Here is a 57,164-nt window from a genome sequence, read left to right as displayed (position 1 = left end):
AGCGCTCCCGCTGGCTGTTCATCCTCGCCAGCACCATAGCCATCCTCATCGCGCTGTACATTCTGCTGCGGATCTTCGGATTCCGACTCGATTCGGTCGCCGCTCCCGCGCTGCTGCTTGCGGCGTTCGTCAGCGAAACCGTCACCAACACCCTGGTGTTCACCAATTTCAACGGTTTCGTTCTGCTGGGCGAAGTGGCGTTCATCGGATTTCTGCTTCAGCGCAAAGACCTGTCGGCAGGCGTCGCCATGGGACTGACTCTCGCGGTGAAGCCGATGCTCGCGCCGCTGCTTCTGCTGCCGCTGATGACCCGTCAGTGGAAGGTGTTCATCACCTCGATCGCGATTCCTGTGGTGCTCATGGTGATTGCCTGGCCCCTGTCGGTCGACCCGATGAACTTCGTCGATCGCACGCTGCCCTATCTGCTGCAGACCCGTGACTACTTCAACAGCGCCGTGGTCGGCAACGGCCGCTACTACGGCGTCCCCGAGTTCCTCACCCTGGGAATCCGCGCGGTACTCGGTCTGATGGTTCTGGTGTCGTTGTGGCTGCTCTACCGGTACTGCCGCGAGGATCGACTGTTCTTCTTCTCGACCGCCTCGGGCCTGATCCTCACGGCACACTGGCTACTGGGATCCCTGGGCCAGATGTACTACTCGATGATGCTGTTCCCTCTGCTCATGACCGTGGTGTTGAAGAACTCCGTGCTCCGTAACTGGCCCGCGTGGCTCGCGATCTACGGGTTCATGAACTACGACCGCTGGCTGTCCGGTCGCTGGATCGAGACCGGCCGCGCGCTGGACTATCTGCGTACGACGTTCGGCTGGGCACTGCTGATCGTCGTCATCTTCGGAGTGCTCGTCGGACGCTATTTCGCTGCCCGAAGCGAGGGACGATTGAGCGAGGGAATCGAACCCAGCTACCTGCTGCCGGGCACGCCACCAGCGAAAACGGCATAGTCCGACAAATCGTATTAGCGTGTGAGCATGAGTTCAGCAACCGACAACAATTCCGCTCCGGCCGTCCAGCTCACCGACGCCCAGTGGCGCGAGAAGCTGACCCCCGAAGAATATGCAGTGCTCCGCCAGGCGGGCACCGAGCGGCCCGGCGTCGGCGAATACACCGACACCACCACCGAAGGCATCTACGAGTGCCGCGCCTGCGGTGCCGAACTGTTCCGCAGCACCGAGAAATTCGAATCCCACTGCGGCTGGCCGTCCTTCTTCGATCCGGCCGACAGTGACGCCGTCATCCTGAAGGAAGACACCACGCTCGGAATGCGCCGCGTCGAGGTCATCTGCCGTAGCTGCCACAGCCACCTCGGCCACGTGTTCGAGGGCGAGGGCTACCCCACGCCGACCGACCAGCGCTACTGCATCAACTCGATCTCGTTGACGCTCAAGCCTGCATCCTGATCGGTGACGTGTGCTCCATACTGTGAGCATGCGCACTTTCACATCAGCAGAGCAGATCAAGGCAGCCGTCGGCGAAGACCTCGGCACCAGCGACTGGCTACAGATCACCCAGGAGCGGGTCAACACCTTCGCCGACGCCACCGGTGATCACCAGTGGATCCACGTCGATGTCGAGCGGGCCCGGAAGGAAAGCCCGTTCGGCGCGCCGATCGCACACGGATTTCTGAGCCTGTCACTGGTGTCGATGCTCAACTGGCAGATCTACACCATCGAGAACACCAAGCTCGGAATCAACTACGGCTCCAACAAGGTACGTTTCATCAACCCGGTGAAGGTCGGAGCGCATGTGCGGCTGCAGAGCACCCTGACCTCGGTCGAGGATGCCTCCGGTGGAGCCTTGCAGATCGTGACGACCGGAACTCTCGAAATCGAGGGCGAGGACAAGCCTGCGCTCGTTGCCGAGATCATCTCTCGCGTGGTGTTCTGACCTTCGTCGACACCGGTGGATCGAACGCCGTGATCGGCGGCAGCGGCTCGTCGTAGCGTTCGATCTCCACCAACACATGCTGGCCCGTGCACCCCCGCGACAACGAGGACGCTCCCGTGTCGGCGGTGAGGACGTTCACGCTGCCATGCACACACATCGAACCGGAATCGGCCGGATCGAGCGGGTCGTACCACGCTCCCGTGGACAGTTGCACCACCGATTCCAGCATTGCGTCGTCGACGATCACGCCGGCCAAGCACGAACCGCGGTCGTTGAACACCCGCACGACGTCCCCGTCCGAGACTCCCCTCGCCGCGGCCGCGGACGGGTGCATGCGTAACGGCTCGCGGCCCTGGATCTTCGAGTTCCGGCTCACCGCGCCGTGGTCGAGCTGACTGTGCAGCCTGGTTCGGGGTTGATTGGCGATCAGATGCAACGGAAACTGCTCGGCCCGTGACCCGCCGAGCCATTCCTGCGGCTCGAACCACATCGGGTGCCCGCGGCAGTCCTCGTAGTCGAACCCCGCCACGGTCGCAGAATGGATCTCGATCTTCCCGCTCGGCGTACGCAGCGCGTTGCCCATCGGGTCCGCTCGGAAATCCTGTAAGAACGTCAGATCGTCCTCGGTCTGCATCCGAAACGAACCCGCACGCCGGAAGTCGTCGAACTCCGGGGTCTCCACGCCGGCGACGCGCAAATATCCGCGCCACTGCTGGTACAGATGCTCGAGCCACTGCTGCGAGCTACGCCCCTCGGTGAACTGCTCCCCCACACCCAGTTTCGTCGCCAGTTCGGCGAACGTGTCGTAGTCGTCGCGGGAATCAGCGAACCGCGCGGCGGCCGGGGCCATCGCGACGAGCAAGGGATCGTTGCGGGTGCAGCTCAGATCCGATCGCTCCAACGACGTGGTCGAGGGGACGACGATGTCTGCGTGCTTGGCCATCGGCGTCCAGTACGGGTCGTGCACCACGACGGTATCGGGCTTACCGAGAGCGCGACGTAGCCGTCCCAGATCCTGGTGGTGGTGAAAGGGATTTCCGCCGGCCCAGTAAACGATTCGGATGTCCGGATACGTCAATCGTTTACCGTCGTAGTCGAATTCACCGCCAGGATCGAGAAGCATGTCCGAGACCGCGGCAACCGGAATCAGATCCGGCACGGGATTGATCCCTTGAGGGAGAGTCGGCAACGGATACGGAACCGGGGCCAGCCCTGGCTCGTTCATCGAACCGTAGCCATGGCCGAACCCCGCACCAGGAACACCGATGCCGCCCAACATCGCCGCCAGCGTGATGCCCATCCATGGTGCCTGCTCGCCGTGCTCGGTCCGCTGCAACGACCAGGTGACGGTCACCATCGTGCGCTTCGAGGCCATCTCCCGTGCCAGATCCGCGATCACGGCGGCCTCGATGCCGCAGATCGCCGACGCCCACTGCGGGGTCTTGGGCGTGCCGTCCGTGATACCGAGGAGGTAGCGCTCGAACTCGGGGTATCCCTGGCAGTATTTCTCCAGAAAGGCTGTGTCGTGCAGCTTCTCGTCGACGAGGACGAAAGCCAGAGCCAGCATCATCGCGACATCGGTGCCGGGACGCGGTGCGATCCAGCGGGAGTCACCGGTCAGGTCGCTTCGAAGCGGGCTCACGGTGACGATCCGCCCACCGCGGGCGCGCATCGCGTCGAGCGACCCGAGCGTCGGATGATCCGACGTACCACCATGATTGATACCGGTGTTCTTCACCGGGACTCCGCCGAACGCCACCAACAGCTCGGTGTGCTCGGCGATCACGTTCCATGATGTGGAGCGCGAGAACATCTTCCAATGCGCTCCGAGAACATGCGGCATGATGACCCCGGTCGCACCGAGGGAGTAGCTGTGCACCGATCGGGTGTATCCGCCGATGCAGTTGAGGAATCGGTGCACCTGACTCTGCGCGTGATGGAAGCGTCCGGCACTCGCCCACCCGTACGACCCGCCGTAGATGGCACTGTTGCCGTATTCACCGACCACTCTGCGCAATTCACCCGACAGCAGATCGGTCAGCTCGTCCCACGAGACCTCGACGAACTCGTCGCTGCCACGCTTGTCGGTCGGCCCTGGCCCCTGCTCGAGCCAGCCTCTGCGCACCGCCGGTGCGGTGATCCGCGACCGGTGAGTCACCGAGCCGACGAGGTTGCCCAGCACCGGGGAGGGATTGCGGTCGGACACCTCGGGGTGGACCGCGGTCACATCGCGTCCGTCCGACTCGGCTCGGAACATGCCCCAGTGGCCCATGTGCTGTACGCCTGCCACTGCGGTCGTCACCGAATCCCGAACGCGCTCAACGCTGCCAGCAATGCATCGGGACGCTCCGCCGTCGGCACCGGATCCACGAGCGCGAAGCTGCAGCCGATCTCACGCGCCGCGCCGTCGGCCTCGGCACTGTCGCCCACCATCAGGGTCACGGACGGATCGACGCCCAGGGCCGCAACGGCGTGCCGAAAGATCTCGGGATTCGGTTTGACCTGACCGACTTCGAACGAGAGCACGAACTCGTCCACGTACTCGTGCAAGTTGCGATCGGTGAATGCCGGACGGATGTCGAACGCGATGTTGCTCAGGATCCCGATGCGAATCGACTCCGCGGCAAGCAACTTCAGCACCGCTTCGGTATCGGGATAGGGCGTCCAGCAATCGGCATCGATCACTCGCCCGTAGACCGATTCGGCCTGCGCCGGATCGGTGACACCGGACTGCTCGAGCACGTGCAGGTAGGCCCGTCGATGCAGCGCAGGATCGAGATCGCGATGTCGCCAGGCGTGCCGGGTCTGTTCGTCGAACTCGACGGTCTCGCCCACCGGAGCAGTCATTCTGCGCATCAGCTCCGCTGCTGCGGCACCGTCGACGGGTGTTCCGTCGGCACCGCAGATTCCGTCGAACCACGACGGATGCTCCTCGAGTCGAAACAAGGTGCCGGAGAAATCGAACAGAACCGCCTCGATGTCTCGCGCGCCGTTCGCCGTCACGGCAATGATTCGACGAGCGCGTCCACCTCGACCCGAGGGCCGGTGAAGAACGGGGTTTCCTCGCGCACGTGTCGTCTGGCCTCGGTGGCCCGCAGGTCACGCATCAGGTCCACGATGCGGTCCAGTTCGGGGGCCTCGAAAGCCAGGATCCACTCGTAGTCGCCCAGAGCGAAAGCAGGCACGGTGTTCGCGCGGACGTCCTTGTAGTCGCGCGCGGCCTTGCCGTGATCGGCGAGCATCGTCCGACGCTCGTCGTCGGGCAGCAGGTACCAATCGATCGAGCGGACGAAGGGGTACACGCAGATGTACGCACCCGGATCCTCGCCGGCGATGAAGGCCGGAACATGGCTCTTGTTGAACTCGGCCGGGCGGTGCAGCGCGGTGTTGCTCCAGACCGGAGTGCTCGCCTTGCCCAGCGCGGTCGTGCGACGGAAATCGGAGTACGTCGCCTGGAGATCCTCGATACGTTCGGCATGCGTCCACACCATGAAGTCCGCGTCGGCGCGCATTCCGGCGATGTCGTAGACCCCGCGCACCGCCACGCCCTTGTCTTCACGACCTTCGAAGAACATCTTCGCTTCCTTGGCGGCCGCGGCCCGATCCTCACCCAGAACACCGGGCGTGACCTTGTAGACCGAGAACATCAGGTAGCGAAGAGTCGAGTTGAGCGCTGAGTAATCGAGGCGTGCCATGGCCCTATCGTGCCACTTCGATCAGACGCGCGGCAGCGGTGGTGGCGGACGCGATACACGCGGGCACCCCGACGCCTCGTTGCCAGGCCCCGGCGACCTCGAGGCCCGGTAGGTCGGCGACTGCCGCCTCGATGACGGCGACGCGATCGAGGTGCCCCGGTGCGTACTGCGGCAGGCCTCCCGGCCAGCGCTGCACGGTCGCGGCGACCGGTCGCGCGTCGATGTTCGCCACCGCAGCGAGGTCTGCGAGCGCCACCTCGATCGACTCCGCGTCGGATCGGTTCGAAGCCGTGCCGTCACCGAAGCGACCGAGCGAGGCCCGCAGCAGTACCGCGTCACGCTCCCCCAGGTGCGGCCACTTGCGGCTCGACAGAGTGAAGGCCTTGACATCCAATCCGGCATCGGTGGCCACCAGAATTCCCGAATTCTGCGGCAAGTGCGTACTCGGGGGAAACGCGAGCGCGACCACGACCGAGGATGCGAGTTCGATACTCTGCGCGGCCTGCGACGCCGCTGGTGCCACCTCGGCGACGAGACGACCGAGAACGGGCGCAGGGACCGCCAGCACCACGCCGTCGACGAGTCCGACGCCGTCCACCGACCAGCCGTGCGACTCTCGGCGGATGCCCTCGACGCCTGTTCCGACGACCGTCCGGGCAGCGGTCGCCGCGACGAGGGCGTCGAGCAACACCGCATAACCGTCGCGCAACCCACCGAACACCGGACCCGGCGACGGCGTGGGGAGCGCTGCCGATACTGCCTCGGTCAGGCTCATCGCGCCACGATCCAATGCGGCCGCCAGCGTCGGTAGCGCAGCGCGCACGCCGATCGAGCTCGCCGAGCCGGAGTACACGCCGCCGAGCAACGGATCGACCGACCGGCTGACGACCTGGGAGCCGAACCTGGTGCCCACGAGATCGGCCACACTGACATCCGAGCCCGCCGTCCATGCGAACGGTCGCGTGGACTCGGTCTCGATTGTGCGCAGGTCGTCCGCATCCACCAGATCCCGCACCGACTCGGCCGAGGACGGTATCCCCATCAGCGTGCCTGCCGGCAGCGGATGCGCCCGGCCGCCGGAGAACACGAGTGGACGCAGCGGCGACGGATGCACCAGCTGATCCGACAGACCGAGCTCGGCGAGCAGAGCCGGAACCTCCGGACGCCGACCGATGAAGGCCTCGGCTCCGACGTCGAGCGAGTCCGTACCGACTGCCGCCGTCCGTAGCGTGCCGCCGATGCGAGGCGAGGCCTCGACGAGAGTGATCTCGGCATCCGGCCCACAGGACTGCCGAAGGCGGTACGCCGCGACGAGACCGGAAATCCCGCCGCCGACAACGGCGTATCGCCGCGCCGTCACAACGAATGCACCAGTGCGACCACGCGGGTCAGAATCTCGGGATCGGTATCCGGCAACACTCCATGGCCGAGATTGAACACGTGCCCACGCGCACCGGCGGCCACCGCGCGGTCGGCCTCGGCGACGATGCGGCGAACCTCGGCCTCGACGGCATCCCAGCCCGCGAACAGCACCGCGGGATCCAGGTTTCCCTGCAGCACCTTTCCGCCGCCGACACGGTGCACGGCGTGGTCGAGCGGAATCCGCCAGTCGACGCCGACCACATCGGCACCGGCCTCGCCCATCGCCCCCAGTAGTTCTCCGGTTCCGACACCGAAGTGGATCTTCGGAACTCCGGCCGAGGACACGGCGTCGAACACACGCAGGGAATGCGGCAGCACGTACTCGCGGTAGTCGGCAAGAGAGAGCGCGCCCGCCCACGAGTCGAACACCTGCACTGCATCGACCCCGGCCGCCAACTGCGCCTGCAGGAACGTGATCGTGGTGGTCGCCAGCGCGTCGAGCAGGGCATGCCAGGTCGTCGGGTCGGAGCGCATCAGCGCTTTGGTCTTCTCGTGATTACGACTCGGGCCGCCCTCGACCAGGTAGGACGCGAGGGTGAACGGGGCCCCGGCGAACCCGATGAGCGGCGTGTTCACGAGCTCCCGGGTGAGGATCCGCACCGCATCGGCCACCGGCTCCACCTGGTCGGCGGTCAGAATCGGCAGTGCGGCCACGTCGGCGGCCGAACGCACCGGCTGCGCGACGACCGGTCCGGTGCCCGCGACGATGTCGAGATCGATGCCGGCGGCCTTGAGCGGGACGACGATGTCGGAGAACAGAATCGCCGCGTCGACGTCGTGTCGACGAACGGGTTGCAGCGTGATCTCGGCGACGAGATCAGGGCGGAAACACGAGTCCAACATGCCGATGCCGGCACGGATCTTGCGATACTCGGGCAGCGACCTACCTGCCTGTCGCATGAACCACACCGGCCGGCGCGACGGGGCCCGGCCGGCGATCGCGGCCAGAAACGGCGCGTCCGGGAGTTCGCGGCGGGCGGGGGCGGTGGCGTGCACATGGGCGTTCATCGGCTTCCATGCTGCCACGCGCTGCTACGGCTTCTGCCACCAAGGGCAGGGCCGCCCACGAGACCTGATTCGGGTGGACCCCGACTCGGCCCGCCTGCGCCTCGCTTCCATCACGGCTCGGCGCGCCTCCGCCTGAGCGCGACGTGACGCGTCTAACGTCCGGTGACGTGACCGAACCCCGATCCACCGCCGAACCTGCGCCTTTTCGCGCCGCCATCGACGCGATGCATCGAGCTCAGGTACACCCGGCGATCGAAATCGGTCCTATCCGGCCGCCGCAGCGCCTCGCCCCCTACAGCTACGCCATCGGGGCCGAGGTCAAGCACGCCGAGTCGGAGCAGATCGACGAACAGAGCGACGGCGACGCATTCGGCCGCCTGATTCTGCTCTACGACCCCGACGGTGCCGAGGCCTGGAACGGAACGCTCCGCCTGGTCGCCTACATCCAGGCGGATGTCGACGAATCACTGGCGGACGATCCCCTGCTTCCCGAGGTGGGGTGGAGTTGGCTGGTCGACGCGCTCGAGGCACGGTCCGAACCACTCAATGCCCTCGGCGGTACCGTCACCTCCACCAGTTCGGTGCGCTACGGCGACATCGCCGGACCCCCGAAGGCCCACCAACTCGAACTGCGCGCCTCGTGGACGGCGACATCGGAGGACCTGTCGACGCACGTCGAAGCGTTCTGTGAGGTGCTCGCCTACGCGGCCGGGCTGCCTCCTGCCGGCATCACCACGCTCGGTCAGCGCAGTTCCAGCCGGACATAAGCGCGGATCGAACCGACCGTAGGGCTTAGAGTCACCTTTCATGTCAGCCGAGAGTTCCCCCGACGCCACGCCGGACAACACCCCGTCGGACGAGCAGGCGAACGAGACGGTCGCCGTTCCTCTGCTCGCCCCAGCTGACGGAGTACCCGCCGTCGTCGACACCGCGGACGGCGTGCGAAACGCCGCGAAACTGCTCGCCTCCGGCCACGGACCACTCGCCGTCGACGCCGAACGCGCCTCGGGCTTCCGGTACTCCCAGCGCGCCTACCTGCTGCAGTTTCGGCGCCGCGGCGCGGGCACCGTCCTCCTCGATCCGATTCCGGTCACCGACGATCTCGAGCCACTGGCCGAGGTGATCAACCCTCTCGAATGGGTGCTGCATTCCGCCGATCAGGACCTACCGGGACTGGCCGAACTCGGACTCGCACCCGCCACGCTCTACGACACCGAACTCGCCGGACGACTCGCCGGATTCGACCGAGTCGGCCTCGGAGCCATCGTCGAACGGACCCTCGGCCTGGCCCTGCAGAAAGGCCACGGCGCCGCCGACTGGTCCACCAGGCCCTTGCCGGATTCCTGGCTCAACTACGCTGCACTGGACGTCGAGGTGCTGCTCGAACTACGCGACGCGATGGCAGAGGAACTCGAACGCCAAGGCAAGACCGACTGGGCGGCGCAGGAATTCGCCCACATCCTCGCTCTCGGACCGCCGAAGCCCAAGACCGACAGGTGGCGTCGGACCTCGGGAATTCATGCGATCAAGTCGCCTCGGACGCTGGCCGCAGTGCGAGAGCTGTGGACCACGCGGGACGAGCTGGCCGCGAAACGGGACGTCGCGCCGAGCCGGGTACTACCCGATTCGGCCATCGTGGCGGCGGCCAGTGCCGATCCGAAGTCATCCCGCGAGCTCGAGCAGTTGCCCGTGTTCGGTGGTCCTCGCCAACGCAGATCCTCGCGGTTGTGGGCGTCGGCACTGACCCGCGCCCGCGCGCTGCCCACCGCCGAGTTGCCGTCGATGGCAGCGTCGTTCGACGGCCCACCTCCGGTGAACCGTTGGGCGCGACGCGATCCCGAAGCGGCTGCGCGACTGGTCGACGTGCGCGCTGCCATGACCGAGCTCAGCGAATCGGTGTCGGTTCCGGTGGAGAATCTGTTGATGCCGGATTTGCTGCGCCGATTGGTGTGGGATTGGCGAACACCGACCGATCCCGATGCCGACCCTGCGGAGCTGATCGACGCGCGCCTGGCCGAGGGCGCAGCCCGGCCATGGCAGCGCACGCTGGTGGTGCCGGTCCTGACGAAGGCTCTCGACCCTTCCCAAGTTACCGACCGGTAATACCCGCTACAGTGGGTGACGCGTCCGGGTACCCGGGCGAGTCGTCCGCATCTGCCGGGAGGATCGAAAAGCGTGTCTGTACCCGCGTCCACCAGCTCACAGAGGAATGTCGTCTTCGTCGACGGCATCCGTACCCCGTTCGGCAAAGCAGGCCCCAAAGGCATGTACGCCGACACTCGCGCAGACGACCTCGTCGTCAAGGCGATCCGTGAACTTCTTCGAAAGAACCCCAATCTGCCGCCCGAGCGCATCGACGAGGTCGCCATCGCTGCGACCACGCAGACCGGCGACCAGGGACTGACCATCGGCCGCACGTCGGCCTTGCTCGCCGGGCTCCCCCGCAGCGTCCCCGGATTCGCCATCGACCGCATGTGTGCAGGCGCGATGACCTCGGTGACCACGACCGGATCGGGCATCGGATTCGGTCAGTACGACGTCGTCATCGCCGGCGGTGTCGAGCACATGGGACGCCACCCGATGGGCGAAGGCGTAGATCCCAATCCGAGGTTCCTCGCCGACAAGCTCGTCGACCCCAGCGCCTTGGTGATGGGCAACACCGCCGAGAACCTGCACGACCGGTTCCCGAGCATCACCAAGGACCGCACCGACGCCTACGCCGTCTCGAGCCAGAACAAGTACGACGCCGCCAAGAAGGCCGGATACATCGCCGACACCCTCGTTCCCGTCGCCACCAAGTCCGCCGAAGGGTGGGGCCTGGCCACCGAGGACGAACCCCCTCGTCCCGGCACGACGGTCGAGGACCTCGCCAAGCTCAAGACACCGTTCCGCCCTGCAGGTCGCGTCACCGCCGGCAACGCCGCAGGACTCAACGACGGTGCCACCGCAGCGATCCTCGCCGGTGAGGACACCGCGCACGAGCTCGGCCTGAACATCGGCATGCGGATGGTCGGCTTCAGCTTCGCGGGCGTCGACCCCGCCGTGATGGGCATCGGCCCGGTTCCCGCGACCGAAAAGCTGCTGGGCCGCACCGGATTGAGCATCGATGACATCGGGCTGTTCGAGATCAACGAGGCTTTCGCCATCCAGGTGCTCGCGTTCCTCGAGCACTACGGCATCGCCGACGACGACCCCCGCGTCAACCAGTGGGGCGGGGCCATCGCGTGTGGCCACCCCCTCGCGTCCTCGGGCGTTCGCCTGATGACGCAGCTCAGCCGCCAGTTCGCTCAGCAACCCGACGTCCGCTACGGCCTGACGACCATGTGCATCGGTCTCGGTATGGGCGGCACCGTCATCTGGGAGAACCCCAACCACGCTGACTACTCGGGAGCAGCCAAATGAGTGATATCACCACAGCGTTCACCGACGAGGTAGTCACGAACGCGTACACCAAGATCGTGTCCGTTCCGGGCCTCGAGGGTTCGATCGCATTGGTCACCCTGGACAACGGTTTCGATCACACCAAGCCGTCGACGTTCGGTCCCGGCGGCCTGGCCAAGCTCGACGCCGCTCTCGACGAGGCGTTCGCCGCCAACCCGGTGGCCGTCGCCGTCACCGGTAAGCCGTTCATCTTCGCCGTCGGTGCAGATCTCAACGGTGTGCCGAACATCAAGACCAAGGACGAGGCGCTGCAGATCGGGCAGCTCGGCCACAAGGTCTTCCGCCGTCTGCGTGAGTCCACGATCCCGACGTTCGCATTCATCAACGGTGCAGCGCTCGGCGGCGGCCTCGAAGTGGGACTGCACTCCCACTACCGGACCGTCGCGGAGAACGCTGCCGCACTCGGCCTGCCCGAGGCCTTCCTCGGCCTGGTACCGGGATGGGGCGGAACTCAGTTGCTGCCCAACATCATCGGAGCCTCGAACGCCGTCACCGTCGTCATCGAGAACGCACTGAACCAGAACCGCGTCCTCAAGCCGCAGCAGGCCCTCGAGCTCGGCATCGCCGACGCCCTCTTCGGTGGTGCCGATTTCCTCGAGCAGTCCCTGGCCTGGGCCGCTCAGGTCGTCAAGGGAGAGATCACTCCTGCCCGTCCCGAGATCGACCGCGGACAGGCCTGGGACGACGCCATCGCCCGCGCCAAGGCAATCGTTGCCGGAAAGACCAACAATTTCGCTCCCGGCCCCGTCGCTGCCGTCGAGTTGCTCGAGCTCGCCAAGAGCACCGACATCACCGACTCGGCGTCGCTCGACAAGGCCTTCGCCGCCGAGGACGAGGCCCTGTCCACCCTGCTGGTCAAGGACGAGCTGCGGGCCGGGCTGTACGCATTCGATTTGGTTCAGAAGCGCGCGAAGCGTCCGGCCGGTGCGCCCGACAAGTCGCTCGCCCGCAAGATCTCCGGCGTCGGCATCGTCGGTGCCGGTTTGATGGCCAGCCAGCTGGCGTTGCTGTTCGTGCGTCAACTGAAGGTGCCGGTCATCCTGACCGACATCGATCAGGAGCGCATCGACAAGGGTGTCGGCTACGTACACGACGAGATCGACAAGCTGCTCGGTAAGAAGCGCCTGTCGCCCGATGCCGCGAATCGGTTGAAGGCGTTGGTCTCCGGCTCGATCGACAAGTCCGCCTTCGCCAAGACCGACTTCGTCATCGAAGCTGTCTTCGAGAACCTGGACGTGAAGAAGAAGGTGTTCGCCGAGGTCGAGGAATTCGTTTCGGCCGAAACGATTCTCGCAACCAACACCTCCTCGCTGTCGATCACGAAGATGGCTGCGGATCTGAAGAACCCCGAGCGCGTCGTGGGCTTCCACTTCTTCAACCCCGTTGCCGTGCTTCCGCTGCTCGAGGTCGTCAAGGGCGAGAAGACCGACGATGCCACTCTCGCAACGGCATTCGCCACGGCCAAGACACTCAAGAAGTCGGCCGTGTTGTCGGCGGATCTTCCGGGCTTCGTGTTCAACCGTCTGGTCACTCGCGCGTCGAACGAGATCATCAGCGCGATCGACGAGGGCACCCCGTTCGATGTCGCCGATGGCGCGGTGGGTGAACTCGGCATGCCGATGAGCCCGCTGACGTTGCTGGCTCTCGTGGGACCGGCCGTCGCCCTGCACACAGCCGAAACGCTGGCCGAGGCGTACCCCGAGCGGTTCAAGGACTCCGCCGGGTTCCGCGCTCTCGTCGAGGCGAAGAAGCCCGGTGTGTGGACCTACGGACCCGAAGGCCAGGTCGTCGATCCCGAGGTCGCCGCACTGTGGCCGCAGGGTGATTCGCCGTCGACCGCCGAGCAGGTGCTCGAGCGCACCCGCAACGCGTTCGCCGACGAGATCAGGATCATGCTCGACGAAGGCGTCGTGGCGGCAGCCGAGGACATCGACCTCTGCCTGCTCCTCGGCGGCGGCTTCGGATTCTGGAACGGCGGTATCACCCCGTACCTGGACCGTAGCGGCGCTTCCGAGGCCGCGACCGGTCAGCGCTTCCTCGCCCCGGGCGTAGCCAGCGTCTAGTACGACCCGCCGAGTTCGAGGTTATGGACGGATTTCTCCGGATTTTCGTCCATAACCTCGAACTCGGCTACCGTGTGACCCGATGAACGGCGAACATGATCGGCTCATCGGCATCAGCTATCGAATGCTGGGGTCCTACAGCGACGCCGAAGACGCCGCATCCGAGGCTCTCGTCCGCTGGTACCGACTGACCGACGCCGAACGCGACGCCATCGATGTTCCCTCGGCGTGGCTGACCCGCGTCGTCAGCCGCATCTGTCTCGACCTGCTCGGCTCGGCCCGTGTTCGCCGCGAGCACTACGTCGGTCAGTGGTTGCCCGAACCCGTCCACGGTCTCGGCCTCGGCACCGTGAATTCGAGCGCCCCCGACCCGGCCGATCTGGTTGCACAGCAGGATTCGGTGACTCTCGCGCTACTCGTCCTTCTCGAATCGGTCGGTCCTGCGCAACGAGTCGCGTTCGTGCTCCATGATGCATTCGCCGTACCGTTCGAGGAGATCGCGACCGTACTCGACCGCTCCCCTGCGGCCTGCCGCCAACTCGCTTCTGCCGCCCGAAAACGTGTGCACGGCCGCCGCCCGATCACCTCCGCCGACTCCGTCGAGCACGATCGTGTCGTCCGAGCTTTCGCGATGGCCTCGGGTGGTGGAGACACGTCGTTGCTGATTTCCTTGCTCGCCCCGGATGTCACCCTGGTCAGCGACGGAGGCGGACGAGTTACTGCGGCTCGCAATCCCATTGTCGGCTCCGAGCGGGTCGCTCGATTCATTCGTGGGATCACCGCCAAGGCGACCGACCTGAACTGGTCCATCGAACCGGTCAACGGCCTGTCCGGCATCGTGATCCGACGCAGCAACCAGGTGGTCGGCGTCGTCGGGTTCGGCACCGCGGACGATGTGGTGTCCGATATCTGGATCGTGCTCAACCCGGACAAACTCCGACACTGGCCCTGACCTTCGCCATACATTTGGCTCCGCTACGTCGTCAGAGAGTCGAGACCCCACTACCCGTCGGGTCCGACCCTCTCGAAGAACAGGTGGAAGTCGCCATGAAGACAGCCGTGGCCGGTGGAACCGGAACCGTAGGAGAGCATGTCGTCGAGGTCGCTCGTGCACGCGGACACGAGGTAGTCGTGCTGTCGCGATCGTCGGGTGTCGATCTGGTCAGCGGCTCCGGACTGTCCGACGCCATGGCCGGCGTCGAGGTGGTGATCGACGTGGCGTCGACGAAGACGGTGTCAGCGCGGAAATCCACGGAGTTCTTCTCCGCTGTCACCCGCAACCTGCTCGCCGCCGAGAGCGCCGCAGGTGTCGGACACCATCTCGCCTTGTCCATCGTGGGTGTGGACAGAGCACCGCATGCCTACTACGCAGGAAAAGTGGAGCAGGAGAACATTATTCGCGCTGGCTCGGTTCCATGGACGATCCTGCGCGCCACCCAGTTCCACGAGTTCGCCGCCCAGATTCGCGCCCAGACCTCGTTCGGTCCAGTGAGCATCATCCCGAAAATGCTCTCACAACCGATAGCCGCGAGTGAGGTCGCCGAACGACTGCTCGAGCTGGCGGAGATGTCCCCGGCCGGACGAGTGCCGGACCTCGGCGGGCCGCGCGAGAAACGTATGGCGGAGATGGTCCGTGAGTACGTGCGATCGATCGGTGCCCGGGGCCTGGTGCTCGAAGTCCCAATTCCCGGCGCATACGGTCGCGCGATGCGAGACGGAACGCTGGTCACCGCAACCGATTCGGATCACGGTCGTCAGACATTCGATCAGTGGTTGGCCACCCAGAAGCACTGAGTCGCATCTCGTCGAACTCGAAGTTGTGGACAACATTCGGTGAAATTTCGTCCATAACGTCGAGTTCGAGCAGCTGAATTTCGGACAATTCACCCTTCCGAACAATGCCGAAGACAACGTGCCGAAAATCGAGTCCATTTCGCACCCATATCGCAGTACCGAGGACGATGATGGCGAACGACCACCACGGACGCTGGTTCACCTCGAAAGCTGGGTCACGCGATGACACAACCAACCGATCGGCACACCGCCAAAGTTATCGGAGTCACTATCGCCGCTGCCGTCGGCGGCTTCCTGTTCGGATTCGATTCCTCGGTCGTCAACGGCGCGGTCGATTCCATTCAGGAAAACTTCGCTCTGTCGTCGTTCGTCACCGGTTTCGCGGTGGCCATCGCGCTGCTCGGATGCGCAGTCGGTGCCTGGTTCGCCGGCCGCCTCGCCGACAGTTGGGGCCGAAAGAAGGTCATGCTTCTCGGTTCCGCGCTGTTCACCATCTCGTCGGTGGGGTCCGGATTCGCCTTCAGCGTCCCGGATCTCATGCTGTGGCGTGTCCTGGGCGGGCTGGGCATCGGTATCGCGTCGGTGATCGCGCCCGCGTACATCTCGGAGATCGCACCGGCCCGCTATCGCGGCGGCTTGGCGTCGTTGCAGCAGTTGGCGATCACCATCGGCATCTTCGCAGCGCTGCTCTCCGACGCCGTGCTGCAGAATGCGGCCGGTGGGCCGTCCAACGATCTGTGGTTCGGACTCGAAGCCTGGCGGTGGATGTTCCTCGTCGGTGTCGCACCTGCTCTCGTCTACGGCTTTCTCGCGACTCTCATTCCGGAGTCCCCCAGGTACCTCGTCGGCAAGCACCTCGACGAGGAGGCGGCGCGCATTCTCGCCGACATCAGCGGCGAGGTGAACCCGAACGAGCGGGTCAAGGAAATCCGCCTGACGTTGCGGCGGGAGTCGGCGTCGTCGTTCGGGGATATCCGTGGACCCAAGTTCGGCCTGCAGCCCATCGTCTGGGTCGGCATCACGATGGCGATCCTGCAACAATTCGTCGGAATCAACGCGATCTTCTACTACTCGACGACGCTCTGGAAGTCCGTCGGATTCAGCGAGAACCAGTCGTTCGTGACCTCGGTCATCACCTCTGTCATCAACGTCACGATGACGTTCGTCGCCATCTTGTTCGTCGACCGATTCGGGCGACGAAATCTACTGATGATCGGCTCGATCGGGATGTTCGTCGGATTGGTACTCGCGGCCGTCTCGTTCACGCAGGCCGTGGGCAGCGGTGATCAATTGGAACTGCCATCACCGTGGGGCCCGGTGGCGCTCGTCGGTGCCAACCTCTTCGTCGTCTTCTTCGCCGCCACCTGGGGCCCGATCATGTGGGTGATGCTCGGAGAAATGTTCCCCAACCGCATGCGTGCCGTCGCTCTCGGTATCAGTACTGCAGCGAACTGGATCGCGAACTTCGCAATCACCCTGGCATTTCCGCCGCTGTCCGACACCATCGGACTGGGATTCATCTACTCGTTCTTCGCGTTCTTCGCGATCCTGTCGTTCTTCTTCGTCAAGTACAAGATCAAGGAAACCAAGGGTATGGAGCTCGAGGACATGGTGATCTGACATGCCGACTTTTGTCGTGGAATACAAGTACTCCGCCGAAACGTCCTCGGGCCGTGATGATCACCGAACCGATCACAGGGCGTGGCTACGGGAACTCGAGCGTCGTAAGATCCTCCGGTCCTCGCGCCCACTGGCGGACCACAGCGGTGCAACCTTGATCGTCGACGGTCCAGACAAGGCGAGTGTGGAACGCATCGTCGCGCACGACCCGTTCGCACTGGCCAACCTCATCGAGCACGTTCGGGTCGAAGAACGAGCCACGTGAGGCGCTGACAGCTCGTTCCAGCGTTATACGAGGACCGGACAACGGTCGGAGGACTCGGGTCAGAGACTCTTGACCCAGTCCGAGACGCGATGCGCCACGTCCTCGCACGTGAGGCCGAGCTCTTGGTGGAGCTGCTCGCGCGATGCGTGATCCAGGAATGCTTGTGGCACACCGAGATCGCGACACGGTGTGTCGACCCCCGCCCCGCGAAGGGCCGCCGACAGGGCCGATCCGATGCCGCCGTGCAGACCACTGTCCTCGATGGTCACGACCAGTCGGTAGTCCTCGGCCAACTTCAGCAACGACTGCGGGACGGGCAGCACCCACCGCGGATCCACGACCGCCACCGAGATGCCGTCGCGGCGAAGCTTGTTCGCTGCCTCGAGAGCCAATGCGCCGAACACACCGATCGCAACGATCAGAACGTCACCCGTCGCATCGGACGGTTCGGTCAGCACATCGACGATGCCGTCCAATCGGCGCACTGCCGACACGGTCTCGGTGACCGCTCCTTTCGGGAACCGCAGCGCGGTCGGACCGTCGGAGGTTGCGATCGCCTCCGCCAACTCCTCCCGCAGTGTCTCGGCGTCGCGCGGTGCCGCCACTTTCATGCCGGGCACGATTCCGAGGAGAGACATGTCCCACATGCCGTTGTGGCTGGCACCGTCGGCCCCGGTGATACCCGCGCGGTCCAGAACCACGGTCACCGGTAGCCCGAGCAACGCCACATCCATGAGCAACTGGTCGAACGCTCGGTTGAGGAAGGTCGAGTAGATGGCCACCACCGGGTGCACGCCGCCGAGTGCAAGACCAGCAGCCGACGTCATCGCATGCTGTTCGGCGATACCGACGTCGAACATCCGGTCGGGGAACCGAACTCCGAACTCCGCCAGCCCGGTGGGCCCGGCCATCGCGGCGGTGATCGCAACGACGTCCTCGTTCCGCTCTCCTTGCTCGATGAGCGCTGCCGAGAACACCGAGGTCCAATCCGGAGCCGACTTCGACCGCGCCAGACCGGTCGCTGGATCTATGACACCGGTGGCGTGCATCTGATCGGCGACATCGTTCTCGGCATGGACGTACCCCATACCCTTCCGCGTCACTGCGTGGACGATGACCGGTCCGCCGTAGGCCTTGGCACGACGCAGCGCGGATTCCATCGCGTGCTGATCGTGGCCGTCGACCGGACCCAGATACTTGATGCCGAGATCGGTGAACATCACCTGCGGGCTGATGGCGTCCTTCACCCCCGCCTTCATGCCGTGCAGCATCGTGTAAGCAGTCGGTCCGATGACCGGAATCTTGCGCACGATCCGGCGCCCGTTGTCCAGGATCTTCTCGTACTCGGGCTGGAGCCGCAGAGCCGCCAGATGATCGGCAAGACCACCGATCGTCGGGGCATACGAGCGACCGTTGTCGTTGACGACGATGACCAAGGAGCGGTCGCGGCCCGCTGCGATGTTGTTGAGTGCCTCCCAACACATTCCGCCGGTGAGCGCCCCGTCGCCGACGACGGCGACGACGTGCCGATCGGTCTCGCCCTTGAGCGCGAACGCTTTGGCCAAGCCGTCTGCGTAGGACAGCGAGGCCGAGGCGTGCGAGGACTCGACCCAGTCGTGTTCGCTCTCGGTTCGTGAGGGGTAGCCCGACAGGCCGCCCTGCTTGCGGAGCGTGTCGAACTGACCTGTGCGCCCGGTGAGCATCTTGTGGACATAGGCCTGGTGGCCGGTGTCGAAGATGACGGGATCTCGCGGAGAATCGAAGATGCGGTGGATCGCCAGGGTCAGTTCCACCACGCCGAGGTTCGGCCCCAGGTGGCCGCCGGTGGCAGAGACCTTCTCGACCAGAAAGGCCCGGATCTCGCGAGCCAGTTCTGCCAGCTCCGCACTACCGAGGTCGCGCAAGTCCTCGGGCGTCTGAATTCGCGCTAGGACACCCAACGAGATCGCTCCCTCCGGCCGGTTCACACATCAAGAACTCGAGTCTACGGAGTCGATGCACCTCCGCTGCTCCGCCCAGCATGGTCTCGGTGACACTACCGCTGAACGGCCGGACAGTTTCGGTCAGCCGCCCCTAACCTCGCGCGTGTCGAATCGGACATCCCACCTACAGTGTCGAACATGAGCAACGTCGTCGATGCCATCCTCTGCCGAGTGCACGAACTGTGCCGAGACGACACCAGCGGACACGTGGCGGACTACATTCCCGAACTCGCTGCGGTCACGCCCGACGGCTTCGGGATCGCGCTGACGACCACCGACGGCTATGTCTACGAAGTCGGCGACACCAGGGTTCCCTTCACGATCCAGTCCATCTCCAAACCGTTCACCTATGCACTGGCTCTGGCCGATCGAGGACTCGACGTGGTCGCAGGCAAGATCGACATCGAGCCCTCCGGTGAGCCGTTCAACGAAATCAGCCTCGACCCCGTCACCGAGCGGCCGCGCAACCCGATGATCAACGCCGGCGCGATCACGGCGGCCTCACTCGTGGCCGGCCGCGATGCCCGGGATCGATTCGAGCGGATTCGCGCCTCGTACTCGCGATACGCAGGCAGGTCGCTGACCTTCAACGATGCCGTCTACACCTCCGAGGCGCGTACCGGCCACCGCAACCGTGCCATCGGATACATGCTGCGTTCGTTCGACATCATCGACCACGATCCCGATGCCGCCGTCGATCTGTACTTTCGTCAATGCTCGATAGACGTCACTGCAGCAGACCTGGCCATGATGGCAGCCACCATGGCCAACAACGGGGTCAACCCACGCACCCGAGAACGCGCGCTGGCACCGGCCCTCGTCGAACGGGTGCTCTCGGTGATGACGACGTGCGGAATGTACGACGGCGCAGGCGACTGGGTCGCCCGGGTGGGGATGCCCGCCAAGAGCGGAGTCGGCGGCGGGATTCTCGCGGTACTGCCCGGCCAGATGGGTATCGCCGTGTACTCACCGCGGCTCGATTCCCATGGCAACAGCGTGCGGGGAGTCGCGGCCTGCCGGGAGCTCTCGACTCGCCTCGAACTGCACTTCCTGCACGTCACTCGGGCCGCGAAATCCTCGATTCGTCGCCGCTACGTCGTCACCGAAGCCCCCTCGCGCAAACGGCGTTCGGATGTGGAGCAGGCCACGTTGGCCGCGGTGGGAGACCGCGGCCGCGTCTACGAGCTGCACGGTGACCTGTTGTTCTCGGGCGCAGAGACGGCAGTGCGTGAGATCGGGAACCTGGATCGTGAATTGGACGCCCTCGTCATCGATGTCCGCGGCGTCGACGAGGTCGGTACCATCGCCCGCACCATGTTCGAGGACCTACGTCGCGAGCTCGCCGAACACGGCTGTGTGATGAGTGTGGTGGACCCTCGGGCGATTCTGGGGCTCACCACGTCGAGTCTCGACCCGGCCGATCCGGCGGGCCGGGTCTATTCGAGCCTGGGATCGGCCGTCGAATGGGCCGAGAACCTTCTGCTCGATCGCCATTGCACCGGAGTGCGCCAACCTGCCGCCATCACCGCCGCCGAGCATCCGCTGCTCGCGGGGCTCTCGGCCGCCCAGTATCAGGCCGTCACTGCGTACCTCGAGCCGCGGCACTACGCGCGCGGCGAGGTCATCGTGCACAAAGGCGACGCGGCCGCAGGCCTGTTCCTGGTGCTGCGCGGAGAGGTGACGTCGCGTGCCGTCGCGGCCGACGGCGGTAGGCACCGCATCACGACTCTCTCGCCCGGAATGAGCTTCGGCGAGATGCCGCTGCTGATGGCGGTGCCCTTTCTGCTCGACATGGTGGCAGATACCCCGGTCGACCTCGTCGTGGTGTCGGTGCCGCACTTCGAGGCGCTGACCGCGGACGCGCCCGGAGTCAAGCTGGCTCTGTTGGAGAATCTCGCCACCGGCGCGTACGGCCAGATGACAGCGGTGATAAAAGCGCTCGGGCGGTTCGACATCGGACTCTGATCCCGAATGTCGAACCGCCCGCGTGTCGAACCGCCCGAGGCGAGCGTGACCTGCTCAGGCGTTCAGCGTCAGCATCGTGAGCACCTGGGTGGGCTGCGGTGATCCACCGGCGGGCTCGAGTGAGAACGCGAAATTGGTCGCGGCACCGAGGCCATCGACCACTGTGCCGGATTTCGAGGTGATCTCCTCGTCCGTCATCACACCAGCCGATCGCGGCGTACCGTCCACGAACCACATCTGGTACGCGCGTCCCGGCGGCGGTTGCGGTACACCGTCGAGAGTCACCACGACGGCGTCCCGAGACAGTGAGTAGGACACGGTGGCCGTGCCGCCTCCGGGGAAATCTGCCGTGGCCTGGCGTGCGTCGGGAGCGGCCACGATCTGCTCCACCTGAGATGGCTGCGCGTCGTTGCCCATCGTCTGGGTGACGACCACCACGCCGCCGACTGCAACGATCACTGCGGCGGCAGCGGACATCATCGAGTATCGCCACGTCTTCGAGCGCTCGCGCCGATGTCGGTGCAACGGAGTGACATTGGACGGAGTTTCCCGAACCGTCGGCTCCCGGACCGTGGGATCTTGGCCGCTGGCCGCGACTCGATCGAGAACCACCCGGCGAAGTCGGTCGGGTGCAGGGGTCGCGTCGATCGCGGCCACCAACGCCAGGGTCTCGTGGATCTCGCTCACGAGGACGTCGAACTGCGCGCGGGCCGTGTCGTCGACCCGTTGCCGCTCGGTCTCGATATCGCGTCGCTCGGAATCGGTAATGGCGTGAAGGGCGTAGACCTCCGCGTCGTCGAACAGGCGTTGCCGTGATGATTCGTTCATTGCGAGGTCACCCCCAGGCATGTCTTCAATTTGATCAGTCCGTCTCGTATACGCGATTTGATGGTCGGAACCGCGACCCCGAGCCGCTCCGCAACCTCGCGGTAGGTGTAACCGCTGTAGTAAGCCATTCGTACCGACTCGCTCTGCGTATCGGTCAATGTTTCGAGACAGGCCACCACTGCCTCCGATTCGAGCCTCTGGGTGACGGTCTCGAGCACCTCGTCGTGTTCTGACGCATGGCTCACGGCACCGTACGCGGCCTCACGGTCGGTACCGGACTGCTCGCTCCGAACGCGATCCACGGCACGACGATGCGCCAGGGTCATGATCCACGCGAGTGGACTGCCCTGATTCGGATCGTAATTGGGTGCCGAACGCCACAGTTGGAGAAATACCTCCTGAGCGGTTTCCTCGCTGTATCCAGGGTCACGGAGCACCCTGAGCACCATCCCGTAGACCCGAGCGGACGTGGCGTCGTACAGCTCCGCGAACGCCACCCGATCGCCCTGTGCAACCAGGGCCATCAACGGGCGCAGCCGGTCCGCTTCGTCGGCTCGCAAGTTCTTGAGCTGCGGGCTGGGGACGGCGCACACCGCATCCGCTGCCACCGAGTCTTCTGCGGCGTCGGACGTGTGGTCACGGCCTGTGTCCGAGGATCGGGACGCGTCGGAAAACGGCGCGCTCATCGAAAGGTCGTCCCAACAGACGGGTTCATGATCGAGTTCATCGAACACGACACTAGTGGTCATAGCGCTCTCATATCGAAACCTCCGCGTTTTCCCGCCGCAGTACATATTCGGAACAATCCGGCGAACGGATGGTCGACAGACACGAAATCATTTGCACCGACTCGAACCACGGGTCATTCTTGGCGGAGAATCGGACAAATCGTGGATCAGCGGGCGAACTGCTCGCGGGAGGAATCGGCAGAGATGACGGCGATCGAAACACACGGTCTGATCAAGAGATTCGGAACGAACACAGCAGTCGACGGCGTCGATCTGTCCATTCCCTCGGGCGGGGTGTACGGAGTACTCGGACCGAACGGCGCAGGCAAGACCACCACCATCCGAATGCTGGCCACGCTCCTGCCCATCGACGGCGGTACTGCGCGCGTGCTGGGACACGACGTCGCGACCGAGGCCGAGGCGGTGCGGCAGAAGGTCGCTCTGACAGGCCAGTTCGCCTCACTGGACGAGGATCTGACCGGTACGGAGAATCTGGTCCTGCTCGCTCGTCTGCTCGGGTACTCGCGGCCTGCAGCCCGGTCGCGGGCCGAGCAGCTGCTGACCGCGTTCGATATCGCCGATGCCGGATCTCGGCAGGTCAAGACCTACTCGGGCGGAATGCGTCGACGCATCGATATCGCGGCCAGCATCATCGTCACCCCCGAGCTGATCTTTCTGGACGAACCGACCACCGGACTGGATCCGCGCAGCCGCAACCACGTCTGGGAAATCGTCCGGGCGCTGGTGGCCGGCGGGACGACGGTGTTGCTGACCACTCAATATCTCGACGAGGCAGATCAGCTGGCCGGGCGCGTCGCGGTCATCGACCGCGGCAAGGTGATAGCCGAAGGTACGACGGGCGAGCTGAAGGCATCGGTGGGATCCAATTCGCTCCATCTGCGAGTACTCGATGTCACGCAGCGACCTGCCGCTGCCGGGATCCTGCGAGAACTACTCGGCGGCAGCGTGATCGAGGATCAAGACCCCTCGGCCATCACAGCGCGATTGGACAACCCGGCACAGGCGACCCCCGTGCTCCCCGCGCTCGACGCGGCGGGAATTTCCATCGCATCCTTCGCGCTCGGGCAACCGAGCCTGGACGAGGTTTTCCTTGCCCTCACCGGCCACGAGGCTGGATCGGGAGTGGATACCGAACGAACGCCCGATCCATCCGGATCCGATCGAGAGGTTGCATCATGACCGCCGACACCCATCAGCCGATGCCGCAGAAATCGATCATCGTCGACGTGCTCGACGCTGCAGGCCCGCGTCCCGCGCGGCCGTCCTCGCTGTCGACGTCGTTGAGCTTCGGGTGGCGGGCGCTGCTCAAGATCAAGCACGTGCCCGAGCAGCTGTTCGATGTGACGGCTTTCCCGATCATGTTCACACTGCTGTTCACGTACTTGTTCGGCGGCGCGCTCGCCGGGTCCACCAACGCCTACATCCAGTTCTTGCTTCCCGGCATCCTGGTTCAGACCGTGGTGATGATCACGATGTACACCGGCGTGACGATGAACAAGGACATCGAGAAAGGCGTCTTCGACCGATTCAGATCGCTGCCCATCTGGCGCCCGTCACCGTTGGTGGGAGCCTTGCTCGGCGACGTGGTCCGTTACACGCTCGCCTCGGTCATCGTGCTGATCCTGGGCTTGATACTCGAGTTCAGACCGCAGGGCGGGTTCGTCGGAGTCCTGGCCTCGATCGGTCTGCTCCTGGTGTTCTCGTTCTGCCTGTCCTGGGTCTGGACCATGATCGCGATGATCGTGCGCACGGAGGCCGCCGTGATGGGTATGTCGATGTTCATCCTGTTTCCGCTGACGTTCGCGAGCAACATCTTCGTCGATCCGGCCACCATGCCGGGCTGGCTGCGTGCGTTCGTCGATGTCAATCCGGTCAGCTTCTTGGTGACCACGCTGCGCGGCCTGATGGACGGAGACGTCGACACCGGCCAACTGGCCATGACGCTGGTGCTCAGCGCCGTCCTACTCGCGGTGTTCGGACCGATCACGATGCGCCTGTACAACCGAAAGTCCTAGCGCGAAACCACCAGCCCGAGACCGAGCTCCCGGGCCGATCACGGCATCGCTCGTGCTCGATGCCTGCGTACCGCGTCCCGGTTGGAGCAGACCGTCCCGCAGTACCGCTGTCTGCCCGTCCGGGAGGTGTCTGCAAAGGCGAGATCGCAGTCGGTGGCCGCGCAGCGACCGAGGCGGGACATCCCGCGCCCCGTCAGATGCAAGGCTGTGCCGACGCTCACCAGGGCCCGAATGACGCCGCCGAGCTCGATATTGGGGTCGCGGTAGTGCATGTGCCATCCGTCACCGGCGTGGTCGGTCAACCTCGGGTAGGCCGAGGCCTGGGCGAGGAGAGCGTTGAGCGCCTCGGCTCGCTCGTGATCGGTGTCGGCGTCCACCACGCCGGCCCAGTCACGCAGGAACGCCATGGTGTCCACCAGATCGGCCTCGGTTGCCGTCCAGTCCGGCACGAGACCGGCATCGACGCAGCGGTTTCCCAGTTCGGCCGCTGAGGCGGGTGGACTGTTGAGCAGGTCGATGCCCAGTTTCACCGCATATTCCCCGTAAGGGTTGATGTGCATAAGACCATTACATCACAGTGGGAGAATGCACACAGAGCACACCACACACACCTGGACCACCCACTCCACCCACGACACGAGCGAGGGCCTCGTCGGATACCAAGGGTGCCGATGTGGTGCCCAACGCATCGTCACCGTGCCCACCGAGGCCTTCGCCGCAGTCGCCGAAGTGGCTCACCCCGCATGACCGGGCGACGCAGTTCGACGGCCGCACTACCTCCGGACGAAGCGGCCGATGCACTCGACGTGACTGGTCAGCGGAAAGGCGTCGAACGCGCGGATGTCGGTCAGCTCGTAGCCCGCAGCCCGGTACAGGCTCACATCTCGCGCGAACGACGCCGGATCACAGCCGACGTGCACCACCGAACGGGGGCGCCGGACGGCGAGGGCGTCGATCACGCCCCGTCCAGCCCCCGCACGAGGAGGATCGAGCACCGCAACCGACACCGGCTGCGCCAACGCCTCCAACGAACGCTCGACGCGTCCCGGCACGAACGAGACCTGCGGCAGATCCACGAGAGCCGAACGACCGTCCTCGGCCGCCCGTCGAGAGAATTCGACGCTGGAGACGTGCCCGTCCGATCCGACCCCGGCGGCGAGCGCCGCCGCGAACACCCCGACGCCGCCGTAGAGATCCCACGCACCCTCCCCCGGGGAGGCGTCCGCCCATTCCGTCACCACGTCGGTGTACATCTGAGCCGCACCGCGATGGGCTTGCCAGAAACCGGTGGCGTCGAGGGTCCAGGATCTGTTCGAGACGTACTCCGTCACCCGACCCGAGCCGATCACGGCCTTTTCCGGTCGGGTCCGTGACGACGCAGCCCGACGAGCGGATGCCCCGCGTCGACCGGGAGACCGACGGCCGGTATCGGAGACCTGTGCCGGAGCGATCTCCACGACATGCCGCTCGCCCGAGCCGTCAACCACGACCTGCAGTTCCGAGCCCGCTCGCCATCGCGTGTCCGACAGGCCTTCGTAGGCAAGCGAATCCATTTGGGGACACCCGAGCTCGGCCAGGATCGAGCTACTTCGATAACGGTGGAAACCAGGTCGGCCGCCGGCGTCCACAACGAGTCGCACCCGAGTTCGCCAGCCTCGTCCGTCACCGGTTCCGGGCAGTTCCTCCACCAGAACCTCACGCTCGATTCCAGCGACCCGGCGCAGTTGTTCGGCGACCACGGCGGCCTTCATGGCTCGGCCGGCCTCGAGGCTCGCGTGGGAGTAATCACAGCAACCGGACCCACCCGGACCGGAGATGGGACACACCGCCTCGACCCGATCCTTCGACGGCGTCAGGATCTCCACGGCATCGGCCCGACAGAACGACTTACCGCGATCCTCGGTGACCTTGGCCAACACACGCTCCCCGGGCAGACCGTGCCGCACGAACATCACCCGGCCGTCGTGACGAGCCACACAGAACCCGCCGTGCCCCGGGGCTCCGAGCTCCACTTCGACCAGAAGCCCGGACCAACTCTCGCTCACTTGCCCACCGGTGGTTCGTAGCCTCGACGCGACGCTCCCGGCGCGTTGCCGAGTACCTCTTTGCGCGCCTTCTCGGCGGAATGCAGCTGCCACGGCACGCTGGTGACCATCACACCCGGCTGGAACAGCAACCGAGACTTCAGACGCAGCGCGCTCTGATTGTGCAGAACCTGCTCCCACCAGTGCCCCACGACGTACTCCGGGATGAACACGGTGACCACGTCACGTGGGGAGTCGCGTCGGACCCGCTTGACGTAGTCCAGCACCGGCTTGGTGATCTCACGGTACGGGGACTCGACGACCTTCAGCGGTACCGAGACATCGCTCGCTTCCCATTGCCGCACCAGCTCACGCGTATCGGCCTCGTCCACGTTGACCGTCACCGCTTCCAACGTGTCCGGCCTCGTCGCACGGGCATACGCCAATGCGCGCAACGTCGGCATGTGCAACTTCGACACCAACACGATCGAGTGGGTGCGGCTGGGCAGCACGCCGTCCCACTCCTCGTCCTCCAGCTCGCTCGCCACCGTGTCGTAGTGCTTCCGGATCAAGCGCATCAAGCCGAAGATCAAGACCATCGCGACGATCGCGATCCAGGCACCGGCGGCGAACTTGGTGATCAGCACGATCACCAACACCGTTCCGGTCATGACGAGGCCCACACTGTTGACCACGCGCGATCGCATCATTCGCCGACGCGATTCGCGGTCGGTCTCGGCGGCGAGCAGCCGCGTCCAGTGCCGAACCATGCCCGTCTGGCTCAGCGTGAACGAGACGAACACCCCGACGATGTAGAGCTGGATGAGCTTGGTCACCTCGGCACCGAAGACGACCACGAACGTGATGGCAGCACCGGACAGGAAGAGAATCCCGTTGCTGAACGCCAGTCGATCGCCGCGGGTGTGCAGTTGGCGGGGCAGATACCGGTCTTGCGCGAGGACCGAACCCAACACGGGGAACCCGTTGAAGGCCGTGTTGGCCGCCAGTACGAGGATCAGCGCGGTGACGGTGGTGATGAAGAAGAACCCGGCCGGGAAGCCATCGAAGACAGTCTCGGCCAACTGGGCGATCAACGTCTTCTGCACGTACCCGTCCGGTGCACCGACCAGCTGCGACGCGGGATCCATGGCGTACTTGATGCCCACCGTCTGAGCGAGCACGATGATGCCCATCAGCAGGCTTGTCCCGATCAATCCCAGTAGCAGCAGGGTCGTTGCGGCGTTGCGAGACTTCGGCTTCTCGAAGGCCGGGACGCCGTTGCTGATCGCTTCGACACCCGTCAGCGCCGCACAACCCGAGGAGAACGCTCGGGCGATCAGGAACGCGAAGGCAATGCCGTACAGATGTGAATCCTCGGCCTTCAGATCGAACGCCGCAGACTCGGCCTGCACGTCCTCACCCAAGATGTAGACCCGGAACAATCCCCAGCCGATCATCAGCACCATGCCGAACATGAACGCGTACGTGGGGATGGCGAAAGCCGCACCGGATTCTCGGATGCCGCGCAGGTTCATCGAGGTGATCAGCACGATCGCCACGACTGCAAACAGCACCTTGTGTTCGGCCACCAACGGAACTGCCGACCCGATGTTCGACGCGGCCGCGGAAATCGACACCGCGACCGTCAGTACGTAATCGACCAACAGGGCGCTGCCGACGGTCAGCCCCGCCGTCGGGCCGAGGTTGGTCGTCGCGACTTCGTAGTCGCCGCCACCCGACGGGTAGGCATGCACGTTCTGCCGGTAACTGGCGACGACGACGGCCATGACCACTGCTACGGCGAGTCCGATCCACGGCGTGAACGCGACTCCGGAGATTCCCGCCACCGACAGCACGAGGAAGATCTCTTCGGGGGCGTACGCGACCGAGGACATCGCGTCGGAGGCGAAGACCGGAAGCGCGATCCGCTTGGGCAACAGCGTATGGCCCAGCTTGTCGCTGCGGAAAGGCCTACCCAGCACCAGCCGCTTGGCGGCAGTCGAAAGCTTGGACACGGGGAGAAGCGTAGGCCGTCGCCGGCCGGGCGTCTCGGGCGAGCGTCGGAAACACCGCCAGAAGACACCCTGGCTCGATTCGCCGACGAAGGCCGGATACGTTGGTGCACGCTTACACGGTGGCAGTGACGACCATCGAGATCGAGATCGAGTTCGGGACGGAGCTGGGGCGTTGTACGTAGTTGTAATGGGATGTGGCCGCGTGGGCGCATCGCTGGCGGGTGCGCTCCAACGGATCGGCCACGAGGTGGCCATCATCGATCGCGACGAGGCGGCGTTCCTGCGACTCGATCCGGATTTCACCGGCCCCAGGGTCGTCGGCATGGGATTCGACCGAGATGTTCTGGTGGAAGCCGGAATCGACAAGGCGGAGGCCTTTGCGGCGGTGTCCTCCGGGGACAACTCCAACATCATCGCCGCCCGCGTGGCGCGCGAGACGTTCGGCGTCGAGAAGGTCGTCGCACGAATCTACGATGCCAAGCGCGCCGCAGTGTACGAGCGGCTCGGCATCCCCACCGTGGCAACGGTTCCGTGGGCCACTGACAGATTTCTGCACAACCTGCTGCGCGACGACCCGACCACGAAATGGCGGGACCCCTCGGGCAGCGTGGCGGTGGTCCTGTTGGACTGCCACGACGGGTGGATCGGCAAGAAGTTGTCGGTCCTCGAAGATGCCACCCGATCGCGAGCGGCGTTCGTCATCCGATTCGGTTCGGGACTGCTGCCGGACAAGCGAACGGTGATCCAGGCGGGAGACGAGATCTACGTCGCTGCCGTGTCGGGAACCGTGGCCGAAGCATTGGCGCTGGCCGGCAATCCACCGCCCGCGGACCACTGATGACACCAGCACCAACCCAGCCCCACTACACCGATCCGAACGGGATGCCATGAAAGTCGCCATCGCCGGTGCCGGCGCAGTCGGCAGATCCATCGCTCGCGAGTTGATCCGCAGCGGGCACGACGTGATGCTCCTCGAACGCAAGCTCGATCACATCGATCAGGCCGCCATCGCGGAAGCACAATGGGTGCTGGCCGACGCCTGCGAACTGAGCCTGCTCGAGACCGCCGAGCTCCAGAATTACGACGTGGTGATCGCCGCCACCGGCGACGACAAGGCCAACCTGGTGCTCAGCCTGCTGGCCAAGACCGAGTTCGGCGTCGATCGAGTGGTGGCACGAGTCAACGATCCACGAAACGAGTGGCTGTTCGACGCCGCATGGGGCGTCGATGTTGCCGTGTCGACGCCGCGCATGCTCGCGTCGCTGGTCGAAGAAGCCGTCTCCGTCGGCGATCTCGTGCACCTGATGACATTCCGCAAGGGTCAGGCGAACCTCGTCGAGATCACCCTTCCGGAGAACACTCCGTTGGCGGGAAAGCCGGTCAGGAAGCTTCGATTGCCCAGGGATGCGGCGTTGGTCACCATTCTGCGCGGTGGCCGAGTGATCGTTCCACAGAACGACGATCCGCTCGAGGGCGGCGACGAACTGCTGTTCGTCGCCGCGAAAGAGGTAGAGAACGAACTACGTGCTGCGGTCGGTCTGATCTGACGGCAGCGTCCCGTCGGCCCGGTCCGCACCCGAGGCGATCTCGAGGGCGCGGTCGGCCTGACGCACGGACCACAGCGTGACCAGCAACGCCACTCCGGTCAGCGGCCACCCCATGCCGATGCGAGCGACGGCGAGCCAGCCGGTCTGATCCGAGTCGTAGAGCTGCGACTGCACGAGATACCGGGCACCGAACACTGCAGCCCAGGCGATCGTGGCCAGGTCGTAGTAGCGCACCGCGGAGCGATCGTGCCGCCACGCCGTCCCCTTGCCGTTGAGGTAACCCCAGATCACTCCCACCAGCGGCCACCGCGCCAGGACCGACACCACGAATGCCCCGCCGTACACCAGTGAGGTGTAGATGCCGAACAGGAAATAGCCCTTGGCATCTCCGGTGCGGTATGCGATGAATGCACAGATGCCCACGCCGAAGAATCCCGAGATCGCCGGCTGAATGGGGCTGCGCTGAACCAGACGCCACACCAGCACCGCGGCTGCGACGCCCAGGGCCGCCCACAATGCAACGCCGAGGCCGAAGTAACTGTTCGCCGGGACGAAGACGATCACCGGCAACGTGGAGTACAGGAGCCCACGCACTCCGCCGAGCTGCTCGAGAACGGTGGGAGCCACCTTCTCGACATTGTCAGGCGTCGGCCCGTCGTCCGTGGGTTCCGGCGTACTCGGGGTCTTGGGGTGTGGCACGCCGTTGTCACTGTTGGTCACGACAACGAGAGTGCCATACCGGCGACGGTCAGCTGTCGTCGCGCAATTCGTAATAGGGGTTGTAGACGATCTTGTGCCCTTCGCGTTCGCCGACGCGTCCGCGAACGAGCACGGTCTTTCCCGGCTCGATTCCGGCGATCTTGCGGCGACCGATCCAGACCAGCGTCACCGTATCGGTGCCGTCGAAGAACTCGGCCTCGATGTTGGCGTTGGCGGCCTTCGAACACGCTTCGACGCTGCGCAGCCGTCCCAACATCGTGACTTCCTCACCGCGCGTGCAATCGCACGCGCGTCGGGCACCGGACGCTTCCGAGGATTCAGCCATCTCCTCGGCGTCGAGTTGTTCGATGTCCTCGGTCAACTTTCGCGTCAACCGGCGAAAGTATCCTGCGGCAGCGGGTGCCATTCTGCGCTCCAGCGTTGTCAGTCGTTCCGCACGCTCCACTCCTCGGAGCACTTGCGGCGACGTGGGGTTTGCCTCGTCAGGGCGGGTACTTCGCCACTGTAGACCCGATGGGTCACGGTGACCAACCATCGCCACGCGTGAGCAGAAAGGCGTGCACAATCGTCTCGTGCGCAGCCGACTCGATACCCCCGCCGCAGTCGTTCTACCTGGTACGGGATCGGATGCCCGATTCGCCGATGACGCATTCTCGGCAGCGCTGAGCGCTGTGGGATCGACCACTCTCGCGGTCGAACCCGATCCGGCCGGGGTGGTCGAGAGCTACCTCGCTGCCCTGGACCACGCGGCACGTCTGCACGGTCCGATCCTCGTCGCAGGAATCTCCCTCGGTGCTGCAGTCGCGGCACGATGGGCTCTCGACAATCCGTCGAGCACCATCGCGCTCGCACTCGCACTACCGGCGTGGACCGGGGATCCGTCGGACTCCCCCGCGGCCACGAGCGCTCGGTTGACCGCCCGATCCCTGCGCGAGGACGGGCTCGAGGCCGTCAGCGCGGCAATGGCATCGTCGAGTCCCGAATGGCTCGCGCGTACCTTGCGCCGGTCCTGGGCTGCCCAGTGGCCGGGCCTCCCGGACGCATTGGACGAGGCGGCACGGTACAGCAGCCTCGATCTCGCCGGACTCGCACGAATCCAGCTGCCCACAGTCGTCGTCGGCGCTGTGGACGACGCGGTGCATCCGATCGACATCGCGCGGCAGTGGGCCGGCACGATCCCGAACTGCGCACTGCGCTCGGTGACGCTGGACGACATCGGCCGGGATCCTGGTTGCCTCGGACGTGCGGCCGTCGACGGTCTCGGCCTACCGTGGCCGCATCCGTTCGAGGGTCGGGTCAGCCACCCAACTGTTGAATAGCCGATCCCGACGCCCCGCGACGCGGCGCTCGGGGGCGTTCGGTCGGGGCCGACTCCTGGGCTGGATTCGCCTGCTGCGCAGCGGGTGTCTCGGCGTTCGCCGCCTGCTGCGGCTGCTGTGCGGGCTGTTGGGCAGGCTGTTGCGAGGCCGCCTGCTGCGCTGCCGCCTGTTGCTGTGCGGCAGCCGCAAGTTGCTCGGAGAGCACCTGAGGTAGCACCACCGGCAACGGTGTCCGAACCGGGTGGGGGTCGTTGCCCCGGTCGACCACGGTCTGCCGAAGTATCGTGTGGGCGAGTTGGACGAGCGGCTGCCCCTCGCTCACCGCGCCCGACGGTCCGGCCAGCACGCAGCGAACCATCCATCGGTAGCCGTCGACTCCGATGAAACGCAGATCGGCGTTGACCGTCACCCCGTGCAGCTCGCGTCCCCACGGCCCCGTCTCGATGGTCGTCTCGGCCTTGTCGTTGCGGAGCGAGGTGGCCAGGTCCGCGGCCACCTCACGCCACTGACCGGGCGACTTCGGTGCGGCGTAGGCAGCAATGGTGATGCGCCCCAACTGAGTGACGATGTGCACTGCTTGCGGACTGCCTGCCTGCGACATCTCGACCTGGAGCTGACCGCCCTCGGGCAGCGGGATCAGTACCGATCCGAGGTCGAGGCGCGTCTGCGCGATGGTTTCCCGGTCCTCGTCGAGGTCCGCCAGATCATGCGGGCCCTCGGTGGCGGCGTCCGTGTCCACCTCGTCGTCTTCGTCTTCGATTCCGTCGACGAATGGCTCCGCACCGGGCGCGGAGGCACTGCCGGCGTCGTTCTTCTTACGCCGTCCGAACATGTTCAGTCCTCTTCTTCTCGGTTGCTTGCACGATGCCTGATACCGGCGAATCTCGTAGCGGCAGTCACTGCTTCAGACTCGCATGGCCGCCCGTCGAACCGTGCCCACCGGCCCCTCGTACGGTCTCGTCCAGTTCGTTCACCTCGACGAACGTCACCAATTCCACCCGCTGCACGATCAATTGCGCGACGCGATCGCCGCGCTCGAGGACGATCGGAGTGTGCAGATCGTGGTTGATCAGACACACCTTGATCTCCCCGCGGTAGCCGGCGTCGACGGTGCCCGGGGTGTTGACGACCGACAGTCCCGATTTCGCGGCCAGGCCCGAACGTGGGTGTATCAGTCCGACGGTCCCCAACGGCAGAGCGAGCGCGATACCGGTCCCCACCAGGACGCGTTCGCCCGGAGCAATCGTGACCGGGGCCGTGATCCGCAGATCGACTCCCGCGTCTCCTTCGTGTGCTCGAGTCGGCACCGGTAGCCCGGGATCGAGTCGGCGAACCCGGACCTCGGACAACGCAGATGCGGGTTGCATCGGTGCCAGGGACCGATCGGTGGACGCATCGTTGCCGGTCTCGGTGACTTCGTCGCTCACGTCGAACGAGACTACGCTGGCCCACTCCCGACTCGACGTGGCGACTACCCTGGGACTCGTGACTGCAGATCGACAGGCCGAACATGCCAACTCGGAGTCCGACGACTCCACTCCGCCCGTCGGGTCGCCGGTGCCCTCCGGCTCCGTGCTCTACTCCGAGCGGCTCTGGGTGCCCATCTGGTGGTGGGCGGCCGGCCTCGCGCTGGCGGTGCTGCTGGCGGCAGAGGTCCACATGGGTGCCCCCGGCGTCCGGGCCTGGCTTCCGTACGTGGTCTTGATTCCGTTGTTCGCCTGGGCGTTGTACGCCTTCAGCAGGCTCCGCGTCGACGTCGTGGCAGGTCCCGACTCCACCGGGGTCGAGTTGCGCGTCGGTGGAGCCCATCTGCCGCTCGACGTGGCGTCCAAGGCAGCAATCGTGCCCGCAACTGCGAAAAGTGCGGCGCTGGGCAGGCAACTCGATCCGCTTGCCTTCGTACAGCACCGCACCTGGGTGAAGCAGATGGTGATCGTGGTCCTCGACGATCCGAACGACCCGACACCGTACTGGTTGGTCAGCACCAAACGCCCCGAGGCGTTGCTGGCGGTGCTGACCGCTCATGGCGTAGAAGGCCGCTGAGCTTTCACAACCTCTGTGCTTTCACCGCTTCTGCGCTTTCACCGCCTCTGCGATCTTCGAGGAACCACCAGCTCCTCGAAGATCCGCAGCACAGACCCGATCAAGCGGGTCTGTGCTCATCTGATCAAGCCGCGCAGTCGCGGCACATCAGTACGCCGCCTGCGTCACTGGCCAGTCGGCTGCGGTGATGCACCAGGAAGCAGCTCGAGCACGTGAACTCGTCCGCTTGCTTGGGGACCACCCGAACCGAAAGTTCCTCGCCGGACAGGTCAGCGCCCGGAAGCTCGAACGACTCGGCAGTGTCGGATTCGTCCACATCCACCACTGCGGACTGAGCCTCGTTGCGGCGGGCCTTCAGCTCCTCGAGAGAATCCTCCGACACATCATCGGATTCTGTTCTTCTCGGTGCGTCGTAGTCGGTTGCCACTGTTCTCGTACCCCTCATCTTCGTGCGTGTGTGTAGTGGAGGCTGCCGATGGGTCGGCTTGTGGCCGTCGGCTGTGAAGAGGGCTCTTTCTTGCTCCCACCGATATTCATGTCTGTCAAAAATCGTCTGTCGTCACGCGGTGCCCGAAACTACACCGGGTAGTTCCCAGAACTCGCTGATCGAAACCCGCTCGGGACCTCGCTCATCAGATCGACAGTGCATCGGCATCCGTTTCCGAAGCACCGCGGCCGCCAGACAATAGCCGAAGCCGGTGACAAAGTCGAAAACGAATCGCCGGTGAGCCCACCGGGTGCCTGCACGCCGCATCAACACCCGGAAGACCGGCTTCATTCCGTGGCCGCTCGAATTCGCCCACGTGCCGGTTTCGAGCAACGAATCGGGCCCCGGGCACGGCAGTCGAGCAGGGCTCGGCCCTGTGTGCCGCCGCCCGAGCGCGCGGGCATCTACAGTAGTCACCGCGTCGGTGTGAACCGACCCTGTGACCGGTCTCGGCGACTGCCGACGGAAAGGCGAAGATCAACTGTGGTTTCTCTGATCACCGAAGGCCATTCGGCCGACGATCGAGGTCGTCCGTTCCGTCGCCGCCGCGCATTTCCCATCATCGCGGTGTTCACGGTGCTCGCCCTGCTGGGCGTGTTGGTCTGGGTCAAGGTGTTCACCACCTCCGAAACCACCACGACCACCGCCGAATGCAATGCACCGACCACCACGGCGGCCACCGACGGAACGCAGCCTGCTCCGCTGGGGAACGAAGTCGATCCCACGACACTGCTCGACGTCGAGCCGGCGGCTCTGTCGGCATCGAAGGTACGCGTGTTCAACGCCAACGGTGAGCGTGGTCAGGCCGCCCACGTGGCAGCCCAGCTCAGTGATTACGGATTCGCAAGTGCACCGGACGTCCAGGTCGGCAACGATCCGGTCTACGTCGACCAGAACATGCAGTGCCAGGGCCAGATTCGCTTCGGTCCGGCCGGTCTCGCTGCGGCGAGCGCAGTGTGGCTGGTAGCGCCGTGCGCCGAGCTCATCGAAGATTCCCGCACCGACGACACGGTCGACCTCGCGCTCGGGACGTACTTCAGCGAGATCCAGCCCGGCGACGACGCAGAGGAAGTACTGCGTACGCTCGCCGCCACCGCGCCGGGTGCCCCACCCCAGCCCCTCGACTCCGACCTCCTTGCGGCCGCACGCCAAGCACGCTGCTGAGATCCACCGGCCTGGGTCAGCCCGGAATCGGATCGAGAGCGCCTGCGCTGCGTAGTGCCGCGAGGAAGGCCTCCGAGATTCCGGGAGCCATGGCCACTGTCACCGATCCCTGTGCACTCGTCGAGTTCGGAGCGGGGAGCCGAACCAGAGCTCCTGCCTCGGCCGCGATCAAACCACCGGCAGCCCAGTCCCACGGACTGAGGCCGTGCTCGAAATGAGCGTCCACGGTTCCGGACGCGACCATGCACAGATCGAGTGCCGCCGAACCGATCCGACGAATGTCGCGGACCTGCGGCAACAGCTCTGACACGATCGCTCCCTGCACGGCACGCCGCCGCGCCCCGTAACCGAATCCCGTGGCCAGCAACGTCATCGACAGTTCCGTGACACCCGAGCACCGCAATATTTCCTGCGTGCCGTCGGCCCGCTCCACCACCGCACCTCGGCCCTTCGCCGCGGAGTAGACGAGCTCACGGGCAACATCGACCACGGCACCGGCCACGCTCACACCATCGATCTGAACGGCGACGGAGACCGCATACGCCGGGATCCCGTACATGAAGTTCACTGTCCCGTCGATCGGATCCAATACCCACCGCACGCCGTCGAGGGAGTCGTTCTCGGCACCCTCCTCTTCTCCGAGAACGGCATCAGCGGGCCGTAACCTCGCCAACATCTCACGCAGAACACGCTCGGTCTCGGTGTCCACGACGGTGACCGGATCGGTCGGTGTGCTCTTGGATTGCACCGCACCGTCATCGACGTGCGAGCCCCCTCCGAACACCTGAGGTCGTCTCAGGCGTACGTGCGCGGCGGCGTTCGTTGCCACTCGAACTGCGATCTCACGCAATACGTCCACCTCACGAGTGGTCGATCGGGCACTGGCCACCCCGCCCGCCGCCTCCGATTGCGGTTCCGGCAATTCTGCACTGGCGGTAGCGTTCTGCGATCCGTCTGATTTCGGCACGCGTACATCGCAACACACACCGAGGGCCGAGCACCACCGCTGCGACGCGTCGAGAGCGGCGGGTCGGTGTCGGCGTCCCCTGAACGAAGAATCCGCACTATTGTTCGGTGGCAACGGCATCACACTGATTCGATCGGGCCAGGAGCGACATCCACATGACACAGGCAGGTTCGGACAACACCAGCACCACCGGAACAGCTCGACACGGATTCGGCGTCGACGTCGGCGGCAGCGGCATCAAAGGCGGCATCGTCGATCTGAGCACCGGGGAACTCGTAGGCGATCGCTACAAGATCGCGACACCCCAACCCTCGACGCCCGACGCGGTCGCACGCACCGTGGCGGAAATCGTCGAACACTTCGACTGGACCGGTCCGGTCGGCATCACGCTGCCTGCGGTGGTGACGAACGGAGTCGCTCGCTCGGCCGCCAACATCGACAAATCCTGGATCGACACCGATGCGCGTGCACTGTTCGCGAAGGCCATCGGGACCGAGAGCATCACCGTGCTCAACGATGCGGACGCGGCCGGAGTTGCCGAGGACAAGTACGGCGGCGGCAAAGGCAAGGACGGTGTCGTCGTACTGCTGACCTTCGGCACCGGAATCGGCTCGGCAGTGTTGCACAACGGGGTACTTCTACCCAACACCGAGTTCGGCCACATGGAGATCGACGGCAAGGAGGCCGAGCATCGTGCGGCGTCGTCGGTGAAGGAGAACAAGGATCTGTCCTACAAGGAATGGGCCAAGGAGGTCTCGAAGGTTCTCGAGACGTTCGAGGCGTTGCTCTGGCCGGATCTGTTCATCGCCGGGGGTGGCATCAGCCGCAAGAGCGAGAAGTGGATTCCGCACCTGACCAATCGCACTCCCGTCGTACCGGCAACCCTGCTGAACACTGCCGGGATCGTCGGGGCGGCGCTGGCCGCAGACAGCGCAGTTCCGTCCGCGGAGTCCGCGAGCAACCCCTGACGAGCACACTGACACGCTGCCTCGCCACCTCTGTAGTACGAGGGTCGGTAACAAACTCCTGAGAGGTCGTTACAATGGTGTGTGCCGGTACGCAGCCGGCCGAATCCGAAGACCTCTCCGCCGGAAACAACTCTGGCGTGACGCCGCACGACTTCGTCACGAAAGGGCGTACGTGGCAGCCACCGATATCCGTCAGACCGTAGATTCCGAGACCGAGTCTGCGACACCTGCACCTGCTGTCAAGGCACCCGCTGCGAAGGCACCGGCAAAGAAGGCACCGGCCAAGCGAGCCGCTGCCAAGAAAGCACCGGCGAAGAAGGCCGCAGCAAAGAAGACAGCAGCAGATCCCGCGATCGGGGACGACGCAGAAGACAGCGCACCCGGTATCGAAGACATCGACATTTCCGAAGGCGACCTCGCAGCCGCTGCCAACGATGTCGTCGAGGTCGTTGCTGCCGGTGACGACACCGAAGAGGACCCCACCAGCGAGCCGACCGCAGAAGACAAGGCTTCGGGTGACTTCGTCTGGGACGAAGAGGAATCCGAGGCGCTGCGACAGGCACGAAAGGACGCCGAACTCACCGCGTCCGCGGACTCCGTCCGTGCGTACCTCAAGCAGATCGGCAAGGTTGCGCTCCTCAACGCGGAGGAAGAAGTCGAACTGGCCAAGCGCATCGAAGCGGGCCTGTTCGCCGTCGAGAAGATGCGTGAATCCGCGGAGAAGGGCGAAAAGCTCCCCGTGGCGCAGCGCCGCGACATGACGTGGATCTGTCGAGACGGAAACCGCGCCAAGAACCACCTCCTCGAAGCAAACCTTCGCCTCGTCGTGTCGCTGGCCAAGCGGTACACCGGTCGCGGCATGGCCTTCCTCGATCTCATCCAGGAAGGCAACCTCGGTCTGATTCGTGCGGTCGAGAAGTTCGACTACACCAAGGGCTACAAGTTCTCCACGTACGCAACCTGGTGGATTCGACAGGCCATCACTCGGGCCATGGCGGACCAGGCCCGCACGATCCGCATCCCCGTGCACATGGTCGAGGTCATCAACAAGCTCGGCCGCATTCAACGCGAGTTGCTTCAGGATCTCGGCCGCGAGCCCACTCCCGAAGAGCTGGCCAAGGAAATGGACATCACGCCCGAGAAGGTGCTGGAGATCCAGCAGTACGCGCGTGAGCCGATTTCCCTCGACCAGACCATCGGCGACGAGGGCGACAGCCAGCTCGGCGACTTCATCGAGGACTCCGAAGCCGTCGTGGCCGTCGACGCAGTGTCGTTCACCCTGCTCCAGGATCAGCTGCAGTCTGTCCTGGAGACGCTGTCCGAGCGCGAAGCGGGTGTTGTGCGCCTACGCTTCGGCCTCACCGACGGACAGCCCCGCACTCTCGACGAAATCGGCCAGGTCTACGGCGTCACCCGCGAGCGGATCCGCCAGATCGAATCCAAGACGATGTCGAAGCTGCGTCACCCCTCTCGCTCTCAGGTGCTGCGCGACTACCTGGACTGAGTGTCCGGGCTTCGCCGACCAGGCTCCGCCGAACAAGGCCCGCCGATCACTGCGATCGGCGGGCCTTGTTGCGCTGGTGCCCGAACACCGTCACATCCGAGGAACGCCGAAAACACCGTCCGGCCCGGGTCGGTAGTCGAGCACGGCGGTGACGGCCGCGACCGGCAGCGGCCCGTACAGATGTGGGAACGTCATCGACTGCGGATCGGTCGGCACCCCGGGTTCCCACCGCACCGGCGCCGCCAGTCGAGCGGGATCCAGGCGGAGCAGAACGAGATCGTCTCGGCCCGCGAACAACCGGTTCGCCGGCAAGTGCACCTGCTGGGGCGTGGACAGGTGAACGAACCCCACCTCCTCGTACGAGTCGGGCACGTATCGGTCCTGCCCGCGCATCGACAGCCACTCCCCTGCGGTGCAGATGTGAACGAGGTCCTCCGGTGTACTGGTCACGGTCCTATTCTGCCCGGTGCCGTGCCGGTCAAGGCGGTGGAATCTCGACAGAGCCGCGACCGCGTCGATCAGGCAGCCCTGTGACCACCACAGCCGCGATGACGGCCAGGATTCCGAGTGCCTCGAGGCTCGTCGGAACCTGGGTCAGCACCACTGCACCGACCACTGTGGCCGTCGCAGGAAGCAATGCCAGCAGCAACGCGAACCGAGCCCGACCCACTCGCACGAGGACGTACTGATCGAGAACGTACGGAACCACGCTCGACAGCAGCCCGACGCCAAGGCCGAGAACCCAGATTCGCCAGTCACCCAGGACTCCGACGTGTGTCAGTGCGAACGGGCCGAACAGCGGTGCGGCCAGAATCACCGAGGCGATAGCGAAACCGGCCGCCATATCGTCGAGTCCTCTGCCCGCATCCGCCACGGTCTTCCCCAGCACGATGTAGGCAGCCCACAGCGCTGCGGAGCCGAGCGCGAATGCGATTCCCACCAGGCCGACCTCACCACCGTCGAACTGTGCGGAGGCAATGGCACCGACGCCGCAGACGACGAGAAGCAGCGCACACACATCCGCACGTTTCCGCGAACCCGCTGCGGCCACCGCGATCGGCCCGAGAAATTCGATCGCCACCGCGGCACCGAGCGGCAGCCGCGCGATGGCCTCGTAGAACATCACGTTCATACCGATCGTGGCCCCGCCGAACGCAGCGGCTGTGCCCGCCCGACGCATGGTCCAGGCACCGCCTGCACCGGCCCGAGCGCGCCACGGCCGACGCCAGGCCAGCAACACCAGCGCAGCCCCGAAACCGCGCAGCCAGGCCACCGCAGCCGGAGGGGCTGTGTCGAACAGGAACACCCCGATCGCCGCACCGACGTACATGCACACCGCGCCGATCACGAACAGCGACGGGATGCCCAGCTTCGACGCGCCGGACAGCGAAGATGGAGTCGTCGAAGCCACATCGGCGACCTTACTGCGCGGCGCACACGGAGCCTGTGTCAGCTGTCAGCGAACAGCTTCTGCTGCGTTCCAGCTCGTGAGGGATGTTTCGTGTTAGTGACAACACAAAGAAACGCCCTCGGGAACAACGCGTGACCGCCATACGTCTGACAGAGTGAACGAACCGCGCCATACCGACGCGGCGGACCGGCCCCAGGCAAACGGGAAACCGCGAGCCAGTACGGAGGAGTCATGCCCGGAACATTGACCAGCCCACAGTTGACAGCAGCGGACCGGTGCGACCGGTGCGGTGCAGGGGCCCGCGCACGTGTCGTGCTATCGACCGGCGGAGAACTTCTCTTCTGCGGTCACCACGCCACCGAGCACGAAGGCCGCTTGCGTGAGGTGAACGCAACGGTGATGACCGAATCGGACTCCACGGTGTAGCCCACCGACACGTCGGGGGACACAAGGTTCGCCACAATCGACGAACGAATATCGACAAGAATGACGGACGGTCTTCGAGACCGTCCGTCATTTTTTGCTCTACTGCGTTTAACATTTTCGCGTTCTACATTTTTCGCAGCTGCGCGATCCGCTCGCTCAACTGATCGGCCGACGCCATGGCTGTCGGCGGCCCGCCGCAGATACGGCGCAGATCGCCGTGAATGACACCGTGGGGCTTCCCGGTGCGATGGTGGTACACCGCCACCAAACTGTTCAGCTCACGCCGCAGGCCGGCCAACTGGCCCGCACTGGTGGCCCTCTCGCTCACGACCGGAGGTACCGGGACGGCGGGAGTCGCCGCGGGCTTGTCGATCTGCTCCTGCTGCCGCTGCCGCAGCAGATCCCGCATCTGGGTGGCATCGAGCAGCCCGGGCAGACCCAAGTAGTCGGCCTCCTCGTCGCTACCGGAGAACGTCGCGGTACCGAAGGAGGAACCGTCGTAGATCACCTGGTCGAGTTCGGCGTCCGCGCCGAGCGAGGTGTATGCCTTCTCTTCTTCGCCGGGTTCGTCCTTCTGCTTGTTCGCATCGGCGAGCAACTCGTCGTCGAAACCGTCCTTCTCCCGGTGCGGCTTACCGAGAATGTGATCACGTTGCGCTTCGAGCTGCGAGGCGAGATCGAGCAACACCGGCACCGACGGCAGAAATACGCTCGCCGTCTCGCCCGGGCGACGCGATCGCACGAATCGACCGATCGCCTGCGCGAAGTACAGCGGTGTCGACGCGCTGGTCGCGTAGACGCCAACAGCCAGACGCGGAACGTCGACGCCCTCGGACACCATCCGCACGGCGACCATCCAGCGTTGGTCGCCACCTGCGAAGGCCGCGATGCGGGCCGAGGACGTGGGATCGTCCGACAGCACGATGGCAGGCGTCTCGCCGGTGATCACCTCGAGCAGCTTCGCGTACGCGCGAGCGACCGTCTGGTCGGTCGCGATCACCAGGCCGCCCGCGTCCGGCATCCCACCCGCGCGCAGCTGCGCCAGCCGCGTGTTGGCGGCCAACAGCACCGCGGGCATCCAGTCGCCCTGCGGGTCGAGGGCCGTGCGCCACGCTCTCGCTGTCTGTTCCGCGTTGAGCGGCTCACCGAGTCGTGCGGTGTACTCCTCGCCCGCACTGTCTCGCCAACGTGCCTCACCCGAGTACGCGAGGAAGACGACCGGTCGAACGACCCCGTCGGCCAACGCGTCGGAATACCCGTACGAGTGATCGGCCTTGGACCGCATCGCCCCGTCCTGATCGGGTTCGTAGTTGACGAACGGGATGGGGCTGTCGTCACTGCGGAACGGAGTACCGGTCAATGCCAGACGGCGAGTGGCGTCGCCGAAGGCCTCCCTGATCCCCTCGCCCCAGCTCTTCGCGTCCCCGCCGTGATGGATCTCGTCGAGGATCACGAGGGTCTTGCGCGCTTCCGTGCGCACCCGATGCTTGAACGGATGGGAGGCGATCTGGGCGTAGGTCACGACCACGCCGTGGTAATCGCTCGACGTCTGGCCGGTCGAGTTGGAGAAGCGAGAATCCAGAGCGATCCCGACCCGGGCCGCGGATTCGGCCCACTGATGCTTGAGGTGCTCGGTGGGCGCGACCACGGTGACCTGATCGACCGTCCGATGGGCGAGCAACTCCGCGGCAACGCGCAGAGCGAACGTCGTCTTACCTGCGCCCGGTGTCGCGACGGCGAGGAAATCCTTCGGCGACGCGACGAGGTACTTCGTCAGCGCGCGCCGCTGCCACGCACGCAGCGGAGCCCCGCTCACAGGAGCAGCCACCTGCTCGGTGGACGGTGGTGTGGGATCGAACATGTCAGCGCTCACTGGCCGCCGGTTCCTGGCATCGATGTAGTTCCTCGCGCTCTCGGTAGCCCTGCAGTGTCCGCCGAGGAGCCTAACGCTCCGCACCGACCGATCACGCATCGCTGGGGTGAGTCGGACGCAACACGGCGCGTCGGTGGTTAGCGAAGTCCCCATTCGTCAGGAATGCTGGAGGAACCATGAGCGAGTCTGCAGCCGTAACTCCGACACCGGAACGATTGTCGGCGCGAAAGCCGATACATCTGGTGTGGAAAGTGACTTTGCGCACCCTGAGCAAGGCCTGGGACGACTCGATCTTCAGCAAGGCCGCCACCGCAGCGTTCTGGCAGACGCTGTCGTTGCCGCCGCTGCTTCTCGGTGTGCTCGGCAGTCTCGGATTCGTCGGCGGATGGTTCGGACCCAACACCGTCGAGATCATCGAGTCCAAGATCATCACGTTCAGCAACACCCTGTTCAGCGGCAGCGTCGTCGAGCAGATCATCGCGCCGACGGTGAAGGACGTCCTCGCACAGGGCAGCGGAGAGATCGTGTCCGTCGGCTTTCTGCTGTCACTCTGGGCGGGATCGTCGGCGATCTCGACGTTCGTCGACTCGATCGTCGAAGCACATGGACAGGCGGACGCGCGAAATCCGATCTGGCAGAGGTTCTTCGCGCTGCTGCTCTATGTCGGATTCCTGGTCATCGCGGTCTTCGTACTTCCGCTCGTCGCCCTCGGTCCGGTGTACGTGCAGCAGATCCTGCCCGATTCGTGGCTCGATGTCGGCAGCGAGTTGGTCGACTTCTTCTACTACCCGGCCGTCGGTCTGCTGCTGATCATCGGCTTGACGACGTTGTACAAGCTGGCTCTGCACACCTCGCTGCCGTGGCATCGACTGCTCGGCGGGGCACTGTTGGCGGGCGTGTTCTTCATGATCGCCAGTGCGGTGCTGCGCCGCTACCTGACCTGGGTGACGAGCACCGGGTACACCTACGGCGCACTGGCGACGCCCATCGCCTTTCTGCTGTTCACGTTCTTCCTCGGCTTCGCGATCGTGCTGGGAGCGGAGTTCAACGCCACCATTCAGGAGTTCTGGCCGGCCCGTGCCACCCGAATGGAACAGATGCGCGAGTGGATCGCGGCGCAGACCGCCGCCGACGACAAGCCGTCGGGACCGATGACGGCCATGGCCCGACGGCTGGCCACGGGTCCGATGAAACTGCCCGCAGATCGAATCCGGACGGATCGACCCGAGCCGACCACCGACCGAGGACTCGGATGAGCCGGGAGTATCAGTCGCCCTTCTTCAAGCCCTCGTAGATCTTCTTGCAATCGGGGCACACCGGAGAGCCGGGCTTGGCGGACTTGGTGACGGGAAACACCTCTCCACACAGTGCGACCACGTGCGTACCCATCACGGCGCTCTCGGCGATCTTGTTCTTCTTCACGTAGTGGAAGAACTTCGGTCGGTCGTCGTCGGTGGTCTCGTCCGGAGCGATATCGGGACGGTCCTTCGTCTGAGTGCTCATGAACACAGATTAATCCGTGAATTCACAGCAGGTGCCAACCGGTTCCACAGCCCGTCGTATGCATTCCGTGGGCGGTAGTGCCACAGTGGAGGTATGACGAGAACCCCAGGGTTCGACGGCAGCGCGTATCGCGACTCGCCGGATGGGCCGGTCCTGATCACCGAGGCACAGCAGTCGGTCGAGGAGCAGCACAAAAAGCGGGTACGCAAGTACATGTTCATCATGTCGTTCCGCATTCCGGCGTTGGTGTTGGCCGCCATCGCGTACGGGATGTGGATGAATCCGTGGATCTCCATGGCGATCGTCGGTGTGTCCATACCGCTGCCGTGGATGGCGGTGTTGATCGCCAACGATCGGCCACCGCGAACCAAGGACGAGATGAGCCGCTACGACAACCGCACCGTGGACGCGCCGCAACTGGAGTCGCGGGACCACCGGGTGATCGAACCGGGCGACGACTGACACTTCGATATTCCTCGGTGCGAGACTGGGCCGGTGACTTCGCATGATTGCTCCTCGTCTCTCGTTGCCGCCTGTTCCCGGCTCCGGCTCGCCTTCGAGGCGAACGGCTACGACGCCGACGGCGTCCTGAGGCTCCTCGGCGACGACGCGCACGCCGCGCTGGGGCGCAGTGAGCCGGTGCCGGTCCGCAACGCCAGCCGGGGTTCCGGTGCACTGGGAGTTCTGGTGCGCCTGTTTCTGCTCGTCGACGATTGTCCGGAGGCCGAGGTCGCCGAGGCCATCGCGCCACTGACCGTCACCGATGCCATCGCCGCGGGCATCGTTGTTCGCACCGGGTCGACGGTGCGGACGCTGCTCGACATTCGCCCTCTCGACGCCGGACACGGAACTCGGTGGATCGTCTCGGATCCCGATGGCAGCATGCGCGTGGCGGACACTGCTGCCGACCACGTGCTCGGCGTCGGGCAGGCCTCACTGTCGCTGCTTCGCGGCACTCCCACGTCCCCGGTCTCGAGCGTTCTCGACGTCGGTACCGGCTGCGGTGTGCAGGCTGTCCACGCCTGTGGCTACGCCGATCGGGTGACCGCAACCGACATCAGTCCTCGGTCGATGGATCTCGCGGCCGCAACGATGGCACTCAACGGCCTCGACGTCGAGTTGCTGCACGGTTCCTGGTTCGAGCCCGTGGCCGGGCGCACGTTCGATCGGGTCGTGGCCAACCCGCCGTTCGTCGTCGGACGCGCCGAAGTACGGCACTCCTACCGAGATTCGGGTCTCGATCTGGACGGGGCCAGCGCGCTCATGATCGGGCAGGCCCCGCAGTACCTGACGCCGGGCGGTACAGCGGCGATTCTGGCGTCCTGGGTTCACGTTCGGGGTGAGGATTGGCGCGCTCGGGTCGCGTCCTGGCTCCCCGAACATGGGGTCGATGCCTGGGTCGTCGAGCGAGACGTCGCCGATCCGGCCCTGTACGTGGGCACGTGGATGCGCGACGGCGGACTCGACCCCCGCGATCCCGAGGCGGCCCCGGTGGCCCAGTCCTGGCTCGATCATTTCACTGCCGCGGACGTGGAGGGAATCGGCTTCGGCTTCGTCTACCTCCGGAAGACCGAGCTGCCCACCGACCTTCTGGCCGAGGAACTCACGCACGGGTTCTCCGACCCGTTGGGCAACGAACCGCTGGAGTACTTCGCACGACTGGACTGGCTGCGCGAGCACGACGTCCTCGATTCGGTGTTGACTCTCGATCCGGACACCGCGCTCGAACGGGTCTACCTTCCCGGTGCCGAGGGCTGGTCTCCGGTGGCGGTGCGAGTGCATCGTGGCAACGGGCCGCAGTGGCAGCACGAGATCGACGAACTCGGTGCGGCGCTGCTGGCCGGGCTCCGACCCGACGGTCTGCCGGTCGGCGAATTGGTCGAGTTGCTCGCTGCCGCACACGGCGAAGACGCCGACGAACTAGCGGCGCACGCGGTTCCGATGATGCAGGGACTCGTGCGGCACGGCCTGGTTCGGCCCGCTCGATGAGTGCGGACGGTGTGCGCACGCGCAGCACAGTTCCGAGCGGTCTCACTTCTCAGCAACTTCTCAGGACGCACCTGACGTAGTCCCTGGTCAAGCGGGTATCAGAAGGATCGGCGTGGGAACTTATCGGAGTCTCCCGAGCGTTGAACCCTGTGAGACACCACCGACCAGGAGGCAAGTCATGACCAGCCCCAGCACCACGATTCGTCCACGGCCCACCGATGCCGATCTGGACGCCCAGAGCCCAGCAGCCGATCTCGTTCGGGTGTACCTCAACGGCATCGGCCGCACAGCCTTGCTGACGGCCGCGGAAGAGGTCGATCTGGCCAAGCGGATCGAGGCTGGTCTGTACGCCAAGCAGGTTCTCGAGAACACCAAGCGTCTGAGCGCGGTGAAGAAGCGCAACCTGGCCATCATCGTTCGTGACGGCAGCGCCGCACGGAGCCACCTCCTCGAGGCGAACCTTCGACTGGTCGTTTCCCTGGCCAAGCGCTACACCGGTCGCGGTATGCCGCTCCTCGACCTCATCCAGGAAGGCAACCTGGGTCTGATTCGCGCGATGGAGAAGTTCGACTACGCCAAGGGATTCAAGTTCTCGACATACGCCACCTGGTGGATCCGCCAGGCCATCACCCGTGGCATGGCAGACCAGAGCCGTACCATCCGGCTCCCTGTCCATCTGGTCGAACAGGTCAACAAGCTGGCAAGAATCAAGCGTGAGCTGCATCAGCAGCTCGGGCGCGAGGCCACCGACGAGGAACTGTCGAACGAGTCGGGTATCGCGGTGGACAAGATCGCGGATCTGCTCGATCACAGCCGCGATCCGGTGAGCTTGGACATGCCGGTCGGCAGCGACGAGGAGGCTCCCCTCGGCGACTTCATCGAGGACTCGGAGGCGACCTCCGCCGAAAATGCCGTCATCGCCGGGTTGCTGCACAGCGACGTGCGTGTCGTCCTCGGCACTCTCGACGAGCGCGAGCAGCAGGTCATTCGCCTTCGCTACGGTCTGGACGACGGCCAGCCACGCACTCTCGATCAGATCGGAAAGCTCTTCGGGCTTTCTCGCGAGCGGGTTCGCCAGATCGAACGCGAGGTCATGGTCAAGCTTCGCCAAGGCGATCGCGCCGAGAAGCTTCGCTCGTACGCGAGCTGAGCGCACCCACCGACAGGTGGGGCAACGGTGACCATTCCTGTTGGCGCCACCACATGCGGTAGCCGAGCCGACGTTCCCTCCCCCTCGCGGACGTCGGTTCGGCTGCCGCTTTTTTCGGACCTTGTCGGTTGCCTGTTCAGCGGAGTCGACGCGGGCCGAGATCGGCCCTGGTCGGTTCGGGTCCGATGCGCACCCGAGCGTCGGTGATCTCGGCACCGTCGGCGGAGGCAAGGATCGGCTCGCAGGAAATTTCTCGAATGTCCGGAACATCTTCTGCGAGAACGGATATGCGCTGAACGACATCGATGAGTGCGTTCTTGTTGACCGGTACCGCATTGCGATATCCGGACAGTAGTGGGGCGGCCTTCGGCGCATCGATCAACTGTGCAGCTTCGTCCTCGGTGAGTGGAAGTACCCGATACGCGCGGTCGCCCAGCAGATCCGAGATGACACCGGCCAGGCCGAACGAGATGAGCGAGCCGAACGATGGGTCGTCCTGCACCCGTACGGCGCAGCCGATTCCCTTGATCGCCATGCGCTGGACGTGCAATATCGGCTCGCCCGAGTCGGCTGCCAGGTTGCGATACGCCACCCGCACCGCGGAGGCGTCGGCGATGTCGAGTCGGACCCCGCCGAGATCCGGTCGGTGCCGCCATCGCTCCCCCGTCGCTTTCACTGCCACCGGGTAGCCCAGTTCGTCCGCCGCGGCGACGGCCTCGTCCTCGTCCGTCACGGTGTGAAACGGCACGACGTCGAGGCCGTAACAGGCGAGCAGCTCAGCGGTTTCGAAGTCCGAGAGCCACCGTCCTGGGCTACCCGTCGGCAGCCAACGGTCGACGAGATGCTTGGCGCGTTCGGAGTCGACGCTCTTGGGTCGCACCAGGTTCGACACCGGCCGCGATCGCCACGCCGAGTAGCGCCACGCCGCGGCCAGAGCCGCGACAGCCCGCTCCGGGCTCGAGTACGAGGGCACCGAACCGCGAACCGGATTACCGCCCGGACCACGCACCGCCAACACGTCGGGGATGCCCTCGGCGGCAAGGAAGGTCGACAGCACCGGCTTGTCGGACCCACGGACGGCATTGCCCAACGCCGCCGCGAACGGCTCCACCTCGACCGCCACCGGCGGCACGAACACGACGATGACGGCATCGATGTCCGACGCTGCCAACGCCGAGGACACAGCCGCGGCGAAATCCTCCGGGCCTGCCTGCGGACCGACGTCGATCGGGCTGCTCGCATGCAGGCCCTTGGCCCGAGCGGCGTCGACGGCCAGGACGCCGAGCGCCGTCGAGTTTCCCACGACGGCAACCCTCGGTCCGGCCGGTAGCGGCTGATTTCCGAACAGGACCGCGCAGTCGAACAGTTCCGAGATGGTCTCGACCTGGATGACCCCGGCCTGTGCAAACAGTGCGCGCACGATCGAGTCGTCGATATCGGCACCGATCGCGTGTGCGGGCGGGACGGCTCCGCGGCCGCTCTTGACCGCGATGATGGGCTTGCTACGCGCCACCCGGCGGGCGATCCTGGTGAACTTCCTGGGATTACCGAAGCTCTCCAGGTACAGCAGGATCACCTCCGTTGCCGGGTCCGAGTCCCAGTACTGCAGCAGATCGTTGCCGGACACATCGGCACGGTTACCGGCCGAGACGAACGTGGACAGACCCAGCCTTCGGTTGGCCGCCTCGTCCAGGATGGCGATGCCGAGAGCGCCGGATTGACAGAAGAATCCGACGTTTCCTGGCGTCGGCAGATGCGGAGCGAGGGTGGCATTGAGCCCGAACTCGGGGTCGGTGTTCGCCACTCCCAATGCGTTGGGCCCGATCAAGCGCATGCCGTGCGCCCTGGCTGCCAGTACCAGCCTGCGTTCGCTCTCCTGGCCCGCAGGACCGGTCTCGCCGAATCCACCCGACACCACCAGCAGTGCCTTGACACCCTTGTCCAGACAATCGTCGAGCACCGCGTCGATGGCATCGGCCGGAACCGCTGCAATGGCGAGATCGACCGGATCGGGGATGTCGTGCACCGTGGCGTAGGCGCGGACTCCGCGCACCGACCTGTGGTCGGCGTTGACCGGATACACGGGGCCGGTGAAGTCGCCGGCCAACAGATTGGCGAGCACGGCGTTGCCCACCTTCGAGCTGTCCGTCGACGCACCGATGACCGCCACCGAACGGGGGCTGAGCACGTTGCGCACGCTGCGGGCTTCAGCGGCGCGCTCACGCGAATTGCGCACCGAGAGCAACGCTTCGCTCGGGTCGATGGCGAACTCCAACCGCAGGACGCCGCCCTCGAACGACCGACTCACCTGGTATCCCGCTTCCCGGAAGACCGTGACCATGTTGCGGTTCTCGGCGAGGACCTCGGCCACGAACATGTCGACACCGTTCTCGGCGGCGGCTCCTGCGAGATGCTCGAGCAGAATCGGCCCGAGCCCGCGGCCCTGATGCGCGTCCGCGACGACGAAGGCGACCTCGGCGGAATTGCCCTCACCCTCGGGCAGACGTTCGTAGCGTCCGACGGCGATGATGTCGTCGCCGAGCACTGCAACGAACGCGACGCGGTCGTGGTGATCGACGGTGGTGAAGTTCAGTACGTCCCGCTGGGGCATCGTGGGATACGGACCGAAATAGCGCAGATACCTCGTCCGCTCGGACAGCCGCCCGTGGAAGGCGATGATGCGCTCGGCGTCCGAGGGGACGATCGGTCGCAGGTGCACCACCCCGCCGTCGGAGGTGAGAACATCGGCCACCCAGTGCCGCGGAAACGACGTTTCCGCACGCTCTCTGGCCAGGTCCTTCTCGCTCGGTTCGTTCTCGCTCGGGTCCTTCTCGCTCAGGTCTTTCTCGCTCGGATCCGATGCCGCGACGGTCGGCTCGTCGGCCGAGGGGGTGTCGGTCGGATCAGTCACGCGGGTCCTCCGGATCGAGCCCGAGCAGCGGAAACACTGCCCGACGGGTGGCGATGATCGCCGAGTCGACGCGTTCGAGAGCCCGATCCGCGCCGTCGGCCCCGGTGAGAGATCCACCGGGCCCATCCCAGGCCGGATAGTCGACGTCTCCCCCGTCACCCATGGTCTGCGGCAGGTCGACGCTCGGAGCCATTGTCCGCACGCGCTCGCGCCACGCGTCCGGCAGCGCGGACGTCGGATCGACCGTGCGGCCGAGCGCGGCGGCGATCAGGTACGTCCAGGCCCGTGGCACGACCCGCACCAAGCCGTATCCTCCACCGCCGACGGCCAACCACCGACCTTCGGAGTATCTGTCCGCCAGATCACGCATGGCCAGGAATGCGGCGTTCTGGCCGTCGACGGTCAGCGCGAGATCTGCGAGCGGATCTTCTCTGTGGCTGTCGACACCGCATTGGCTGACGATGATCTGCGGCCCGAACGCCGAGATCGCACCCGGCACGATCGCGTGGAACGCACGCAACCACAACCGATCTGCGGTGCCCGGCAGCAGCGGAACGTTGATCGAGGTTCCCTCACCCCGCTCGGCTCCCACTTCGCTCGACCATCCGGTATTCGGCCACAACGTCGCAGGGTGTTGATGCAACGAGACGGTGAGCACTCTCGGGTCGCCGAGAAAAGCCGCCTGCACGCCGTCCCCGTGGTGCGCGTCGACGTCGATGTAGGCGATTCTGTCGAAGCCGTTGTCCAGCAACCACGAGATGGCGATCGCCGCATCGTTGTAGACACAGAAGCCCGAGGCCCAGTCGGCCATCGCGTGATGCATGCCGCCACCGATACTCACCGCACGGCGGGCCCGTCCCGAGGCGATTTCGCGGGCCGCCGCCAGCGAGCCTCCAGCGAGCATGGCGCTCGCTTCGTGCATCTGCGGAAACACCGGGTTGTCGTCGGAACCGAGGCCGTGGACGACATCACCGGGGTCGCGCAATGCCGGTCCCTGTGACGGTGCCCGCTTGACGGCCTCGATGTATGCGGGAGTGTGAAATCGAAGCAGCTCCGAATCCGGGGCGGCCGACGGCTCGACGAGTTCGATGCCCTCGAGGACACCGAGATCGGTGGCCAGGGCCATCGTCAGATCGAGTCGGGTGGGGTTCATCGGGTGCTCGTCGCTCCACCGATATCCCAGATAGTCCGCGCTCCACACGACGATGTCCTCGGGGCGGGTCGGAATGTGCTCGGCGGCGCGTGTCGCCTGATCAGCCATGTGGTCAAAACTACGTTGCCGCGCGGGACGGTGTGGCCGGGTTCCGGTGTTGTGCCCTTAGTTCGCTTGTGAGACGCCACGGGAAACGATGCACTCCGTTGTGGTGCGCCGCGCCCGCTGCTCCTGGGTGCAGCGCCGATGTCGGGGTGCTGACGGTAGGATCGAGCCCGACGAAGGGGTTGAGTGTGAAGGATCTGGTCGACACCACGGAGATGTATCTCCGGACGATCTACGACTTGGAAGAAGAGGGCGTGATTCCGCTCCGCGCGCGGATCGCCGAGCGGCTGGAACAAAGCGGTCCCACCGTCAGCCAGACAGTCGCGCGGATGGAGCGGGACGGTCTGTTGTCGGTTGCCGGCGATCGGCACCTCGAACTGACGGAGAAGGGCCGCAGCCTGGCCGTTGCCGTCATGCGCAAGCATCGTTTGGCCGAACGTCTACTGGTGGACATCATCGGTCTGCGTTGGGAAGACGTGCACGCCGAGGCGTGCCGCTGGGAGCACGTGATGAGCGAGGAGGTCGAGCGTCGTCTGGTCGCAGTGCTGAACAACCCGACCACGTCGCCCTACGGCAATCCGATTCCCGGGTTGGCCGAGCTGGGTCTCGGTCAGTCGACCCTGGCACCGGAAGCGCTCATCCGCCTCACCGATGTACCGGTCGGCGAGCCGACTGCGGTCGTCGTCCGTCGTCTCGCCGAGCACGTTCAGTCCGATCCCGAGGTGATCGCTCAGCTTCGCGAGGCAGGCGTGGTTCCCGATGCTCGGGTTACAGTCGAGTCCAAGCCCGGGTCGGTGACGATCACGGTGCCCGGACACAGCGGTGTCGACATATCCGACGAAATGGCGCACGCCGTCCAGGTGAAGAAGGTGTGAACCTCCCACCCACAACGGCATCGGCGCGGGTGAGGGAGAACGAACTGTGAAGCTTCTGGTCACCGGTGGTGCCGGTTACGTGGGCAGCGTCTGCGCGGCCGTGCTCGTCGAGCGCGGCCACGATGTCGTTGTCGTGGACAACCTGTCCACCGGAAACCGGGACGCCGTCCCCAGTGGTGCCACGTTCATCGACGGTGACATCAAGAACGTTGCCGCCGAGGTTCTGATCGGCGGCGGGTTCGACGCCGTTCTGCATTTCGCGGCGCAGTCTCTCGTCGGCGAATCGGTGGTCGCGCCCGACAAGTACTGGAGCGGCAACGTGGTCACCTCCCTGGCCCTGCTCGATGCGATCCGCGCGTCCGGCACCCCGAAGCTGGTGTTCTCCTCGACCGCCGCCACCTACGGTGAACCCGAGACGACGCCCATCACCGAAGATGCACCGACCCGTCCCACCAATCCGTACGGGGCCACCAAGCTCGCCATCGATCATGCGATCACCTCGTATGCGGCGGCGTACGGTCTGGCGGCCACCAGCTTGCGTTACTTCAACGTCGCCGGTGCCTACAACGGCTTCGGAGAGAACCGCGTCGTCGAGACCCATCTGATTCCCCTGGTGTTGCAGGTCGCACTCGGGCAGCGAGAGAAGATCTCGGTCTTCGGCACCGACTGGCCCACCGAGGACGGTACGGCCGTGCGGGACTACATCCACGTCGCAGACCTCGCCGAGGCCCACATCCTTGCCGTCGACGCAGCCAGAGCAGGTGAGCACACCATCTACAACCTCGGCAGCGGCACCGGCTTCTCCGTGCAGCAGGTCATCTCGTCCTGTGAGCGGGTCACCGGGCTACCCATATCCGCCGAGCACGCCCCCCGTCGGGCCGGCGATCCGGCTGTTCTCATCGCATCCAGTGCGCGTGCGGTCGAGGAGCTGAAATGGGCACCACAGCGAACCGATCTCGATCGCATCGTGGCCGACGCATGGGATTTCCTGCGCGGTCTGGGCGATCGGTCCCACGCGGCGCGCTGATCGTGCCGGTTCGGTCGTCATCGTCGACCGAACGGATCGCCGGGTAAGCGAACGCCGCAGTCCCGTGCGCACGCGAACCCGCTCTCGGCGACTTCGCGAACGAGTTCGGGGCCGGCACCGGCAGTGAGCGATCTGTCCAACAACTGCGCCAATCTATGCGTGCCGTCCGCGTCGAGGGCTGCATCGATCGCCGTGCGGGCCATCGGCCCGTCCCCGCGGACATACGCGCTGAACGCGACGAGCGTTGCCGCGATCGCCCGTTCACGGCGGGGAAGGACGCGGCAGACGTTCGCCCAGAATTCTTCGACGTAGCCGGCGTCGTCGCCAAGCGTCAAGGCGAGCAGTGCATCTCGGATGTGAACGTGACCGATCGCGATCGCGATCCGGGCGAGGTCGGCGGGCTCGAGCTCGGTGTCGTACGGTGCCCGCGCGAGATAGGCCAGCACGGAGCTCAACTCGTCTGCGCGGGACCTCGTGGTGCCGCGCTCACGTCGGGCGATTTCGGTGGCCACTGCCTGCACCGTGCTCTCGGGCCCTGGCGCGATGGTTGCGGCCAGCTCGCCTCGGCATCTGCGCACCGAATATCCGTCGAGCACGCGGGCGACTGTCAGCGGTGAGGACGCAGGGTCGGACATCAGACCGTGTCGCCGCGGTCCACACAATGACCACCACGGCGCAGCGTCGGCGATCTCGGGTGCCGCGAGCGCAGCGAAAAGCTGCACGCCGAGCGTGTTCAGCGTGCCGACGAGTTCACTCACCAGAGCCTCGACATCGAGCAGGTGCGGGCCGCGGGCTACCGGATCGAGCCGGTCGTCGACGAACACCGCCATGACCGCGGGGATGTTCTCCGCCGCGCAGTAGCCGGCCAGGTAGCCGATGACGTCGAGCATCTCCTGGGTTGCCCGGGACCCGTCGGCCGCGCGCCGGTCGAGGTGCTCGCCGGCGAGCACCAGGTCGTGACGCATCGTGGGTCCGACGGTCGCGCCGCCGTCCTTGACCGCGATGAGCACCATCGACCGATGAGGATGGAACCCGAGCATTGCCGGTATCCCTGCCATCAGCTCGGCTGCGTCGCCGAGGTGTATGCGATGTCGAGAGTCGAAGTTGCCGTGAGAGTTGGTCGGTGTCTGCATGCCGAGAATCCTGACGGCCCGGACGGCACCGAACACGAGGTGAGCTGGGCTTTCGCAGTCCGCTGTGGAGAACCGATCCTGCTGTGGAGCAACTGCGCTGTCGAGGGCACAGACGGCAGGACAGTGTCGCCGCCCTCTGCTAGGGCGCAGTTACCCCTGTTTTACCTTCTGCACGGCCGAAGTGAACAGCTCATCGAGTGTCGCCGTGTCCGGTGTCTCGGAGCCGAACGACATGAACGTGGCCGACACCCGAATGTCGTCGATCTGCGCCATCAGCGTCAACATCGACTGGGTGACTGCGTCGCCGCCGGCTCCGGACGCCACCGTCTGTCGGACGGCCAAGGTCTCGTCCGCACCGATCGGCGGCGGCGGGGTCAGGGTGGAGGTCACCGTGGAGGTGGCCCCGGATTTGGTTGCCGTGACCTCACCGCACTGTTCGAGCTGCTTCTTGCGGGCAGAGAGCGGTTCGTCGACAGCGGTCAGTTCGATGGAGATGGTGGATCGGCTGTCGTTGTCCGTGCCGACGATCATGGCGGTGCCCTCGGGGCTGAAATCCTGATCGGCAGGCTTGCATCCGGCTGGACTGACCTGAGCACCGGCAGGTATTCCGCTCAGATCGGGTGCGGCCTGCGAGATTGCCTGCTGAGGCAGTACCAGGGCGTCGTACGGGGCCGGAAAGCTCGACGGGTCGATCAGCAGGGTGTTCAGATCCACATCCGACGGGGAGGTGGTGGTGCCGCCCGCGCTCGGCTCGGGTGTGCCGGTGACCGTGGAGCTGCATCCCACCAGCGCGAGCACACCGATTGCCGCCGACGTTGCAGCGATGGCCAGGCGGGGTGTTCGTGTGGCGGGGCTCACAGGCGTCTCTTTCGTAGGTGGTGGGGACGCCGCCGCGAGTGCGTCGGCGTCCCCATCACTGTCTCACTCGGATGCTCTCCGATGCGGCAGGCACGAGACGTCGGTGTCGCACCTCAGTTGCCGCGGGCGATCCATTCCTCGAGGTGTGGTGACTCGTCGCCGATTCGTGTCCGGTTCCCGTGCCCGGTGTTGACGCGGGTCTCGGCGGGCAACGCGAACAAGCGGTCCCGAATAGACCCGATGATGGTCGGGAAATCCGAATACGAGCGTCCGGTGGCACCCGGGCCACCGGAGAACAGAGTGTCCCCGGAGAACAACTCCCCCACCTCGGGCAGATACAGACACGTCGACCCCGGCGAATGCCCAGGTGTGTGCAACGCGACGATGTCCGTTCCAGCCACCGTGATGCGCTGTTCATCCTCCAACACACCATGCTTCACGCCGGGATGGGTCTGATCCCACAACACGTCGTCGGCCGGATGCAACAGAATCGGAGCATCCAGCGCCGCCGACAACTCCGGGGCGACCGTGACGTGATCGTTGTGACCGTGGGTACAGACGATCGCCTTCACCCGCCGACCCGCGACCGCCTCGATGATCGGCGCGGCGGTGTGCGCGGCATCGACGATCACGACCTCCTCGTCGTCACCGATCAACCAGATGTTGTTGTCGACGTCCCAGGTGCCGCCGTCGAGGCTGAAGGTGCCGGAGGTGACGACGTTCTGTACTCGGACGGTGCCGCTCATACGATCACCACCGACCGCAGCACGGTGCCCTGATGCATCTTCTCGAACGCCGCCTCGACGTCCCCGAGACCGATCCGTTCGGTGACGAACTTCTCGAGCGGCAACCGGCCCTGCTCGTACAGATCGACCAGCATCGGGAAGTCCCGTTCGGGAAGGCAGTCGCCGTACCAGGACGATTTCAACGAGCCACCACGGGAGAAGAAATCGATCAACGGCATCTCCAGGGTCATCTCCGGTGTCGGGACCCCCACCAACACCACCGTTCCGGCCAGATCACGGGCATAGAACGCCTGCTTCCACGTCTCCGGACGACCGACGGCATCGATGACCACATCGGCCCCGAACCCACCGGTCAGCTCCTGGACGGCCTCGACGACATCGACCGCCGAGGCATCGACGGTATGGGTGGCACCGAGATCGACCGCCCAGTCGAGCTTGCCCTTGTCGCGATCGACCGCGATGATCGTCGACGCCCCGGCCAGCCGGGCACCGGCGAT

The 57,164-nt window shown here is 65.4% G+C and carries 56 protein-coding genes (1 of these 56 running past the window's edge); 29 read left to right on the top strand and 27 right to left on the bottom strand.

What is annotated here, in order from left to right; translation table 11 throughout:
- The 3 genes in view from ACOQFP_RS20195 to ACOQFP_RS20185 are tightly spaced (at most 28 nt apart) and all read left to right on the top strand, a layout consistent with a single transcriptional unit that may run on beyond the window.
- A protein-coding gene (locus ACOQFP_RS20195; protein WP_421585339.1) for a glycosyltransferase family 87 protein crosses the window boundary here: on the top strand, positions 1-959 show its 3' portion. It extends 280 nt beyond the left edge of the window; 959 of the gene's 1,239 nt are visible here — the last part of the coding sequence; its start codon lies beyond the left edge, outside the window; it ends in the stop codon at positions 957-959.
- A gap of 27 nt (positions 960-986) precedes the next feature.
- Positions 987-1,415 carry a peptide-methionine (R)-S-oxide reductase MsrB gene (gene msrB, locus ACOQFP_RS20190; RefSeq protein ID WP_206488362.1) on the top strand — a complete coding sequence of 143 codons (429 nt, stop codon included), beginning with the start codon at positions 987-989 and terminating at the stop codon, positions 1,413-1,415.
- A 28-nt stretch (positions 1,416-1,443) separates the two neighbouring features.
- The gene (locus ACOQFP_RS20185) at positions 1,444-1,902 is read left to right on the top strand and encodes a MaoC family dehydratase (protein WP_421585338.1); all 459 of its coding nucleotides are present in this window, start codon (positions 1,444-1,446) and stop codon (positions 1,900-1,902) included.
- On the opposite strand, the gene ACOQFP_RS20180 is transcribed toward ACOQFP_RS20185, so the two are convergent.
- Genes ACOQFP_RS20180 through hemE form a run of 5 tightly spaced genes read right to left on the bottom strand, consistent with a single transcriptional unit; the run spans position 1,880 to position 8,027 of the window.
- Complete coding sequence (locus tag ACOQFP_RS20180; RefSeq protein WP_421585382.1) at positions 1,880-4,174, bottom strand: molybdopterin-dependent oxidoreductase; 2,295 nt, start codon at positions 4,172-4,174, stop codon at positions 1,880-1,882. The genes ACOQFP_RS20185 and ACOQFP_RS20180 overlap by 23 nt on opposite strands.
- 26 nt (positions 4,175-4,200) lie before the next feature.
- Positions 4,201-4,905, bottom strand: a complete 705-nt coding sequence (locus ACOQFP_RS20175) for an HAD family hydrolase (RefSeq protein ID WP_421585337.1) — start codon at positions 4,903-4,905, stop codon at positions 4,201-4,203.
- Positions 4,902-5,597 (bottom strand): hydrogen peroxide-dependent heme synthase, encoded by a 696-nt coding sequence (hemQ, locus tag ACOQFP_RS20170; RefSeq protein WP_421585336.1) that lies wholly within the window; start codon positions 5,595-5,597, stop codon positions 4,902-4,904. Before hemQ ends, ACOQFP_RS20175 begins: the two co-directional genes overlap by 4 nt.
- 4 nt (positions 5,598-5,601) lie before the next feature.
- Complete coding sequence (locus tag ACOQFP_RS20165) at positions 5,602-6,957, bottom strand: protoporphyrinogen oxidase (RefSeq protein WP_421585335.1); 1,356 nt, start codon at positions 6,955-6,957, stop codon at positions 5,602-5,604.
- On the bottom strand, positions 6,954-8,027 hold the full coding sequence (gene hemE, locus ACOQFP_RS20160; protein ID WP_421585334.1) for a uroporphyrinogen decarboxylase: 1,074 nt from the start codon (positions 8,025-8,027) through the stop codon (positions 6,954-6,956). Before hemE ends, ACOQFP_RS20165 begins: the two co-directional genes overlap by 4 nt.
- A gap of 167 nt (positions 8,028-8,194) precedes the next feature.
- Here hemE and ACOQFP_RS20155 point away from each other — a divergent pair, with 167 nt between their 5' ends.
- The 8 genes from ACOQFP_RS20155 to ACOQFP_RS20120 all read left to right on the top strand — a co-directional run bounded on the left by ACOQFP_RS20155 (position 8,195) and on the right by ACOQFP_RS20120 (position 17,210).
- The gene (locus ACOQFP_RS20155) at positions 8,195-8,794 is read left to right on the top strand and encodes a DUF3000 domain-containing protein (RefSeq protein ID WP_206488352.1); all 600 of its coding nucleotides are present in this window, start codon (positions 8,195-8,197) and stop codon (positions 8,792-8,794) included.
- Positions 8,795-8,834: 40 nt separating this feature from the next.
- Complete coding sequence (locus tag ACOQFP_RS20150; protein ID WP_421585333.1) at positions 8,835-10,130, top strand: HRDC domain-containing protein; 1,296 nt, start codon at positions 8,835-8,837, stop codon at positions 10,128-10,130.
- Between the two features lie 72 nt (positions 10,131-10,202).
- Positions 10,203-11,429, top strand: coding sequence for a thiolase family protein (locus tag ACOQFP_RS20145; RefSeq protein WP_206488349.1), 1,227 nt, complete (start codon positions 10,203-10,205; stop codon positions 11,427-11,429).
- The gene (locus ACOQFP_RS20140; protein WP_421585332.1) at positions 11,426-13,531 is read left to right on the top strand and encodes a 3-hydroxyacyl-CoA dehydrogenase NAD-binding domain-containing protein; all 2,106 of its coding nucleotides are present in this window, start codon (positions 11,426-11,428) and stop codon (positions 13,529-13,531) included. The genes ACOQFP_RS20145 and ACOQFP_RS20140 overlap by 4 nt, the downstream gene beginning before the upstream one ends.
- An 82-nt stretch (positions 13,532-13,613) precedes the next feature.
- On the top strand, positions 13,614-14,483 hold the full coding sequence (gene sigJ / locus ACOQFP_RS20135; protein ID WP_421585331.1) for an RNA polymerase sigma factor SigJ: 870 nt from the start codon (positions 13,614-13,616) through the stop codon (positions 14,481-14,483).
- A 95-nt stretch (positions 14,484-14,578) separates the two neighbouring features.
- Positions 14,579-15,325: an SDR family oxidoreductase gene (locus tag ACOQFP_RS20130; protein WP_421585330.1), complete on the top strand. Its 747-nt coding sequence runs from the start codon at positions 14,579-14,581 to the stop codon at positions 15,323-15,325.
- A 222-nt stretch (positions 15,326-15,547) separates the two neighbouring features.
- A complete protein-coding gene (locus tag ACOQFP_RS20125) occupies positions 15,548-16,945 on the top strand; it encodes a sugar porter family MFS transporter (protein ID WP_206488341.1) in 1,398 nt (465 codons plus the stop codon).
- A 1-nt stretch (position 16,946) separates the two neighbouring features.
- The gene (locus tag ACOQFP_RS20120) at positions 16,947-17,210 is read left to right on the top strand and encodes a YciI family protein (protein WP_421585329.1); all 264 of its coding nucleotides are present in this window, start codon (positions 16,947-16,949) and stop codon (positions 17,208-17,210) included.
- Between the two features lie 59 nt (positions 17,211-17,269).
- Here the strand turns inward: ACOQFP_RS20120 and dxs are convergent, their stop codons facing one another.
- Positions 17,270-19,150, bottom strand: a complete 1,881-nt coding sequence (dxs, locus tag ACOQFP_RS20115; protein WP_421585328.1) for a 1-deoxy-D-xylulose-5-phosphate synthase — start codon at positions 19,148-19,150, stop codon at positions 17,270-17,272.
- 180 nt (positions 19,151-19,330) lie between these two features.
- Between dxs and glsA the strand changes: the two genes are divergently transcribed.
- On the top strand, positions 19,331-21,157 hold the full coding sequence (gene glsA / locus ACOQFP_RS20110; protein ID WP_421585327.1) for a glutaminase A: 1,827 nt from the start codon (positions 19,331-19,333) through the stop codon (positions 21,155-21,157).
- 54 nt (positions 21,158-21,211) lie between these two features.
- Here the strand turns inward: glsA and ACOQFP_RS20105 are convergent, their stop codons facing one another.
- Both ACOQFP_RS20105 and ACOQFP_RS20100 read right to left on the bottom strand, forming a co-directional pair.
- Complete coding sequence (locus ACOQFP_RS20105) at positions 21,212-21,985, bottom strand: anti-sigma factor (protein ID WP_206488333.1); 774 nt, start codon at positions 21,983-21,985, stop codon at positions 21,212-21,214.
- Positions 21,982-22,734, bottom strand: coding sequence for a sigma-70 family RNA polymerase sigma factor (locus ACOQFP_RS20100; protein WP_421585326.1), 753 nt, complete (start codon positions 22,732-22,734; stop codon positions 21,982-21,984). Before ACOQFP_RS20100 ends, ACOQFP_RS20105 begins: the two co-directional genes overlap by 4 nt.
- Before the next feature lie 183 nt (positions 22,735-22,917).
- On the opposite strand from ACOQFP_RS20100, the gene ACOQFP_RS20095 reads away from it, so the two are divergent.
- Together ACOQFP_RS20095 and ACOQFP_RS20090 are read left to right on the top strand one after the other, a co-directional pair.
- Positions 22,918-23,913: an ATP-binding cassette domain-containing protein gene (locus tag ACOQFP_RS20095; RefSeq protein WP_421585325.1), complete on the top strand. Its 996-nt coding sequence runs from the start codon at positions 22,918-22,920 to the stop codon at positions 23,911-23,913.
- Positions 23,910-24,749, top strand: a complete 840-nt coding sequence (locus ACOQFP_RS20090) for an ABC transporter permease (protein ID WP_421585324.1) — start codon at positions 23,910-23,912, stop codon at positions 24,747-24,749. The genes ACOQFP_RS20095 and ACOQFP_RS20090 overlap by 4 nt, the downstream gene beginning before the upstream one ends.
- Before the next feature lie 38 nt (positions 24,750-24,787).
- On the opposite strand, the gene ACOQFP_RS20085 is transcribed toward ACOQFP_RS20090, so the two are convergent.
- Entirely contained in the window at positions 24,788-25,309 is a 522-nt protein-coding gene (locus ACOQFP_RS20085) for a CGNR zinc finger domain-containing protein (protein WP_341243871.1), read from the bottom strand.
- Between the two features lie 25 nt (positions 25,310-25,334).
- Between ACOQFP_RS20085 and ACOQFP_RS20080 the strand changes: the two genes are divergently transcribed.
- Entirely contained in the window at positions 25,335-25,496 is a 162-nt protein-coding gene (locus ACOQFP_RS20080; protein WP_206488324.1) for a hypothetical protein, read from the top strand.
- A gap of 26 nt (positions 25,497-25,522) precedes the next feature.
- Here the strand turns inward: ACOQFP_RS20080 and ACOQFP_RS20075 are convergent, their stop codons facing one another.
- Both ACOQFP_RS20075 and ACOQFP_RS20070 read right to left on the bottom strand, forming a co-directional pair.
- Positions 25,523-26,794: a class I SAM-dependent RNA methyltransferase gene (locus tag ACOQFP_RS20075; RefSeq protein WP_421585323.1), complete on the bottom strand. Its 1,272-nt coding sequence runs from the start codon at positions 26,792-26,794 to the stop codon at positions 25,523-25,525.
- Complete coding sequence (locus ACOQFP_RS20070; RefSeq protein WP_206488322.1) at positions 26,791-28,788, bottom strand: APC family permease; 1,998 nt, start codon at positions 28,786-28,788, stop codon at positions 26,791-26,793. Before ACOQFP_RS20070 ends, ACOQFP_RS20075 begins: the two co-directional genes overlap by 4 nt.
- Positions 28,789-28,960: 172 nt before the next feature.
- On the opposite strand from ACOQFP_RS20070, the gene ACOQFP_RS20065 reads away from it, so the two are divergent.
- Together ACOQFP_RS20065 and ACOQFP_RS20060 are read left to right on the top strand one after the other, a co-directional pair.
- On the top strand, positions 28,961-29,626 hold the full coding sequence (locus tag ACOQFP_RS20065; RefSeq protein WP_421585322.1) for a potassium channel family protein: 666 nt from the start codon (positions 28,961-28,963) through the stop codon (positions 29,624-29,626).
- 49 nt (positions 29,627-29,675) lie between these two features.
- Positions 29,676-30,335 (top strand): potassium channel family protein, encoded by a 660-nt coding sequence (locus ACOQFP_RS20060; RefSeq protein ID WP_421585321.1) that lies wholly within the window; start codon positions 29,676-29,678, stop codon positions 30,333-30,335.
- Here ACOQFP_RS20060 and ACOQFP_RS20055 read toward each other — a convergent pair.
- Complete coding sequence (locus ACOQFP_RS20055; RefSeq protein WP_421585381.1) at positions 30,309-30,962, bottom strand: DUF3159 domain-containing protein; 654 nt, start codon at positions 30,960-30,962, stop codon at positions 30,309-30,311. The genes ACOQFP_RS20060 and ACOQFP_RS20055 overlap by 27 nt on opposite strands.
- Before the next feature lie 121 nt (positions 30,963-31,083).
- Positions 31,084-31,461, bottom strand: a complete 378-nt coding sequence (locus ACOQFP_RS20050) for an OB-fold nucleic acid binding domain-containing protein (RefSeq protein WP_206488314.1) — start codon at positions 31,459-31,461, stop codon at positions 31,084-31,086.
- A gap of 166 nt (positions 31,462-31,627) precedes the next feature.
- Between ACOQFP_RS20050 and ACOQFP_RS20045 the strand changes: the two genes are divergently transcribed.
- Positions 31,628-32,374 (top strand): alpha/beta fold hydrolase, encoded by a 747-nt coding sequence (locus ACOQFP_RS20045; protein ID WP_421585320.1) that lies wholly within the window; start codon positions 31,628-31,630, stop codon positions 32,372-32,374.
- Here ACOQFP_RS20045 and ACOQFP_RS20040 read toward each other — a convergent pair.
- Both ACOQFP_RS20040 and dut read right to left on the bottom strand, forming a co-directional pair.
- The gene (locus ACOQFP_RS20040; RefSeq protein ID WP_421585319.1) at positions 32,352-33,206 is read right to left on the bottom strand and encodes a DUF3710 domain-containing protein; all 855 of its coding nucleotides are present in this window, start codon (positions 33,204-33,206) and stop codon (positions 32,352-32,354) included. The two genes, ACOQFP_RS20045 and ACOQFP_RS20040, sit on opposite strands and share 23 nt — an antisense overlap.
- Positions 33,207-33,270: 64 nt before the next feature.
- Positions 33,271-33,741: a dUTP diphosphatase gene (dut, locus tag ACOQFP_RS20035; RefSeq protein WP_206488776.1), complete on the bottom strand. Its 471-nt coding sequence runs from the start codon at positions 33,739-33,741 to the stop codon at positions 33,271-33,273.
- Between the two features lie 205 nt (positions 33,742-33,946).
- Here dut and ACOQFP_RS20030 point away from each other — a divergent pair, with 205 nt between their 5' ends.
- Positions 33,947-34,417, top strand: coding sequence for a DUF3093 domain-containing protein (locus ACOQFP_RS20030; RefSeq protein ID WP_206488775.1), 471 nt, complete (start codon positions 33,947-33,949; stop codon positions 34,415-34,417).
- A gap of 124 nt (positions 34,418-34,541) precedes the next feature.
- Here the strand turns inward: ACOQFP_RS20030 and ACOQFP_RS20025 are convergent, their stop codons facing one another.
- Positions 34,542-34,844 (bottom strand): DUF4193 domain-containing protein, encoded by a 303-nt coding sequence (locus tag ACOQFP_RS20025; protein ID WP_206488309.1) that lies wholly within the window; start codon positions 34,842-34,844, stop codon positions 34,542-34,544.
- A gap of 543 nt (positions 34,845-35,387) precedes the next feature.
- Between ACOQFP_RS20025 and cei the strand changes: the two genes are divergently transcribed.
- A complete protein-coding gene (gene cei / locus ACOQFP_RS20020) occupies positions 35,388-36,068 on the top strand; it encodes an envelope integrity protein Cei (RefSeq protein ID WP_341245255.1) in 681 nt (226 codons plus the stop codon).
- Positions 36,069-36,084: 16 nt separating this feature from the next.
- Here the strand turns inward: cei and ACOQFP_RS20015 are convergent, their stop codons facing one another.
- Positions 36,085-36,957 (bottom strand): inositol monophosphatase family protein, encoded by an 873-nt coding sequence (locus tag ACOQFP_RS20015; protein WP_421585380.1) that lies wholly within the window; start codon positions 36,955-36,957, stop codon positions 36,085-36,087.
- Positions 36,958-37,190: 233 nt separating this feature from the next.
- Between ACOQFP_RS20015 and ppgK the strand changes: the two genes are divergently transcribed.
- Positions 37,191-38,003 carry a polyphosphate--glucose phosphotransferase gene (gene ppgK / locus ACOQFP_RS20010; protein WP_206488305.1) on the top strand — a complete coding sequence of 271 codons (813 nt, stop codon included), beginning with the start codon at positions 37,191-37,193 and terminating at the stop codon, positions 38,001-38,003.
- A gap of 172 nt (positions 38,004-38,175) precedes the next feature.
- Positions 38,176-39,507 carry an RNA polymerase sigma factor gene (locus tag ACOQFP_RS20005; RefSeq protein ID WP_206488303.1) on the top strand — a complete coding sequence of 444 codons (1,332 nt, stop codon included), beginning with the start codon at positions 38,176-38,178 and terminating at the stop codon, positions 39,505-39,507.
- Positions 39,508-39,597: 90 nt separating this feature from the next.
- Here the strand turns inward: ACOQFP_RS20005 and ACOQFP_RS20000 are convergent, their stop codons facing one another.
- Positions 39,598-39,957: a DUF952 domain-containing protein gene (locus ACOQFP_RS20000; protein ID WP_206488301.1), complete on the bottom strand. Its 360-nt coding sequence runs from the start codon at positions 39,955-39,957 to the stop codon at positions 39,598-39,600.
- A 28-nt stretch (positions 39,958-39,985) separates the two neighbouring features.
- Entirely contained in the window at positions 39,986-40,918 is a 933-nt protein-coding gene (locus ACOQFP_RS19995; protein ID WP_421585318.1) for an EamA family transporter, read from the bottom strand.
- A 231-nt stretch (positions 40,919-41,149) separates the two neighbouring features.
- Here ACOQFP_RS19995 and ACOQFP_RS19990 point away from each other — a divergent pair, with 231 nt between their 5' ends.
- Positions 41,150-41,344 (top strand): DUF7455 domain-containing protein, encoded by a 195-nt coding sequence (locus tag ACOQFP_RS19990; RefSeq protein WP_206488299.1) that lies wholly within the window; start codon positions 41,150-41,152, stop codon positions 41,342-41,344.
- Positions 41,345-41,468: 124 nt separating this feature from the next.
- Here ACOQFP_RS19990 and ACOQFP_RS19985 read toward each other — a convergent pair whose 3' ends face one another.
- On the bottom strand, positions 41,469-43,205 hold the full coding sequence (locus ACOQFP_RS19985) for a DEAD/DEAH box helicase (protein ID WP_341244737.1): 1,737 nt from the start codon (positions 43,203-43,205) through the stop codon (positions 41,469-41,471).
- Positions 43,206-43,393: 188 nt separating this feature from the next.
- On the opposite strand from ACOQFP_RS19985, the gene ACOQFP_RS19980 reads away from it, so the two are divergent.
- Positions 43,394-44,473, top strand: a complete 1,080-nt coding sequence (locus ACOQFP_RS19980; protein WP_421585317.1) for a YihY/virulence factor BrkB family protein — start codon at positions 43,394-43,396, stop codon at positions 44,471-44,473.
- Between the two features lie 10 nt (positions 44,474-44,483).
- On the opposite strand, the gene ACOQFP_RS19975 is transcribed toward ACOQFP_RS19980, so the two are convergent.
- Positions 44,484-44,720 (bottom strand): DUF3039 domain-containing protein, encoded by a 237-nt coding sequence (locus tag ACOQFP_RS19975; protein ID WP_206488297.1) that lies wholly within the window; start codon positions 44,718-44,720, stop codon positions 44,484-44,486.
- Positions 44,721-44,813: 93 nt separating this feature from the next.
- Between ACOQFP_RS19975 and ACOQFP_RS19970 the strand changes: the two genes are divergently transcribed.
- The 3 genes from ACOQFP_RS19970 to ACOQFP_RS19960 all read left to right on the top strand — a co-directional run bounded on the left by ACOQFP_RS19970 (position 44,814) and on the right by ACOQFP_RS19960 (position 47,859).
- Positions 44,814-45,182 carry a DUF3099 domain-containing protein gene (locus ACOQFP_RS19970; RefSeq protein WP_206488295.1) on the top strand — a complete coding sequence of 123 codons (369 nt, stop codon included), beginning with the start codon at positions 44,814-44,816 and terminating at the stop codon, positions 45,180-45,182.
- A 33-nt stretch (positions 45,183-45,215) separates the two neighbouring features.
- Positions 45,216-46,709 carry a DUF7059 domain-containing protein gene (locus ACOQFP_RS19965; protein ID WP_421585316.1) on the top strand — a complete coding sequence of 498 codons (1,494 nt, stop codon included), beginning with the start codon at positions 45,216-45,218 and terminating at the stop codon, positions 46,707-46,709.
- A gap of 178 nt (positions 46,710-46,887) precedes the next feature.
- Positions 46,888-47,859: a sigma-70 family RNA polymerase sigma factor gene (locus ACOQFP_RS19960; protein WP_206488291.1), complete on the top strand. Its 972-nt coding sequence runs from the start codon at positions 46,888-46,890 to the stop codon at positions 47,857-47,859.
- Between the two features lie 136 nt (positions 47,860-47,995).
- Here ACOQFP_RS19960 and ACOQFP_RS19955 read toward each other — a convergent pair whose 3' ends face one another.
- On the bottom strand, positions 47,996-50,653 hold the full coding sequence (locus ACOQFP_RS19955) for a GNAT family N-acetyltransferase (protein ID WP_421585379.1): 2,658 nt from the start codon (positions 50,651-50,653) through the stop codon (positions 47,996-47,998).
- Between the two features lie 109 nt (positions 50,654-50,762).
- Complete coding sequence (locus ACOQFP_RS19950; RefSeq protein WP_206488289.1) at positions 50,763-52,031, bottom strand: acetoin utilization protein AcuC; 1,269 nt, start codon at positions 52,029-52,031, stop codon at positions 50,763-50,765.
- Positions 52,032-52,216: 185 nt separating this feature from the next.
- On the opposite strand from ACOQFP_RS19950, the gene ACOQFP_RS19945 reads away from it, so the two are divergent.
- Both ACOQFP_RS19945 and galE read left to right on the top strand, forming a co-directional pair.
- A complete protein-coding gene (locus ACOQFP_RS19945) occupies positions 52,217-52,903 on the top strand; it encodes a metal-dependent transcriptional regulator (protein ID WP_206488287.1) in 687 nt (228 codons plus the stop codon).
- A gap of 46 nt (positions 52,904-52,949) precedes the next feature.
- Positions 52,950-53,930: a UDP-glucose 4-epimerase GalE gene (galE, locus tag ACOQFP_RS19940; protein WP_206488285.1), complete on the top strand. Its 981-nt coding sequence runs from the start codon at positions 52,950-52,952 to the stop codon at positions 53,928-53,930.
- Positions 53,931-53,947: 17 nt separating this feature from the next.
- Here galE and ACOQFP_RS19935 read toward each other — a convergent pair whose 3' ends face one another.
- From ACOQFP_RS19935 to ACOQFP_RS19920, 4 genes are all read right to left on the bottom strand, one after another.
- Complete coding sequence (locus tag ACOQFP_RS19935; RefSeq protein ID WP_421585315.1) at positions 53,948-55,063, bottom strand: DUF4192 domain-containing protein; 1,116 nt, start codon at positions 55,061-55,063, stop codon at positions 53,948-53,950.
- A 150-nt stretch (positions 55,064-55,213) separates the two neighbouring features.
- Positions 55,214-55,921 (bottom strand): DUF5642 family protein, encoded by a 708-nt coding sequence (locus ACOQFP_RS19930; RefSeq protein WP_421585314.1) that lies wholly within the window; start codon positions 55,919-55,921, stop codon positions 55,214-55,216.
- A gap of 113 nt (positions 55,922-56,034) precedes the next feature.
- Positions 56,035-56,667 (bottom strand): MBL fold metallo-hydrolase, encoded by a 633-nt coding sequence (locus ACOQFP_RS19925; protein WP_421585313.1) that lies wholly within the window; start codon positions 56,665-56,667, stop codon positions 56,035-56,037.
- The coding region (locus tag ACOQFP_RS19920) for a zinc-binding dehydrogenase (protein WP_421583944.1) at positions 56,664-57,164 on the bottom strand (501 nt) is incomplete at its 5' end. The genes ACOQFP_RS19920 and ACOQFP_RS19925, both read right to left, overlap by 4 nt.

It is taken from the genome of Rhodococcus sp. MALMAid1271, assembly GCF_049195265.1.
Classification (GTDB): domain Bacteria; phylum Actinomycetota; class Actinomycetes; order Mycobacteriales; family Mycobacteriaceae; genus Rhodococcoides.
The sequence above is the reverse complement of the archived record's forward strand: the minus strand, read 5'-3'. Positions and strand labels throughout refer to the sequence as shown.

What these genes read in the sequence shown, in the direction of transcription:
- msrB (WP_206488362.1), top strand. Translation starts at nt 987, where the DNA reads ATGAGTTCAGCAACCGACAACAATTCCGCTCCGGCCGTCCAGCTCACC.
- ACOQFP_RS20185 (WP_421585338.1), top strand. Translation starts at nt 1,444, where the DNA reads ATGCGCACTTTCACATCAGCAGAGCAGATCAAGGCAGCCGTCGGCGAA.
- ACOQFP_RS20180 (WP_421585382.1), bottom strand. Translation starts at nt 4,174, where the DNA reads ATGGGCCACTGGGGCATGTTCCGAGCCGAGTCGGACGGACGCGATGTG.
- hemQ (WP_421585336.1), bottom strand. Translation starts at nt 5,597, where the DNA reads ATGGCACGCCTCGATTACTCAGCGCTCAACTCGACTCTTCGCTACCTG.
- hemE (WP_421585334.1), bottom strand. Translation starts at nt 8,027, where the DNA reads ATGAACGCCCATGTGCACGCCACCGCCCCCGCCCGCCGCGAACTCCCG.
- ACOQFP_RS20150 (WP_421585333.1), top strand. Translation starts at nt 8,835, where the DNA reads ATGTCAGCCGAGAGTTCCCCCGACGCCACGCCGGACAACACCCCGTCG.
- ACOQFP_RS20140 (WP_421585332.1), top strand. Translation starts at nt 11,426, where the DNA reads ATGAGTGATATCACCACAGCGTTCACCGACGAGGTAGTCACGAACGCG.
- sigJ (WP_421585331.1), top strand. Translation starts at nt 13,614, where the DNA reads ATGAACGGCGAACATGATCGGCTCATCGGCATCAGCTATCGAATGCTG.
- ACOQFP_RS20130 (WP_421585330.1), top strand. Translation starts at nt 14,579, where the DNA reads ATGAAGACAGCCGTGGCCGGTGGAACCGGAACCGTAGGAGAGCATGTC.
- ACOQFP_RS20125 (WP_206488341.1), top strand. Translation starts at nt 15,548, where the DNA reads ATGACACAACCAACCGATCGGCACACCGCCAAAGTTATCGGAGTCACT.
- ACOQFP_RS20120 (WP_421585329.1), top strand. Translation starts at nt 16,947, where the DNA reads ATGCCGACTTTTGTCGTGGAATACAAGTACTCCGCCGAAACGTCCTCG.
- glsA (WP_421585327.1), top strand. Translation starts at nt 19,331, where the DNA reads ATGAGCAACGTCGTCGATGCCATCCTCTGCCGAGTGCACGAACTGTGC.
- ACOQFP_RS20105 (WP_206488333.1), bottom strand. Translation starts at nt 21,985, where the DNA reads ATGAACGAATCATCACGGCAACGCCTGTTCGACGACGCGGAGGTCTAC.
- ACOQFP_RS20100 (WP_421585326.1), bottom strand. Translation starts at nt 22,734, where the DNA reads ATGACCACTAGTGTCGTGTTCGATGAACTCGATCATGAACCCGTCTGT.
- ACOQFP_RS20095 (WP_421585325.1), top strand. Translation starts at nt 22,918, where the DNA reads ATGACGGCGATCGAAACACACGGTCTGATCAAGAGATTCGGAACGAAC.
- ACOQFP_RS20090 (WP_421585324.1), top strand. Translation starts at nt 23,910, where the DNA reads ATGACCGCCGACACCCATCAGCCGATGCCGCAGAAATCGATCATCGTC.
- ACOQFP_RS20085 (WP_341243871.1), bottom strand. Translation starts at nt 25,309, where the DNA reads ATGCACATCAACCCTTACGGGGAATATGCGGTGAAACTGGGCATCGAC.
- ACOQFP_RS20080 (WP_206488324.1), top strand. Translation starts at nt 25,335, where the DNA reads ATGCACACAGAGCACACCACACACACCTGGACCACCCACTCCACCCAC.
- ACOQFP_RS20060 (WP_421585321.1), top strand. Translation starts at nt 29,676, where the DNA reads ATGAAAGTCGCCATCGCCGGTGCCGGCGCAGTCGGCAGATCCATCGCT.
- ACOQFP_RS20050 (WP_206488314.1), bottom strand. Translation starts at nt 31,461, where the DNA reads ATGGCACCCGCTGCCGCAGGATACTTTCGCCGGTTGACGCGAAAGTTG.
- ACOQFP_RS20040 (WP_421585319.1), bottom strand. Translation starts at nt 33,206, where the DNA reads ATGTTCGGACGGCGTAAGAAGAACGACGCCGGCAGTGCCTCCGCGCCC.
- dut (WP_206488776.1), bottom strand. Translation starts at nt 33,741, where the DNA reads ATGCAACCCGCATCTGCGTTGTCCGAGGTCCGGGTTCGCCGACTCGAT.
- ppgK (WP_206488305.1), top strand. Translation starts at nt 37,191, where the DNA reads ATGACACAGGCAGGTTCGGACAACACCAGCACCACCGGAACAGCTCGA.
- ACOQFP_RS19990 (WP_206488299.1), top strand. Translation starts at nt 41,150, where the DNA reads ATGCCCGGAACATTGACCAGCCCACAGTTGACAGCAGCGGACCGGTGC.
- ACOQFP_RS19985 (WP_341244737.1), bottom strand. Translation starts at nt 43,205, where the DNA reads ATGTTCGATCCCACACCACCGTCCACCGAGCAGGTGGCTGCTCCTGTG.
- ACOQFP_RS19980 (WP_421585317.1), top strand. Translation starts at nt 43,394, where the DNA reads ATGAGCGAGTCTGCAGCCGTAACTCCGACACCGGAACGATTGTCGGCG.
- ACOQFP_RS19975 (WP_206488297.1), bottom strand. Translation starts at nt 44,720, where the DNA reads ATGAGCACTCAGACGAAGGACCGTCCCGATATCGCTCCGGACGAGACC.
- ACOQFP_RS19970 (WP_206488295.1), top strand. Translation starts at nt 44,814, where the DNA reads ATGACGAGAACCCCAGGGTTCGACGGCAGCGCGTATCGCGACTCGCCG.
- ACOQFP_RS19960 (WP_206488291.1), top strand. Translation starts at nt 46,888, where the DNA reads ATGACCAGCCCCAGCACCACGATTCGTCCACGGCCCACCGATGCCGAT.
- ACOQFP_RS19950 (WP_206488289.1), bottom strand. Translation starts at nt 52,031, where the DNA reads ATGGCTGATCAGGCGACACGCGCCGCCGAGCACATTCCGACCCGCCCC.
- ACOQFP_RS19935 (WP_421585315.1), bottom strand. Translation starts at nt 55,063, where the DNA reads ATGCAGACACCGACCAACTCTCACGGCAACTTCGACTCTCGACATCGC.
- ACOQFP_RS19925 (WP_421585313.1), bottom strand. Translation starts at nt 56,667, where the DNA reads ATGAGCGGCACCGTCCGAGTACAGAACGTCGTCACCTCCGGCACCTTC.